Origin of the sequence: Aquirufa beregesia, from assembly GCF_011090385.1 — a bacterium.
Lineage (GTDB): Bacteria > Bacteroidota > Bacteroidia > Cytophagales > Spirosomataceae > Aquirufa > Aquirufa beregesia.
The window spans coordinates 1-57,671 of the sequence record NZ_SEWW01000007.1 but is presented as its reverse complement, the minus strand read 5'-3'; the positions used below and the strand labels follow the sequence as shown (position 1 = coordinate 57,671).

Annotated in this window: 43 protein-coding genes and 1 pseudogene (1 of these 44 running past the window's edge); 15 read left to right on the top strand and 29 right to left on the bottom strand. The window is 37.7% G+C overall.

Annotated features, from left to right (window positions below):
- The 3 genes from EWU23_RS10835 to EWU23_RS10825 form a co-directional block, all read right to left on the bottom strand.
- On the bottom strand, nucleotides 1-403 hold the 5' portion of the coding sequence (locus EWU23_RS10835; protein WP_166232050.1) for a PVC-type heme-binding CxxCH protein. It extends 2,756 nt beyond the left edge of the window; the window shows 403 of its 3,159 coding nt (coding positions 1-403); it begins with the start codon at nucleotides 401-403; its stop codon lies beyond the left edge, outside the window.
- A 476-nt stretch (nucleotides 404-879) separates the two neighbouring features.
- Nucleotides 880-1,032 (bottom strand): hypothetical protein, encoded by a 153-nt coding sequence (locus EWU23_RS10830; protein ID WP_166232048.1) that lies wholly within the window; start codon nucleotides 1,030-1,032, stop codon nucleotides 880-882.
- Nucleotides 1,033-1,580: 548 nt separating this feature from the next.
- Nucleotides 1,581-2,249, bottom strand: a complete 669-nt coding sequence (locus EWU23_RS10825) for a hypothetical protein (protein WP_166232046.1) — start codon at nucleotides 2,247-2,249, stop codon at nucleotides 1,581-1,583.
- Nucleotides 2,250-2,310: 61 nt separating this feature from the next.
- On the opposite strand from EWU23_RS10825, the gene EWU23_RS10820 reads away from it, so the two are divergent.
- Entirely contained in the window at nucleotides 2,311-3,213 is a 903-nt protein-coding gene (locus EWU23_RS10820; protein WP_166232044.1) for a CorA family divalent cation transporter, read from the top strand.
- Between the two features lie 205 nt (nucleotides 3,214-3,418).
- Here EWU23_RS10820 and EWU23_RS10815 read toward each other — a convergent pair whose 3' ends face one another.
- Complete coding sequence (locus tag EWU23_RS10815; protein ID WP_166232042.1) at nucleotides 3,419-4,105, bottom strand: alpha/beta family hydrolase; 687 nt, start codon at nucleotides 4,103-4,105, stop codon at nucleotides 3,419-3,421.
- Between the two features lie 973 nt (nucleotides 4,106-5,078).
- On the opposite strand from EWU23_RS10815, the gene EWU23_RS10810 reads away from it, so the two are divergent.
- A complete protein-coding gene (locus tag EWU23_RS10810) occupies nucleotides 5,079-7,703 on the top strand; it encodes an outer membrane beta-barrel family protein (protein ID WP_166232040.1) in 2,625 nt (874 codons plus the stop codon).
- 82 nt (nucleotides 7,704-7,785) lie between these two features.
- Here the strand turns inward: EWU23_RS10810 and EWU23_RS10805 are convergent, their stop codons facing one another.
- The gene (locus tag EWU23_RS10805) at nucleotides 7,786-8,637 is read right to left on the bottom strand and encodes a ThuA domain-containing protein (RefSeq protein ID WP_166232038.1); all 852 of its coding nucleotides are present in this window, start codon (nucleotides 8,635-8,637) and stop codon (nucleotides 7,786-7,788) included.
- Nucleotides 8,638-8,806: 169 nt separating this feature from the next.
- Between EWU23_RS10805 and EWU23_RS10800 the strand changes: the two genes are divergently transcribed.
- Together EWU23_RS10800 and EWU23_RS10795 are read left to right on the top strand one after the other, a co-directional pair.
- Complete coding sequence (locus tag EWU23_RS10800; RefSeq protein ID WP_166232036.1) at nucleotides 8,807-10,825, top strand: InlB B-repeat-containing protein; 2,019 nt, start codon at nucleotides 8,807-8,809, stop codon at nucleotides 10,823-10,825.
- A gap of 13 nt (nucleotides 10,826-10,838) precedes the next feature.
- Nucleotides 10,839-11,330, top strand: a complete 492-nt coding sequence (locus EWU23_RS10795; protein WP_166232034.1) for a PaaI family thioesterase — start codon at nucleotides 10,839-10,841, stop codon at nucleotides 11,328-11,330.
- A 6-nt stretch (nucleotides 11,331-11,336) separates the two neighbouring features.
- Here the strand turns inward: EWU23_RS10795 and EWU23_RS10790 are convergent, their stop codons facing one another.
- The 4 genes from EWU23_RS10790 to EWU23_RS10775 form a co-directional block, all read right to left on the bottom strand.
- Nucleotides 11,337-12,626: an acetylxylan esterase gene (locus tag EWU23_RS10790; RefSeq protein ID WP_166232032.1), complete on the bottom strand. Its 1,290-nt coding sequence runs from the start codon at nucleotides 12,624-12,626 to the stop codon at nucleotides 11,337-11,339.
- Nucleotides 12,627-12,652: 26 nt separating this feature from the next.
- On the bottom strand, nucleotides 12,653-13,042 hold the full coding sequence (locus EWU23_RS10785; protein WP_205753164.1) for a hypothetical protein: 390 nt from the start codon (nucleotides 13,040-13,042) through the stop codon (nucleotides 12,653-12,655).
- A gap of 25 nt (nucleotides 13,043-13,067) precedes the next feature.
- Nucleotides 13,068-14,624, bottom strand: coding sequence for a M20/M25/M40 family metallo-hydrolase (locus tag EWU23_RS10780; RefSeq protein WP_166232028.1), 1,557 nt, complete (start codon nucleotides 14,622-14,624; stop codon nucleotides 13,068-13,070).
- Between the two features lie 109 nt (nucleotides 14,625-14,733).
- A complete protein-coding gene (locus EWU23_RS10775) occupies nucleotides 14,734-15,243 on the bottom strand; it encodes a hypothetical protein (protein WP_166232026.1) in 510 nt (169 codons plus the stop codon).
- 229 nt (nucleotides 15,244-15,472) lie between these two features.
- Here EWU23_RS10775 and EWU23_RS10770 point away from each other — a divergent pair, with 229 nt between their 5' ends.
- Nucleotides 15,473-16,240 carry a glucose 1-dehydrogenase gene (locus tag EWU23_RS10770; protein WP_166232024.1) on the top strand — a complete coding sequence of 256 codons (768 nt, stop codon included), beginning with the start codon at nucleotides 15,473-15,475 and terminating at the stop codon, nucleotides 16,238-16,240.
- Between the two features lie 62 nt (nucleotides 16,241-16,302).
- Here the strand turns inward: EWU23_RS10770 and EWU23_RS10765 are convergent, their stop codons facing one another.
- Complete coding sequence (locus EWU23_RS10765) at nucleotides 16,303-18,564, bottom strand: glycyl radical enzyme family protein (RefSeq protein ID WP_166232022.1); 2,262 nt, start codon at nucleotides 18,562-18,564, stop codon at nucleotides 16,303-16,305.
- 1 nt (nucleotide 18,565) lies between these two features.
- Nucleotides 18,566-19,525 (bottom strand): iron-sulfur cluster repair di-iron protein, encoded by a 960-nt coding sequence (ric, locus tag EWU23_RS10760; protein ID WP_166232020.1) that lies wholly within the window; start codon nucleotides 19,523-19,525, stop codon nucleotides 18,566-18,568.
- Nucleotides 19,526-19,684: 159 nt separating this feature from the next.
- On the opposite strand from ric, the gene EWU23_RS10755 reads away from it, so the two are divergent.
- The 3 genes from EWU23_RS10755 (at nucleotide 19,685) to EWU23_RS10745 (ending at nucleotide 22,000) form a co-directional block, all read left to right on the top strand.
- Complete coding sequence (locus EWU23_RS10755) at nucleotides 19,685-20,122, top strand: RrF2 family transcriptional regulator (RefSeq protein ID WP_166232018.1); 438 nt, start codon at nucleotides 19,685-19,687, stop codon at nucleotides 20,120-20,122.
- A gap of 110 nt (nucleotides 20,123-20,232) precedes the next feature.
- Nucleotides 20,233-20,565, top strand: coding sequence for a hypothetical protein (locus EWU23_RS10750; RefSeq protein ID WP_205753163.1), 333 nt, complete (start codon nucleotides 20,233-20,235; stop codon nucleotides 20,563-20,565).
- A gap of 88 nt (nucleotides 20,566-20,653) precedes the next feature.
- Nucleotides 20,654-22,000 (top strand): hypothetical protein, encoded by a 1,347-nt coding sequence (locus EWU23_RS10745; protein WP_166232014.1) that lies wholly within the window; start codon nucleotides 20,654-20,656, stop codon nucleotides 21,998-22,000.
- Between the two features lie 56 nt (nucleotides 22,001-22,056).
- Here EWU23_RS10745 and EWU23_RS10740 read toward each other — a convergent pair whose 3' ends face one another.
- The 9 genes from EWU23_RS10740 to EWU23_RS10700 all read right to left on the bottom strand — a co-directional run bounded on the left by EWU23_RS10740 (nucleotide 22,057) and on the right by EWU23_RS10700 (nucleotide 33,575).
- Nucleotides 22,057-24,390: a hypothetical protein gene (locus EWU23_RS10740; RefSeq protein WP_166232012.1), complete on the bottom strand. Its 2,334-nt coding sequence runs from the start codon at nucleotides 24,388-24,390 to the stop codon at nucleotides 22,057-22,059.
- 45 nt (nucleotides 24,391-24,435) lie between these two features.
- Nucleotides 24,436-25,269 (bottom strand): HpcH/HpaI aldolase family protein, encoded by an 834-nt coding sequence (locus EWU23_RS10735; protein ID WP_166232010.1) that lies wholly within the window; start codon nucleotides 25,267-25,269, stop codon nucleotides 24,436-24,438.
- Between the two features lie 78 nt (nucleotides 25,270-25,347).
- Nucleotides 25,348-25,947, bottom strand: a complete 600-nt coding sequence (locus tag EWU23_RS10730; RefSeq protein WP_205753162.1) for an SCO family protein — start codon at nucleotides 25,945-25,947, stop codon at nucleotides 25,348-25,350.
- A 16-nt stretch (nucleotides 25,948-25,963) separates the two neighbouring features.
- A complete protein-coding gene (locus EWU23_RS10725) occupies nucleotides 25,964-26,545 on the bottom strand; it encodes a toxin-antitoxin system YwqK family antitoxin (protein WP_166232008.1) in 582 nt (193 codons plus the stop codon).
- Entirely contained in the window at nucleotides 26,502-27,248 is a 747-nt protein-coding gene (locus EWU23_RS10720; RefSeq protein ID WP_166232006.1) for a YHYH protein, read from the bottom strand. Before EWU23_RS10720 ends, EWU23_RS10725 begins: the two co-directional genes overlap by 44 nt.
- A gap of 231 nt (nucleotides 27,249-27,479) precedes the next feature.
- Nucleotides 27,480-29,861 carry a TonB-dependent receptor domain-containing protein gene (locus EWU23_RS10715; RefSeq protein ID WP_235942205.1) on the bottom strand — a complete coding sequence of 794 codons (2,382 nt, stop codon included), beginning with the start codon at nucleotides 29,859-29,861 and terminating at the stop codon, nucleotides 27,480-27,482.
- A gap of 19 nt (nucleotides 29,862-29,880) precedes the next feature.
- The gene (locus EWU23_RS10710; RefSeq protein WP_166232002.1) at nucleotides 29,881-31,227 is read right to left on the bottom strand and encodes an HTTM domain-containing protein; all 1,347 of its coding nucleotides are present in this window, start codon (nucleotides 31,225-31,227) and stop codon (nucleotides 29,881-29,883) included.
- A complete protein-coding gene (locus tag EWU23_RS10705; RefSeq protein ID WP_166232000.1) occupies nucleotides 31,214-32,341 on the bottom strand; it encodes an imelysin family protein in 1,128 nt (375 codons plus the stop codon). Before EWU23_RS10705 ends, EWU23_RS10710 begins: the two co-directional genes overlap by 14 nt.
- Nucleotides 32,342-32,402: 61 nt before the next feature.
- A complete protein-coding gene (locus EWU23_RS10700) occupies nucleotides 32,403-33,575 on the bottom strand; it encodes a DUF4856 domain-containing protein (RefSeq protein ID WP_166231998.1) in 1,173 nt (390 codons plus the stop codon).
- A 700-nt stretch (nucleotides 33,576-34,275) separates the two neighbouring features.
- Here EWU23_RS10700 and EWU23_RS10695 point away from each other — a divergent pair.
- From EWU23_RS10695 to EWU23_RS10665, 7 genes and pseudogenes are all read left to right on the top strand, one after another.
- Entirely contained in the window at nucleotides 34,276-37,410 is a 3,135-nt protein-coding gene (locus tag EWU23_RS10695) for a SusC/RagA family TonB-linked outer membrane protein (RefSeq protein ID WP_394367311.1), read from the top strand.
- Between the two features lie 22 nt (nucleotides 37,411-37,432).
- Entirely contained in the window at nucleotides 37,433-39,283 is a 1,851-nt protein-coding gene (locus EWU23_RS10690) for a RagB/SusD family nutrient uptake outer membrane protein (protein WP_166231996.1), read from the top strand.
- A gap of 76 nt (nucleotides 39,284-39,359) precedes the next feature.
- On the top strand, nucleotides 39,360-42,701 hold the full coding sequence (locus EWU23_RS10685; RefSeq protein WP_317164323.1) for a VCBS repeat-containing protein: 3,342 nt from the start codon (nucleotides 39,360-39,362) through the stop codon (nucleotides 42,699-42,701).
- Nucleotides 42,698-43,996, top strand: a complete 1,299-nt coding sequence (locus EWU23_RS10680) for a vanadium-dependent haloperoxidase (protein WP_205753161.1) — start codon at nucleotides 42,698-42,700, stop codon at nucleotides 43,994-43,996. Before EWU23_RS10685 ends, EWU23_RS10680 begins: the two co-directional genes overlap by 4 nt.
- Nucleotides 43,986-44,858 carry a 3-keto-disaccharide hydrolase gene (locus EWU23_RS10675; protein WP_166231992.1) on the top strand — a complete coding sequence of 291 codons (873 nt, stop codon included), beginning with the start codon at nucleotides 43,986-43,988 and terminating at the stop codon, nucleotides 44,856-44,858. Before EWU23_RS10680 ends, EWU23_RS10675 begins: the two co-directional genes overlap by 11 nt.
- 260 nt (nucleotides 44,859-45,118) lie before the next feature.
- On the top strand, nucleotides 45,119-46,954 hold the full coding sequence (gene glmS, locus EWU23_RS10670) for a glutamine--fructose-6-phosphate transaminase (isomerizing) (protein ID WP_166231990.1): 1,836 nt from the start codon (nucleotides 45,119-45,121) through the stop codon (nucleotides 46,952-46,954).
- 345 nt (nucleotides 46,955-47,299) lie between these two features.
- Nucleotides 47,300-48,268: pseudogene (locus EWU23_RS10665) on the top strand (IS256 family transposase); the annotation flags it as partial.
- Nucleotides 48,269-48,460: 192 nt separating this feature from the next.
- Here the strand turns inward: EWU23_RS10665 and EWU23_RS10660 are convergent.
- From EWU23_RS10660 to EWU23_RS10620, 9 genes are all read right to left on the bottom strand, one after another.
- On the bottom strand, nucleotides 48,461-50,368 hold the full coding sequence (locus EWU23_RS10660) for an AAA family ATPase (protein WP_166231988.1): 1,908 nt from the start codon (nucleotides 50,366-50,368) through the stop codon (nucleotides 48,461-48,463).
- Nucleotides 50,355-50,861, bottom strand: coding sequence for an ABC-three component system middle component 5 (locus tag EWU23_RS10655; protein WP_317164322.1), 507 nt, complete (start codon nucleotides 50,859-50,861; stop codon nucleotides 50,355-50,357). The genes EWU23_RS10660 and EWU23_RS10655 overlap by 14 nt, the downstream gene beginning before the upstream one ends.
- A gap of 1 nt (nucleotide 50,862) precedes the next feature.
- The gene (locus tag EWU23_RS10650) at nucleotides 50,863-51,438 is read right to left on the bottom strand and encodes an ABC-three component system protein (protein WP_166231984.1); all 576 of its coding nucleotides are present in this window, start codon (nucleotides 51,436-51,438) and stop codon (nucleotides 50,863-50,865) included.
- Nucleotides 51,439-51,443: 5 nt separating this feature from the next.
- Nucleotides 51,444-51,623: a hypothetical protein gene (locus EWU23_RS10645; protein WP_166231982.1), complete on the bottom strand. Its 180-nt coding sequence runs from the start codon at nucleotides 51,621-51,623 to the stop codon at nucleotides 51,444-51,446.
- 270 nt (nucleotides 51,624-51,893) lie between these two features.
- Nucleotides 51,894-52,871 carry a DUF4062 domain-containing protein gene (locus EWU23_RS10640; RefSeq protein WP_166231980.1) on the bottom strand — a complete coding sequence of 326 codons (978 nt, stop codon included), beginning with the start codon at nucleotides 52,869-52,871 and terminating at the stop codon, nucleotides 51,894-51,896.
- Between the two features lie 257 nt (nucleotides 52,872-53,128).
- Nucleotides 53,129-54,235 (bottom strand): Fic family protein, encoded by a 1,107-nt coding sequence (locus tag EWU23_RS10635; protein ID WP_166231978.1) that lies wholly within the window; start codon nucleotides 54,233-54,235, stop codon nucleotides 53,129-53,131.
- 606 nt (nucleotides 54,236-54,841) lie between these two features.
- Nucleotides 54,842-55,126: a MepB family protein gene (locus EWU23_RS14075; protein WP_235942203.1), complete on the bottom strand. Its 285-nt coding sequence runs from the start codon at nucleotides 55,124-55,126 to the stop codon at nucleotides 54,842-54,844.
- Between the two features lie 343 nt (nucleotides 55,127-55,469).
- The gene (locus EWU23_RS10625) at nucleotides 55,470-56,330 is read right to left on the bottom strand and encodes an alpha/beta fold hydrolase (protein WP_166231976.1); all 861 of its coding nucleotides are present in this window, start codon (nucleotides 56,328-56,330) and stop codon (nucleotides 55,470-55,472) included.
- 181 nt (nucleotides 56,331-56,511) lie between these two features.
- Entirely contained in the window at nucleotides 56,512-57,387 is an 876-nt protein-coding gene (locus tag EWU23_RS10620; RefSeq protein WP_205753160.1) for a hypothetical protein, read from the bottom strand.
- Nucleotides 57,388-57,671 lie beyond the last annotated feature (284 nt).

Sequence of the window (57,671 nt, the reverse complement as noted above, 5' to 3'; positions counted from 1 at the left end):
AACCAAAAAAACCAATGACAGCATCTGTTTTTAAACGAGTTAACCATTGATCATGAGTTTCTAAGTGACCTTCACTTCCCGATGCATTGGCAAACTCATCTTGAAATTTTCCTGCACCAGGAAAAGCCCATGGCTGATTGCGCGCAGAATGGGGGCGAAAACCAGGTGTATCTCCTCCATCACATAAATTTCGAACACGTATATTATTGTCCGGATATCGTAAATGTAATTCTGTTTCAAAATGATCATAATTAATCATTCTAGAACCTAGATTACCACCAACTAGAGATATATGAGCATTTAAACTAATGGGTATAAATCGTGGAGATTGAGACTGAAAAAAGCTCAGCGAAAAAACAGAGACTAGGACTATCAATAAGCCCAACTGTATCTTTTTAGACATTTTGAATATATTTTAATTTTGACATACGAAAATCATTTAATAATAAACATAGGTTCGTTCAAAGTTTAAAATCCCTAACTTTTTTGTATTATTTGAGTAAATAAATGTACTAAAAGCAAAATTTCATACTTCAAACCTGGTTTAATCAAAGCAGGAGTATGAATTTGAGGAGTGAAAATATTGTTGGTATCAGAAAATTTTAGACCATCCTGTGGACTAGATAACCGGTCAATTGAAGAATTAGTGACACAGGTGGGTATCTAAATGTCCCTAAATCGCAGATAGTATTAAATTAAACATGATAGTGGTATTTTTAAAAGTATAGAAAGGCATGCCCAGAAGGATGTTCAGGGGCGACAAATTACAAGATTTTGTGATCCCAAGGAATATATTATTCAGGCAGTTTATTCTTGAGAATGCATTCTATAATTAAAAATATTTTAATTAGGTGTCTTTGTGAAGACACTTAAATTATACTAAGAGCCAAATGTTTGATCCTTATTAAGTAAAAAATGTAGAGGATTCAAAGCTAGCAATTCTTCCGTATTCCAAGATTCTAATTGGGGACTTTCCCACTTTTTACGATTTGGTTGTTGTGAGTTATCTTTCAATGATTCAGTATCTTCCATTTGATTAAAATTTAAGGCTAAAGAAAAGCTTAAAAATAAAATCAGAATATCAATATTTTCAAGAAGGGGAATTCTTGACCAAATCCTCCTTGTCATATTTATTTTGCACTCAACCGAGCAATCTAATTTTCAGGCTTTGCCAATTATATTCAATTTTTATTAATCGATCGAAATCTAGTGCGTATTAACCATTCAAGGGAGCTAGGTTTAAGAGTTTATTGGAGAAAGTTCAACTAAAAACTTAAGGGGATTTAATGCTATGGATTCTTCCACCTCCCATTGAGTCAAGCTTGGGCCGCACCATGTCTTAAGAGTTTGAAAATCTTTAGCTTTTGCTTCCGAATGATCTTTCATTCTTAGTTTAAATTTCAATAAACTAAATTTAAACTAAGAATTGGTAAATTAAAGTAGATTAAATGCTGAATTTTTCAAAGAATAGGGCACAACTTATTCTACTTTAAAGTTTCAAAATGAAACTTTATTCTTTAGATAATTAAATAGGTACAAAGGCCATTCTTAATCCAATTTGAGTTAAAAAAATAAACTTCTTAATTCAAATTCAAACCAATCGCAATTCCCCAATAAGGCTTTTGTTGATAGATCCATTTCGAGGCATTTTCATCCATCAACTGATCAAATCCATAGGCTATTCCTAAGGTAAAATTATTGATGGCAATAATGCCTGCTAAGCCTTTGGAAAAAACAATTCCTTGGTAATCGTATGAAATCTGTGATTGACTTACTCCATGATGAATCGCCGTACTTCCAAAACCCACAAAGGCCCCATAAGAAAGCCCGAAATGATCAATTTCCCTTTTGAATAAACTCCTAGGGGTTTTATTGTATCGAATGTAGAATCGATCACTACGTTTGCCAAAATAAACAGATGCATTTATTTCTGTATTCATCTGGGTGGGAATACCATTCACCGATCCATGTATTTTGACGGGTATAGCCAATAAATCTAAATCAAACGTTCCCTTTCGTAAAATCAAATTACCCGTACTTTGAGACAAAACCGGTGGAAGCGTTTTTTCTACATTTGTTGCATTCTTACTCTCCGAAATCAGATGCAAAGTATCTTCGGTAACCTCAACTAAAACGTTAGTATGATTCAGTTGATAAACACCATCAACCAAATCATATTTAGGGGTATTTTTAATGATGCTACAACTTCCCAAAAGTATAATGAGGCTGAAATAAACGAGAATCCGCATATTTGATTAGTTTTGATATGTAAGTTATCAAATAGATATAAATACAAAATTAAATATATTTATGCCAACGCAATACTTTGAAAATAAAAGCAATCAAATGCTTTGGATAGATGTAACTAACCCAAGCAAATTAGAGCTAGAAGAGCTTAGTAATCGTTTTTCATTGAACAAATATGCTCTTTCTGATTGCCTTCAACCTGACCATTTACCCAAACATGAAGATATGTATGGGACACATTTTATCATTACTCGGGTACAAACCAGCCTTTTATCAAACCAACCTGCTTCTATTCAGTCCATGTCCACCAAAATAGCATTTTTCTATCGGCCTGGATTATTAATCAGTGTTCACCGTTTACCCCATTCTTTTATTGATATCATTCGAGAAAAATATTTTGATAAAGGAACTTTTGAACAAGTTGAATCCATCGTGGCTAAAATGCTTTGGCATATATTACACTCCTACGAAGCCCTGGCAGTAAGTCTTTCGAATGAAATGGATGATTTTGAAAGTAAAGTATTTTCTCAAAATCTTAGCCCTAAAATGCTATCCGAACTATACCAAATAAAACGTAAAGCGCTCATTAGCAAAAAACTATTATTATTTAGTCAAGAAGCAATTAGCTCCGTAAAATTACCTGAAAACCAAGGCGATATAATACAAGATGCCCGCGATTTACATCAGAAACTACTTCATATTTATGACCAAATACACGAAGATGTTTCCAACCTTGTTAGTTTCTATCTATCTATTTCAGCCCAAAAAACCAATGAAGTCATTAAAGTCTTGACCATATTTTCCGTCTTTTTTATGCCTTTAACTTTTTTGGTAGGAATCTACGGAATGAATTTTGACTATATGCCCGAATTACGAATATCTTGGGCCTATCCAAGCTTGTTGCTCATCATGTGCCTGATTAGTGCACTAATTTTTGTCTGGTTTCGAAGAAAAAAGTGGCTCTAATTAATACCTTATTATCTTATCCCTGTGTACATTCGGATTACAAAGTAGAAATGATATCCTGAAAATATATTTACACGCTTATCAAATATACCATTGAGCATGTGATGTGTATCATATTCATTTTACTAACATGGCAAAATACCGAACCGATGCAATATTTGAACGCTACTGAATATATGAATTAGCCACTTAATCATTACTTTGACTATTCCCATTTCATTAAGACACGTTCTATCTCGGTTTTAACTCGCAACAAATCCTGCTCATTCAAGTTAAAATCGTGATCCACATCCACAAAGGATAATTGAATCTGTGGAGAAAAATTATACTGATTGACCATATCCTTTCCTCCATAGGGGTCTCTCTCTCCCTGAAAAATCATCATTGGTTTATCTAGCCTCGCCAAATGAGCTGTACGAAATGCTGCTTCGCCCTCCTCAGGATGTTTAAATGGATATCCCAAACAAATAATATAGTCAACTGCCACCTGATTGGCGATGCTGCTAATGACAATGGACCCCGCAGACCTGGCCAAAACAACTAGATGTGAGGTTTGATCGGACAAACGCTGAATGTATGTAGATACCACCCTTGTACGAAATTCTAAACTCGAAATTCGCTTCATGATAAATAATAGGAAGTCGACCAGCTGTCTCTGAACCAACACGACATAAACTGCCCGTAACAAAGGTAGAAGTAAATGCTTTCCTAAAAACTTGCCTGGTCCGACTTTACGCATAAAGGCAAATCGGATGCGGTCCATAGGATCAAACACAATTTCAAATCCACTTAATTGCAAATTGCCTAAGACTTCTTGATACAAATTACTATCTCGGTCCAGCGCTTCCCTACCCAAAACCAATAAATATTTTTTCTTGCCCTTTGTACTCATTCCAATGTGAATCCTGTCACTTAAATTTCGTAAATAAAATTCAGTATTAATGTCATCCCTTGAAATTCATCCTCTACTTTAAGTAAAATTTCAAAGGTATTTAGGGGATAAAGTAAGGGTGATTATATTTCCACAATAAGCGAACAATGGAGCCCAATTAATAGCATCATCTTAGGTCTACATCTTGTATTTTCAAACATGATTTCTCTAAAAGAAGGTAGTTCTCCAAGTAAACTTATTAGCACATTAAATTTATAACTTTTTGAAGTTGACCTATTTTTTGATTTAACAAAAAAAATTTGTTAAGACTTGTTAATCTTTCGTTAAAATGCGACGAAAGTTTACTTTTAAGCTACGAATATCTAATTGATCCCCCATAGATAATATCCTATTATTTATTCATAAAACGATGAAACATCTCCTGCTAGCTTAGCCGTATGTTTTATTTAATGCTGGGCAATCATTGAGGCAAGAATATCCAAATAATTCAAATTAGGGCATTTTTAAAAATTCCAAATAAGAAATTCAAATCCCTACAATCCATTTCAACCACTGGACACAATTTTAGGCCATAAGTAAATTGTTCAATTTTTCATCCCTACCTTTGTTATCCCAAAGGCGCATAAACATGAAGTTGCGTTCATTTCATGACCAAAGGAGAAAGATTAAAACGATAAAAAGAAAGACTAAATCTTGCATTGAATTTAACAAATCAAATTAGTACAAATCCAATTTACCGCTCTCTTATGTATTTTCTTTTCTCAACAATTTCATCTTTCATCTATACATTTCCCAGCTGCGAAGAATAAAATTTCAAACATGGAAGCCCGATGTACCTTTGCGATACATTTATAAAGAAAAGAACCACCGATTAAACCCTAAAATAAAAAATTAGAAAAATTAATTTCGCTCTACCCAGATTATTGACAAGAAATATTCCCTCTAAGTAGACAAAACATTTAACAATCAACCAATGAAAAATTCCATTTTAACATCCATCATTGCCCTGATCTCTTTTTTCAGTTTCGCACAAGGACCCGCTGGTGCAGGAGGAAACAATGCAGCCAATTTTAATCGTGGTCACATATTCGGTAAGGTAGTCGATGAGCAAGGCAAACCCGTAGAATTTGCTTCTGTTGTATTACTTAAGACGGTTGTAGATCCTGCCACAAAACAAAGCAAAGACATTTTAGTCAAGGCTCAACAAGCTGAACTAAATGGAGATTTCAACTTCAAAGAAATCCCTGTGAACGTTCGTCTTAAATTGAAAATCAGCTTTGTCGGTTATAAAAATTACGAAGCGCCCGTTCAATTTGAAATGCCTAAAATGGATCCAAGTTCTGCTCCCAAGCCTGGACAAGCCCCAGATCCAGCTGTGATGGCTAAGATGATGGCCGCTTTTGAGAAAGACTTAGGAAATATCAAGTTATTATCTGATTCCAAAGAATTAGAAGCGGTAGTTGTTACTTCTACAAAAGCTTTATTGGAAATGGACATTGATAAAAAATCCTTCAATGTGGGTCAAAACTTAGTCACATCTGGCGGAACTGCCGTAGATGTGATGAGAAATATTCCATCCGTTCAAGTGGATATCGATGGTAATGTGAAAGTAAGAAATGCAAATCCTACCTTGTTTATTGATGGCAGACCTACTAGCTTAAGCATGGATCAAATCCCTGCAGATATCATTGAAAAAGTGGAAGTTATCACTAACCCTTCGGCTAAATATGATGCTTCAGGAAGTATGGCTGGTATCATTAATATCATCTTAAAGAAAAACAAAAAGAATGGTTACAACGGTATGTTGAACTTAAGTGCTGACCGTTTTGGTGGATCTAGTATCATGGGTAACTTCAGTTATCAACAAAACAAATGGAGCTTAACCTTAATGGGCATGAAAATGAACATGAGAAACAATACCGAAGGAAACAGTCAAAGAAGCAGTAATATTGGTGGGGTGGAATCAAGCGTATACCAAGATATCAATAGTAAAAACAAAGGATCGATGTTTTTCCCACGATTCAGTGTTGATTATGCCGTAACAAATAGAACAACCTTGTCATTAGCCGGATTCTTTGGTGGTGGGGGTAAGTTCTCTCCTACAGAAGATATTAAAATCACCAGTACAGTAAATAATTTCACCACATTCAGCAATCGTTTATCTGAATCATCAAGAGAATTTAACCCAAGTGGTTTACAATTAGGATTCAAACACACTTACCCGAAAGCAGGAGAAGAGTTAAGCATGGACTTCAACTATTTTGGAGGTACTAACAAAAACGATGCAACATATACGACTAACTATCTGAATAACGGTAACATTACTGGTACACAAATTCAGAAAAACATTGGTTCAGGACGTAATAATTTCATGACTTTCCAAACGGATTATGTGAAGCCTTTGAAAAACGAGGGCAATATTGAAATGGGTGTGAGAGCTCAGCTTTTTGAATTGGTCAATGAAAATAACAATACCTTGAAAGCGGTAGGTTCTGATGTGTACAAGTCCATCCCATCTGCTTCTACCAATTACGAGAACAAAAACAATGTGTATGCTGCCTATGTATCCGTATCAGGAAAAACAGCTAACAAAATTTCTTATAAAATTGGATTGAGAGCAGAGAGCTCAAGTTACGATGGTAAATTGTTGAACACGAACCAGACTTTCAGCAACAGCTATCCATTAAGCTTATTCCCATCCATCTTCTTAAAGAAAGATTTAACACCAACGGATCAATTGCAATTAAGCATCACCCGCCGTGTGAGTCGCCCGAATTTCTTCCAGATTATTCCATTTGTAGACTACAGCGACAGTTTGAATATCAGTAGAGGTAATGCCAACTTAGTACCCGAATTTACTACCTCAGGTGAGCTTTCTTATAGTAAAACAAAAGGATCAGCCACCTTCTTATTGTCAGGATATTATAAGTATACGGATAACTTGATTACTCGTTATTTAAGTCAAGAAATCAACCCTATCAGTGGCAAATTAGATTTGATTAACACATTTGTGAACGCCAATTCAAGTATCAATTATGGTATTGAAGGAACCTATACCAATAAACTTCAAAACTGGTGGGATTTAACAGCCAATGTGAACATGTATAATTCTAAAATCAATACAGCCAACATTGATAAAGCACAGATAACAGATGGTCTTTGGACTGTATTTGGTAAAATTAACAATACCTTCCTATTGCCTAAAAAATGGTCCATCCAACTTTCAATGGATTACCAAGGGAAAACCAATATGCCAATTACACAAAACCAAGGACAAGGTGGCGGTGGTGGACCCATGGGACAAGCACAAAGTTCATCTCAAGGGTACATCGAGCCATTCTACGGAGTGGATTTAGCCATCAAGAAAACATTCTTGAAAAACGATTTAGCATCCTTGACTTTAGCAACTAATGACATTTTCAGAACAAGAGGAAATACAAGATACTCATACGGAGAAGGATTCTCTCAGAAATACTATCGATTGTCTAACCCTCAAATGATTCGTCTTACATTGTCTATTCGTTTTGGACAATTTAACATGAACAGCATGAAGAAAAACAACAATCAGAACCAAGATGGTATGCAAATGGGTCAATAAGATTTTTGTAGGTTAATGATATTATACATAAACGGGTCAATCTTTGATTGACCCGTTTTGCTTAATAGAACGTTTGGTAAATTTAATCACCAATTGACCACACTATAGCTTGCTCTATCAGATTCACATAAGCTGGATTAGCCCAAACATCTTTAGAATGCCCCATAGAGGTATAAAACGTTTTCCCCTTACCAGCCATTTTATGCCAAGCCACGGGATGATATTTTCCCATTCCAAAATTCTTATCCTTCATCCAAAGCATATTTCCACTAGGTAAAATCTTTTCTCCATCTATGTAGTATACCACTTGAGCGTCCTTGGGTTGATCAAAAAAGACATACCATTCATCATTTCCGACCCAGGTAGCAAGAAGCTTGGCTTTGAAACTAGAATCAACACTTGATTCTAACTGAACTTGAGCTTTTTGAAATTGAGGATTTAAAGGATGATGGGAAAAAGTAGTACCTAGCAAGTTGGCTACGTACCAATCCCAATGATGCGAGTTATCCCCAGCCCCATGAATCCCCATCAATGAGCCTCCATTTTCCACATACTTTTCTAGGGCCACTTGTTGTTCATCATTCAATACTCTTCCCGTAGAATTATTAAATATCACCAGCTTAAAATGAGCTAATTGCTCTTCATTAAAAACCCCACCTTCTTCTGTCTCATACACAGCCCAGCCATTTTTCTTGGCCATAGCCTGAATAATGGGCTTAGATGCATCTATGGATTCACCATGCCGAAAGCCCGTAGTCTTAGAAAACAACAGAATAGCTGGTTGATTTTCTGCTAATGACAAATTAGGTTTTTCTGTCTCATAAGATACGGGGAAACCATTTTGTACTTTGTACATAAACAATGCCCCTAAGGCAAAAAGGCTAATTACCAAGCCAAAAACAGTCCAAGCAATGATTTTTAAAACTCGTTTCATGTGATATTATGTTAATATAAAAAATTAAATACCGTATTGGCCTCACCTTGAGATGAATCCAGCTAGACAGGTAATTTAATGATAATTGTCAGAATCTAGTAAACTTTCAATAAATGAATGGATATTTATAAGACCTTTCATTAACAAAGCTATTACAGCATTTTCATCCATGTTCAAAAAACATGCCATTTTCTTCATTTTCAGTTTACTTCTTTGTTCCTGCTCGAAAGAAACCATAGAGCATCGATTATCCGTAGTGGCTGTTCCCAGTATGGGTGGAAGCGTTACACCATCCACAGGATCATTTGAACAAGGTTCTCTTATTTCTCTTTTAGCTAGCCCTGCCCCTGAATACCTCTTCAAAGATTGGAGCGGAAGTATTTCAGGCTCCTCGAATCCATATAGCCTGAATATGAATTCAGACAAAACCATTCGTGCTAATTTTGAAAAGAGGACTTACCCTTTAAGCGTGGAAATAGAAGGGCAAGGAACTGTACAAGAAACCATCATCAGCACGCAATCTTCCACGCCCTATTCCTCGGGCACTGTGGTACAATTGAAAGCTAGTCCAGTAGAAGGATGGGTGTTTAAAGGTTGGACAGGCGATTTAACTAGTGAATCGAATCCCAGTTCCATTCGAGTAGATAAAGCGGTTCAAGTCAAAGCCACTTTTGTCGCGGACTATCCTGTTACATTGAAATTAGTCAATCAACCCGCCCATTTATTTGTGTCTCAAAACTACAGTATCAAGCTTGAAGTAAGCTATAAATCAGGTACTAAGAAAGTGCTAGAGCAAGGATTCTCAAGCTCCATCCTGAGCAATAGTCCTTTGGCAAAGCTGACGAATCAAAACCTACTAGCTATAAAAAGCGGGCAAATTCAGTTAAAAATAGAACTAGAGAACCTAAGCCAGACCTATCCCATCACCATTAGTCCTGTAGAAGATGTAACAGATTACGATGTATTTTTAAAGACTCCTGTGAGTTCTAGTAGCATTGTTGTACCCGTTGTGGTCATTAGTTTTTTACCTACGTTGGATGGCATTAATCTAGATATGAATTTGGCGCCAGATGATTACTGGGAATTAAAAAATTCGACTTTACAAGAGGCCAAAAATAGGTTTACAGGGGAATTGAAGATTACCAAATTTGGCATAGAAGAAGGCTCTCGCTTTAGACAATTTAATTCTACTCAGGAGGCAAAACCCTATGCTGGGTTTCAGGTCATCAAGTTTTTCAATGTCTATGAAGTAGAATTTACCCAATATATCACGGGTCTAAAAACATTTGATTATCATAAACTATTTCAAAAACTAGGGATGGACACCTTGGTCAACCAATACCAAGTAAAAGAGATTTGGTTCAATGCTTTTGTTAAAGATAAATTTCCTTCAGTCGTCAATTCTCCATATAATGACCCCAATACCTATTACAATTTTCCGGAGTCTAACATGTCGAGCCCTAGCACAGGTGATGTATCCAATTCCTATTATTTCCCGAATGATTTACCCATTTACAACAATACGTATGTGGTCTATGGCAACTCTGGCCACCGTGGGGCTGATACCAATTTGCATAATCGGGGACATCAGATAGAGGCTCAAATGAATTATATTGAGAATTTAGTGCATAAGCCCTCTCTAGGAAATGCCTTATTTAAGAACTTCTTTGTGGGAATCAAGCCCTCCAGCGGTTTACCCTTAAATCGGGTAGGGATGACACATTTCCCTCCCAATACTTCGGTTGATTATGATTATGATAATACTAATTTAGTCAGCAGTGATATTTTAGATTGGCAAGCATCTGGAGGAGCTACTACCAAGGTGAATCGTGATTTATGGAAAAACATCGTCTACCCATATTCCTTAGTAAATAAAAATTACGGCCGCAATCAAACGACGGATTACAGTCAAGATGCACAAGTTAAATGGTTGATTTTTTGGTGGCAGTCTATTCCAGGTTTGAATCATAGTTTGACCTATAACAATCAAAAACTAAGCAATTGGTGGGATCTATTTTACCATTGGGATGAGGCCATTAAGCAGCGCAAAGGCCTATATGAGATCCTGGTTGGGAAGTCCAAAGGCGCTCATCCCCCATTTCAAAATAGGATTCAATCTACCGCTTCTGAAGTTTGTACAGAAAATGAAATACCTTTGAAAAAAACTCTTTCAACCCGAATAAAATAAGATCTTAAGCTGTATGAATCCATCATTTCACAAGTTTCAACGCATCATTCGAAATCCCATTTTATTCAAGTTTTTTATCCTTCAACGCTTATCTGCTGCTTTTTGGGCTGGATTGAATATTCAGCATTTTGATGAAAAAACTTGCGTAGTACGAGTAAAGAAATCATGGTTTAACCAAAACCCTTTCAATTCCATGTATTTTGCCGTGGAGGCTATGGCTGCTGAAATGAGTTGTGGCATGTTGGCCTTTTCCCAGGTTTATGAAAGAATACCTGCCATCAGTATGTTGATAGAAAAAATGGAGGCTTCCTTTATTAAGAAAGCCTCTGGCATCATTTTATTTACTTGTGAAGATGGCGAAGCCATTCAACATACCATTCAAACAGCTATTCAACGTGGTGAAGGAACTAAATTGGTTTGCAAGTCTACTGCTAGAAACGAAGAAGGCATGATCGTGGCTGAATTTTTGTTGACTTGGTCATTTAAAGTGAAAAGCAAATCCTAGTGAGATTTATTTAATCAAATTATTGGTTAACCAATTCGTCATTTTTTCTACCTGTTCTGGATAGTTCCAATGCCCTGTATCCAAGGCCAAATACAATTCTTTGGGAGCTGAAATGACATTATATGCTGCATACATGGAAGTAGGCGGACATGTTTCATCATTAAAACCCCAAGAATAAAAGCCTGGAACTTTCAATCGACGGGCAAAATTGACCACATCATAATAGGCTATCGTTTCTAATTTGGCTTTGGTTTCGTTGACCGCCCGACTGTTCTTATCAAAATAATGTGGCCATCCACCTGCACGATTAAACAAGTAACCTGTTACATCCGAAAGAGCGGGGTAATATGCGCCTACATATTTTACCCGATTGTCTAAAGCGGCTGTGACTATGGATAAAGCTCCCCCCTGACTACCGCCAGTAACAGCTAAATTCTGACCGTCAAATTGGGGCAAAGAAGTTAAAAAGTCGTTGGCCCGAACACATCCCACATAGACACGCTTATAGAAAAAACGATCTTTATCATCCATGTTGTAGGTTGGGTATCCATTCAAAATACCCGCTCCTAAATCGGCATAGACGGATGGATCCAAATTGACAGGAATTCCATGAATACCAATTTGAAGGGTGATCATCCCTTTTTCAGCATTGGCTATGTCGCCTGCATAGGGTCTCACTCCCGCTCCAGGGACATGCAATAATGCAGGATATTTCCCCGTTTTTTTAGGAACACACAGAATACCATACAAGCGAGCCCCTAATCTGAAATTCTGGATATTCACATGATATACATTGGTCTTCTCGGTACATCTTTCTGGCATCAAAGTCATTTTGGCATCTAAAGGAATTTTAGCTAAATCTTGTTTGGCTTTATCCCAAAAAGCATCAAAATCACTAGGATTAGCTACTGTGGCTTGTACTAAGTTGGGAGAAAAACCAACAGTGGCTAAATTCCTATATTCTTTTCCATCCACTTCCGCAATAACAATACAACGAAGAAAACCAGCAGCAGATAAAGTACCTCCGTCTAATTGCATGGAACCATTGGCTAAAACCTGAATATCCTTTTTCCAAGGTTCCTGCTTTTCTGGTCCAATTTCGTAGCGAATTTTGACTTGAGGAATGGGGCTGCCATTTTTAGAAACCAACACGGAGAAATTCACTTTTTCTCCCGGTTTATACAGCCAATCAGGATGATCTGCTGATACTTGAACTTTGATTTGTTTTTCTGTGGGTTGGGCAAAAGCCAAGTGGACAGAAAAAAGTAAACAAATGAGAAACTGTATTTTTTTCATTTCAATAGATTTTGTTGGATCACTCTTTATTCTTTACAAAGTCCCACAATTTCGTGAAAAATATCATGCAAGGCAGTTAAGTCTGCTTTAATCTCCTCATCTTTAGCGCCTTGCTGGATTTTATTTCGAATGGATTGGGTCCCTTTCACTAATTTATCCAATTGTACTTGAATATCTTTTTGTTTTTTGAACGCAGTAGGAATAGGTGATTTTTGCCAAGCTAACGCTTTTGATAACATCTCTTCACTCCTTTCTCGGATGGGCTTCAAATTACCTTCTTCTGCAGGATGAAAAGTTTGACTCATTACTGTATGAAATTGGTCTTTTTCTTTCCAATCGGTTTTACTATTCGCCAAGGCTACACCATTCATCAATAGCATTAAACAGCCTAAAAACAGAAATTTCAGATGTTTCATCATTTTAAATTTAAGGATTAACACATTAATTTGTACCACCACTCCGTTTTGATTTCACCTGATTTGGCCACTTTGGGCCAGCAGGCAATTCAGCTTTCTCTGTTGAAATTTTATCTGGTTCTTCGCAAGCCATATAGACCATAATAGCCGTTAACATGACATTGCTTTTGACATCATCAAAAACAATTTTATCATACGTATCTCGGTTCGTATGCCAGGTATAAGCTCCATACGACCAGCTCAAAGAGCTTAAATTAAAACCTGGAGCACCTACAGCTACAAAAGAAGCGAAGTCGGAACCTCCCCCACCTGGAGTACCTGGAAAATTTGTTTTAATTTGATTTTTGATGGTATCCGGCACAGCCGCCAACCATTTACTTAGATAATCCTTAGCTTTAGCAAAACCAGACCCCCCTAGATTCACCACTCGACCAGTTCCATTATCTTGATTGAATAAGGCTTGTAAATTTACCACAACTTCTGGATGGTCTTCCACAAAGGCCCTAGATCCATTTAAGCCTTGTTCCTCACTTCCCCAATGGCCCACTAAAATGGTTCTTTTAGGATTGGGATAAACCTTTTTCAGAATTCGCATAGCCTCCAACATCACCAATGTTCCGGTACCATTATCGGTAGCCCCAGTAGCTCCATCCCATGAATCTAAGTGGGCAGAAAGCATGACATATTCGTTGGGCTTTTCTGTCCCCTTAATTTCGGCATGTGTATTGAATGTAGGAACGGTTCCCAATTCTTTGGATTGAGTATTCACCGTAATTTTGGGTTGATTGCCAGACTCGGTTAATCGGTATAAAAGGCCATAATCTTCTAAAGCGACATTGACAGTAGGTATTTTTCTAGTAAATGCAGCAAATATTTTATTCACGCCAAAACCATTTGACCAGGTACTGGAAACGATGCCCAAAGCCCCTGCTTCTTCCAAAGCTAAAGCTAATTTGGCATTGGTTAGACCTGTTTTTGAGATCCGCTTTCTCCAGGCATCTGTTTGAGCATCACGCTCTTTCTTCATGGCATCAAAAGACTCTTTTTGCGCAAATTCTTGCCAATTATAATCGGGTCTTCCGGTCATTTGAGGCATAGAAATCAAGACAAATTTGCCCTTCACTTGGGGTAACCAAGCTTTAAAAGTCAATGAATCTGCTACATCTGCCAAAATGATGGTTTCCCCTGTTTTCGGTTTTTTGGTAGCTGGACTAAAAGCCAATTGAGTTCCCTCTAAGGATTTGATCCAAGGAGAAACCATATCAATGGACGAGATCCCTCGGTCCCATCCACGCCACGTTCCATAGTTTTCTCTTCGCGCGTCAATTCCCCATTGCTTGTATTGTTCAATAGCCCAATCGCTAGCTTGAAGCATTTTGGTTGAGCCCACTAAGCGAGGACCAATACCATCGATGAGTTCATGCGCCATGCGCTTGAGTTGAGAATTCTCCTTTGCCTCTTTCACGATAGCATTTACGGTCGATGATTGATTTTGTTGGGCCAGCAAAGGAGAGGCCATAAGGCTTAAACCAAGTACTAGCTGGCTTAAACGAGAAGTTACGTTGTTGATAGAAGTTTTCATAGCCTAATAATACAAAAGAAATTCACTCAAGCCAAAATTAGATGTAAGGCATGCCTGTTAGACCTTTGAAACAAATCAGGATAATGGCCATTGAAATAGGCATCTGGAATTAGCTCTTTCCTAAAAGAGTAAGAACGTTGGCTATTTCTGTTGGCTTTTGCGTACCAATCAGGAGTTTACTTCCATCCTTGAATTCCAATTGTAAACCTTGATTACCCGAGACATTAAATGCTTTCCCTTTTCCAAACATTCCATATCGAAGTCCCCATCCTCCATATTCCCACAAAGGAGAATATTTTCTGACATAGGATTTTTCAAGCGTGTCAAAAGAATAAAATTTAAATTGAAAGTGAAAAGGAAAGAAGCGCACATAAATCCCTTTCGATTTAATGTGTGTTTCTAATTTCAAATTTATGAATAATAAAACGATGCCGGTAAATAAGACGCTAGTTATCATCAAACCTTGATTACTCATGGGATTATCACCAAAAGCTATTCCCTGAAATAGCTGCTTGTATGCACCTAACAAAAAATAGGCACAAAAACCTATTAAAACGACCCAAAGCCACCATTGGTTAAACTTTTGAGTCTCTGAAAATAAACTTTTTTCTGTGTCCATAATGAAGAGGTGTTGAGGTAGATTTGATAATACGAATGTATCAAATTATTCATTATCAAATTATTGGACAACATCTTTTAATCGCCGATCGTTGTAACGCTGTCAAGGTTTGAAACCTTGACAGCGTTGGGGAAAAACCTAATCAAAATCATCCTTTTTTACACCAATACCTGCCATATTTGGCCATATTTTCATCATTAATTACGTAATTTTCTAAAAATCAATTCACATGAAAAAGCTAGAAAATAAAGTTGCCATTATTACTGGAGCTGGCGCAGGGATGGGAAAAGCCATTGCCATTCTTTTTGCCCAGCAAGGAGCTAAAGTCATCGCTGGAGATATTAATCCAAATCGACTAGACGAATTGTCTAAAGAAGTAAAAGCTACGGGAGGAGAAATCACAACTGTGGTTGCGAATATGAGTATTGAATCTGATATTGACAATCTCATCAACTCAGCGGTAAGCAACTACGGAACCTTGGACATATTAGTTAATAATGCAGGCGTCATGGACCATTTCCAACCGGTAGGTGAAGTGGAAAATAGCATGTTGGAAAAGGTTATGAAAATTAATTTCGAAGGGCCTTTTAAAGCTATGAGAAGTGCCGTTAACCTATTCTTAGCCAAGGGAAAAGGGAACATCATCAACATTTGTTCCATTGGAGGCTTAAAAGGAGGAGTCGCTGGTGCGGTATATACTTCCAGTAAACATGCCTTGGTAGGACTAACCAAAAGTACCGGCTATTTGTATAGCAAATCTGGGATTCGTTGCAATGGTATTGCCCCCGGTGCCGTCAATACCAGCATCAGTGAGACCATTGATATGACCAAAATCACACCACTAGTCAATGATCGAATTATGACAGGCATGGCTCTAAATCCAAGAATGGGTGAAGCATCTGAGATTGCTCAAGCGGCTTTGTTTTTAGCTAGTGATGATTCTAGCTTTGTTAATGCCGAAATTCTAACAGTAGACGGAGGTTGGAGTGCTTATTAATTCCGCCTCAATTAAAAAAAGGGGGATTCTATTCTGAGTCCCCTTTTTTAATCTCCCATATTCTATAACTGTGTAATCTCACATGAACCTCCACTACAAGCCATAGCAGCCATTTCTCCAATATCTTTATAGTGAGGTTGATCTAAAATGTCTCCAAAATTCACCTCTTTAAATTCCCGAGTCACAGTCTCCCACTTATGAAATAAGTGAACATCTTTGATGCAATAAATCATTTGCTTCAAATCTCCATGAAAATAGTTTTTCGCAAATTTATTGGCCCGATTCAACCAATATTTTCGCAATAAAACTTGTTCTCGAGTACCTGTCAAGGCCATAGTGGGATCTAATAAAAGGTCACAAGCATGCCATAAATTATTTTCAAAATAGTGCAATCCGTCTACGATCAATCCAGAAGCAAAGATGGCACCTTTACCATATTGCTGAACTAATTCCTCTAATTCCATCACTGAAGTAAAAGGTGCTTGATTAAAATCCTTATCTCCATAATCTGAAATAAAACTAACTGCCGTAAATGCATCTCGATGCTGCCAGATATAAGCAATAATTTCCTCCTTATTGTCCATGATCACGGTACAGCTCGTATTGTGATTAATATGTGGATAGGCACATAATTCCCTATTAGTTCCTGCATTTACCCAGTTTTCCTGAACCAACTGGATCATTTCCAAATGCTTAACCCCCTTCATGTCTTTCTTAAAAAGCCCCCCAATAGGATTCAAAATAGGCACAAAAACCACAAAATCACTTTTGGTATTCGACCAAACACTTTCTTCAAGAAGAAATGGCATATTTTCCACTAGCCAATTGGCGGTAGTACTTTCCTTATTCAACTGCATGATTCTAAAGTACTTTTCAGCATGCTCTGGATGAATTCCGCTCGCTGTACCCAAAACCACTGATGCATTTCCTGAAGGTTTCACACAGGTAGTTCTGGCTGCAGGATTTATTCCTATGATATCAGCGACCACCCGATTGGTATCTTTCACTACCTGAGCCCCTCGCTGTAACATAGACGCATTGAACAAAAAGGTATTATTCATCCAACCTGTAATACTCACTCCCAATAAAGCCTCTCGTTGAAAAATTTGTTCTGAAATTGGTCCCAAGTAAGGAAAAGAAGTATACCCCGCTTGCAAAGTTCCTAGGATAGCGGCATCCATACATGCCCGATAAAATGCCTCCTCCGTATCGCATTTTTCCGCATTGATTTCACATAAATTACATCCCTGAATCCCCAGTTTATCTTGATGTTGAGACATAAAACGACCTACATCTTCATAAGCAATTTGAGAAAAATCTGTCTGCAAAAGAATGGGGATTTTTACTATTTCAAAACAAGGATTAAACATGTCAAACCAGCTATTGGCAAATACAAATCCAATGTCATTAGCTCCATCATTGAGAGATACTAAATAATCAAATTGCTCTCGTTGAACCTGATTTCTCAACAAAATAACGGAATTATTACTCCTTCCTCTTTGTGGATTTTCTTGTCGCCAATTTCCCGTTTTAGCATGAATCATTTCTTGGTCATTGGGATCTACGATCATGTTTAATGCAGACCGACGGACACCGCCTGAAAGTACTGCATCTGAAGCATGACAGATGATATCAAAAGCTAAAATAGGGCGAATTTTTTCTCCTTCTGCACCGATCCATTTTTCTAATAAGTCCTCAATTTTTTCCAATGATTGCTTCAACCCATCCGACCCAGGGGCTTTAAAACCTCCCTTGATATAAGCACCTTTCGCTCGAATTTGAGAATAATCAAATTTCAATTCAAAACCAGCCAACTCAGGAAAAGGCTGTTTATCAACAAAATAAGATGACATCAAAGCTCCTAAAGCATCTGCCCAGCCTTCAATATTGTCCTCTATCACAAAGGTTTTTGTGCCTTTGATGCGCTTTTGAATCCGACTCAAATTATCCACAAAAGGAATTAACAAGCCTCCGCCAAATCCACAACCTGATAATCCTAAATAGAAGATCTCTTGAAATATACGATTTCTGGCAATGTACCCAGAAGTACAATTGTACATACGGGTATTGTGTTGCTGAATTTGTTCGTATCGAAACTGTAAATTTCGCTGGGAAGCTAAAACCGTTTGATTTTGCATGCTTTCCAAAGCTGACTCCAAATAGGGTTCTAACTCATCTAAATATGCACCATATTTCAGTCGGTGACCATCCATGATACTTTCACAGGCCTCTTCCCAGCGCTCATAGCGCCCTTGAGGCTCTAACCATTTGTAGTAATCTGAATACAATTTCAAATCACTCAGAAACTTCTTGCCTTGTTGCATATCATTCACTTAAACGTTTTTCTAATTCCAATGATTGAGGGAAAAGGACATTATTTTCCAAATGAATATGCATGTGCAAATCCTCTTCAAAAGCTTGAAGCATTTGAAATAGAACAGTATAGGTTCCACAGGCATCTTCCGGTAATCGATAATTTTGAGTTAGTTGACGAATGCTTTCAAAATTTTGACCCACTTGCTCATGTTCCATTTCCATCATATGAATAGGATTTCGGACAGTTCCAAAATGAATAGGAGCTAACTTTTCCTGTGTCTTCTGGGCTAATGCCAACGCTTTAATAAATGGGAAAAGCACTTGCTCTTCTTTCATCATATGCGGATTCAATTCATCCGCAATCTCTTCTACTAGCTGATGTACTTGAATTAATTCAGGATGATTATCCCCATGTACTCGCATCACCTTTGCTGCAAAAAGCTGAATATCAGGCAAGTAATTTCTTACGTAACTATGATGGGTATTGACAATATAATCTACTAAAAAATCCAATGACCAATCTTGGTAAGGGACTTTTGAAGGTTGCGTACTTCCTTTAAATGCTTCTAATTGAAAAAGTACATCCAAATAGTCCAATGGCTTTTCAGCACAGGCTTGTTTCAACGTCTTTTTGCCACCACAGCAAAAATCTAACCCTAGCTTGGAAAAAAAAGAGGCTAGTCGGAAGTCTTGATTGACTAATTCACCCAAAGTAAGCTTATACGTAGATTGAGCATTTTTCTGGATTCGAATCAACCAGTTATGGGGACCATTCTCGATATAATCAAAGCTAAATTGGTTTCCTCTTTCCGCTAATAATTGATAATACAAAGGTTTGGGATCATGATCATTTTGAATCAAAAATGACTCTCCCTCACCCATTTGGTCAAAGTGCGCAAAAATGGTGGAATGCTTTACCCTAGGCTCTAAGTCTGGAACCACTAGGGTATATTCTTTTATTGTAGGCATATGCTGATTTGTTTACTGGTGAATTGTGAGAGCAAATATATAATAAAGGACAATATTATCCTTTATTATTGTTTATTTATTTTGTTTCCGGTAAATGCTGCTTACAAGACCCATTTTGCTGGATAATATTTACTAAATTGGGCCTTCAAAGAGGGAAAAATGTTTTCAAAAGCGACGGAGTATGCTTTACGAGCAGTAATTTTCATTGCTCAAAAAAGTTCGGAACAACAGAAGCTAGGCTTAGCTGAAATTGCCGATGCGATACATTCGCCACAGTTTTTTACGGCTAAAATCTTACAAAAATTAACCTTACATAATCAAGTCATCAGTTCTGTCAGGGGACCCAATGGTGGATTTTATATCACGGATGCAGCTAAGCAAAAATCGGTCAAATCGATCGTGGAAGTGATGGGAGAAGGGGAATTATTTGATAAATGTGTACTAGGCTTAAATCGCTGTTCGGAAAAAAATCCTTGCCCGATGCATGATCAATACAAACCCATTCGAGAGGACTTTGTTTCATTATTTGACCATCAAACCATTGAAGAGATGGCACAGGAAATGAATTCAGGAAGTTTTTTCATTCGAAATGAATAATCCTCTCTAAAAAATCATATTGATTCAAGTTCTTAATAAATCAAAAAAAAGACCGATTAGTTGATTTATTCAAATTCCAAATGCAATTTTGGGCCATGTCAAATAAGAAAATGAAAATTTTTCTGATTATTTTTTCCTCGATAGTCTTAACTTTCGTGGGTAAAAGTGCTTGGGCACACGCACACACAAACCCTATAAAATGCAAATTTAGTCAAAGCTTAAGCAACAAAACACAATACCTCAATGCCATTGAGGAAGAAGAAATATCAGAAGACTTGCACGAAAAGCAAGACCAAGTTTCTTCAGTCTTACCTATACGAGCTGTTTCTGCTACCTATTATGCTTCGGAAACTCCTATTCGAATTTCCCTTTCAGACAAATTTGCGAGTATCAAATCTCACTTCCTTGCTTTATTCAAGCAGCATGGTAATTACCGAATATAGACTCGTCTCTATCATTCAAAAAACACCTTGATTATCATTTTATTCTCTATTTGAACGGAATAACTCCGTTCTAAACCAGTATTCCGCCATGAAAAAAAATATCATTTTATGGGTGAGCTTGCTTGCCTGCTTTACCACCTTTGCACAAAAAAACCCTGATACAGAAGCGCTTAAGCTCAAGCTAAATGAATCAGGATCACGATATTTTCAAGTTACTTTTTTAAATCAAGCTTGGTTTAGATTCACTGATAATAACCCAGGTACTATAGTCAATGCAAGTCTTCAAAACCAATCCTTTGACATTGGATTGAGAAGAACAAGAATGCAATTGTACGGACAAATTACGGACCGCACTTTCATGTATTTTCAATTTGGTCAGAATAATTTCAATGCCCAATACAATGCCACGGGCAATCGTAAAATTGCGCCGTTTTTCCATGATGCTTTAGGTGAATACCGTGTTTCCAACGGAAATCAATTGAAAATTGGTGGCGGCTTGAGCATCATCTCAGGAATTTCTCGTTTCTCTCAACCTAGTATTGGGACTATCATGACCATGGACGTGCCTGTATTTGCACAAACTACTGTGGATCAAATCGATCAGTTTTCTAGAAAGCTAAGTATTTATGCACGCGGACAACTAGGTCATTGGGATTATCGATATATTTTAAGTGATCCCTTTCCCATCACATCCAATGGACAAACTCCGCCTGCCATCAGTTCCAGCTATGCTAATTTTTCTCAAAAAGGGCATTCACTACAGCAGCAAGGCTATGTAATCTATCAATTTTTTGATCATGAAAATCATACCACGCCCTATATGACGGGTACCTATTTAGGCGCTAAGAAAATTGTGAATGTCGCCATTGGAGGGGCCTATCAACCGAATGCTATGTGGCAAAAAACAGTCCAAGGCGATACCTTGTATCAAGACATGAAACATGTAGCTATAGAAAGCTTTGTCGATATCCCCTTGCAAAATCATGCTGCACTATCTGCGTATTTAGGATACTTCAACACCAATTACGGCACGAATTATTTACGCTATAATGGCTCCATGAACCCGGCTACGGGAAGCACCCTGAACTCGTCTAATTCCATCTCAGGACAAGGGCCAGTTTATGGAAATAGTTATCCCATGTTTGGCACTGGCTCTGTGGTATATACTCAAATTGGTTATTTATTACCCTCCCATCGGGCAGATTTGGCAAATCGATTTATGCCTTATATTTCTGCGACATTTGCCCAATATGACCGTTTAGGAAATAATTCAACCACCACATTCAATGCTGGTTTAAATTATTTCATCCAAGGACATAAATCGAAATTAAGCTTAGATTTTCAAAACAGACCGACCTACCAAGTTAAGCAAGGTGACATAAGTTCGGGGAATCGACTGAATAGCATCACCTTACAGTTTCAAGTATTTATTTAGTTGTGTACTCCATATTACAAGAAAAAGACCCTCTTTTAGAGGGTCTTTTTATGAACTTATTTTTTCAATAACCAAATATCAAAGGTCTTGGAATGTTGTCGCCAATTTAAATGTGACTCTTCTGGCTCATCAAAGGAAATGGAAATTTTACCATCGCTAATGAATGTAGGATTCAATTGAAATTCTTTAAACTCCTCCACTCCTTTATTGTACAAAACAGGTCTAACACGCTCTCCATCTACCCGTAAAAGCGCTTCTCCTTGACCAGAAATCCGAATGGTATAGGAGCCTTTGGGATCTAAATCAGTGTACTCCAACTGGGGGAAATTTTGGAATAATTGGGTAGATAAGCGCCTTCTACTTAGTCCATTATCCCACCAAGCCACATCAGTAGCATCTTCTGTTTTCGTCTTCACTCGAGGACCTTTTAACTGATCCGATATGTTATCATAATAACTACCTTTCCCAGGATTTTCCCAGGTGGCAATGATCTGTAAACGTTCCAATTTCGCCTTTTCATCCGTCATTTTACGCATTTTTTCAAATTCATCTTGCAGCCACCACCGGTTATTTAAAGGATAATCGATAAAATCTAAAATAGCCCCTCTTTCAGCTCCGCTAGCCTTGTATTTAGCAACGCTCGTTTGTAAACCTATCGATTGAAATAAGGCCTCACAATAGTCCACCACCTTTTGTCTTAATTCTGGTGAAGCAGGCTTTATATCAGCTTGATTAACTTTTTCCAAAGCTAAGGTCATCGCCTTTTCAGACCCTAAAATATTCGCTTGACTTAAGATAGCATTGGCTTCTTTCTCCAACCCTTGTTCATAAGATTTCCTTCTTTTAATGAAGGTATCATAATAGGCCCGCATCACTAATTGCTGCCACCGCCAATTCCCTTTCAATTCAGGATGTGACTTTTCTAGATTTTGCCAGAAAGCAAAAGTGGTTTCAATGCCACCATTTTCTTCAATGGGTCCTACCCAATTTCTTTCCAAAGCCAAAATGCCATCTGCAGCAGCTTCAGCAACAGAATTTCCAAAGAAATACCGAGCATATTCCACCATCACTTGACGAACATCTTTTTCTGTATTCCAAGCCATTTGACTCCAAATAACTTTGTTGACATCATCGTGTACACCATCAGAATACGATAAAAACCCATCCGTAAAAGGTGCATACCGATTATGTATTTTGGCATAATAAGCTGGTTGAGGATTGGTCACTTCCCTACCCTCTGTCAAGGCAAATGCCTGATCCCAATTCTCCGTGGGGTATTGACAACGTACCGTATGCGTTAAATCAGGATAATGGCGATGTTGGTATTTTTTATCTAATCTAAAACGTGTAGCTGCCAAATCTGGGCTACTCGGCCCTGTGACAATACCCGTAAACCAATCTGGTTTATTTTGATCCAAATATTCATAAAAGTAATTTACTTCTTCATCATTAAAACCTTGTAAAGACAACCATACTCCAGCCTTGGGATGGTACTTTTTCAATTCTGCTGCTACTGCTTTTAGAAATGGTAATACATATTTCGGGTGGTTCTCACCTGGATCACCCCCTGGAAAAAAGACGCCATCCAATCGAGGGCAATTTTTATAAAAATCAACATGTGCTTTTAGTTCCTCCTGAAATTTTTTCGGATCGGCTAAGTCGACATCCGCTGGAGTCCAAACCCAATAATCCAAATCGTAAGCTTGACACATCTGGCTCATTTTGATATGCATTTCTTCCCGATTGATTTTCATATGTGGGCTAGCTGCCCCATCTTGAAAAGGAATATTTTCAATGGCATTGGTCCCAAAGAATGCCAATTCCCTGAAATAGCGTTCAAACTGCTTAAAATCCCATGCATCCCATGAATTTGCCGTATTTCGATAGCCTATTTGATGGCCACGAATGGCATACATAGGAGCACTTGATTTTTCATACTTTTTATCAAATAGAATCTTTTGCTTACTCAAATCTGCCGTTCGCAAAAACTCCCCAATGGCAAATAATAGTCCTCGTTGATCTGCACCAATAAACCAAAGCAAATCTTTCCCCGCAATTTGCTGGTGAACTAAGCGGAAACCTTCTTTTTGGATAGATGCCTGATCATCTTTGGTCAATGTTGGCAATGGATAAGCATTTACTTCTTGGCTATTTTGCATAGCCAAGAACAATAAAGTCGATTTTTCCTGTGGACTAGTACTTACTTTGAGGTTTGTTTTAAGCGCAATTTCCTCTTGCAAAACAGCTATCATTTTTTCTCTAAATGGCACAGCTATACTGGAAGAGGCTACGATACTTGCTTTTGACAGATCTATAATTTGGGAAAATACTCCATGATGAAGGAGTAAAATAAGGGCAAAGAGAAGATTTCGAAAATGAATAATTTTCATGGTTTTTATGGTAAAGGTTTAGATATAATACTGAAATTGGGTCAATTAAATACTTTCTGGTTTAAATTGAGTTATCTGCTCAGCACCTTGAATCAATCGAAGCTCATTCAAATCGGCATGTAATTTATCGGCAAACAATAGCATATCCGAGCAGTGTAAAATAATATTAGCTCCTGCCTTGACCCAATCTTTTTGTAAATCCAAGCTACCTCGGTAACCTGTGTGTCCACCCACAGCCACTCCCAAATCTTTCGCCTGTTTGATCAGGGAAGTTGTCAAATTAATAAATTCAGGAGAACGGTATTTTTCTGGCATGTCATAGGATGTGGATAAATCATGAGGGCCTACGACAAAACCATCTACACCTGGGCCATTCAAAGAAGGTATTTGTGCGAAATTGGCTAGATTTTGCACGGCAGATTCACTCTCAATATTGAGTAATAAGGAATTATTTCGATTGTGTTGTTGCAGATATAGCGCTAACTCAGCAGAGGGCTTTTCCTCACCATGTAAAATTCTGGCTAATTTTTTCCCTTTCAGTGGACGGTATTTTACAGCTCCAACAAGTGCGAGAACTTCCTCCACATCTTCTACATAAGGCACTAGAATAGCTCCTGCTCCAGCATCTAAAGCTTGGGTAGCCAAATAAGGGCTAGGTTCTAAAATACGAACTACGGGATTAATGCCCGCAGCTTTGAAAGCGCGACACATCCAACTCAAGGTTTCTGGATTATAGGCCACATGCTCTGCACACAAAAAGACAAAGTCTAGGTGCAGGCTCAATACAACATCGAAACTTTTGGGTGAGGTAGAAGTCAGGAGTGTTCCATAGAGAGGATTACCCATTCGCAAGGCATTCCTAAATTCTTGGCCGATCATTTAAATAGGTTTATTAGTCCAAAGGAAATAAAATTTGGCAAATAAACGGCCCCTTTCCTCCTCTTAATCAACAGAATTTCAATTTTCGGTTAATAACTTTTCCATATCCTTGACGCATTGCTCGGCTTCCAAAGGTAAAGTGCCATTATAGATTCCTCGAATTCTTCCATCTCGATCTACTAAAATCATATGTTCCGTATGAAGAAACTCCGTACTGTCTTTGGTATATCCCAATTCTTCTTCCGCAAAATAGGACTTCCTGGCTAGATTATAAATAACTGATTTGGAACCTGTTAACAAATGCCAGTTCGGTGCTTCTATTTTCTTTTCTTCAGCAAATTTCTTTAAAGTTGGAACATCATCTATCCAAGGAGTAACAGAATAGGATAACATTTCCACTTCAGGGTTGGTACTAAATTTTTTCGCGACAATCTTCATTTGAGAAATCATTTCAGGACAAATATTTCCACAGCGAGTAAAAATAAATTGTGCTAAATGGATTTTCCCTTTGACATTGTCTTGTGAAAAAATTTTACCATGTTGATCTTTTAAATAAAAATGATCAATATGATGCTTGATTCTACCTTTTGCCTCTATTTTATCTAAAAAGTGGGGACTAAAATCCGGGCTATTATAATAAGGAATGCTCGAAACTTGATCTCCATTTTGACAGGCCATTACAGTAGCCAAAAAGCTAATTACTAAAGACTTTCTCAGAAATATTCCGACAGTTTTTGGTGCCCAAAAGCCCATAACGTCTGCCTTCCAAAACCAAGTAATTGGATCTAATTTTTCCATTATCGTAAAACATTTTTTGAGCTCCTTGCTCATGCCCTTTTTCATAATGCATTTCTTTGATTAATTGTCCATCCTCATTCCATTCTCTACAAATCCCTTGGTATTCATCATTTTCAAATTCAAACACCCTCATTCTCTTACCATTATCCCACCAAGCCTCATAAGTACCTGTTTTCTTCCCACGATCGTATGCTCTAATTTCATACAACTGACTGGAGGGATAATACTTTCTCCAAATTCCATCTTCCAACCCATTTACATAATATTCTATACTAGCGGTATCTGTGGTATTAGGGTATATTTGAAATAATACTCCCGAAAAAACTTCATGAGCCACAGTCATCCTACCAGCTACCCAAGTGGCTTTCACCTGAGTGGCATTGACTTGGATTTCTTCTTTAGGTTGACAGCTTAAAAGAAAAGCGGCTAAGATACTACTGAGAAACAGTACCCGCACTTCCGTAAAATCCACTTCCATTGATATAGGGGTCTGTACTGGTTATATGATAGTGATAAATACCATTAGGATATTCCGTGGTGCTATGGGTATGACCATGATAGGCGTCTAAAAAAGTATTTTGAACCACTTGCCCGCCTTCCTCAGGTCCATATACGGGAAATCCATCCAGTAAAAAACCTAACAAAGAAGATTTACTTACCTTAACCAGAGTTAAATACAAAGGTTCAACATGGTAATGATAAGAGCCTGTTTGCTGGGGATGTCCCCAATATTGATCAAAACCATTTACCTCATTGGTTAAAGGCTGACTAGGGCCTGCATATTGATTAAATAATGGAACCCCATTTAAAGCCACACCGATTGGACCAAGTGGTGTAGCTTTATGTGCTGCGTCTACTTGGGGATTTACAGGTATTTTAAAAGTAAATGATTGGGCTGAAATGGAATTGGGGTTTTTAGCAAAATTATTCCCCCCAAATGTTTTCCCTGTAAAGGCCTCATATTGAGCACTTGTACTGGCAAAATAGGCACTCTTGTGATCGGGAACACCCGTTGTTTTTATGGTAATATATGTCCCATCATTGGTTATAGAGGTGGCTCCATAAATTTTGGAATATACCTCTGGGACGGCTGTGCTAGATGCTGGTGAAATATTTTCAGATGCATTTTTACAGGAAATCCCCAAGCATACTGCGGTAACACAAATTAAGAAAAGTCTCATAGCAGGTTTTATTTTTTGTAAAAATATCAAGTTCAAAATGAATTAAACCTAGCTATTATCTCCCCTTCTTGCTTGATGGTCGATTTTATCCGTTTATTGATAAAATTAATCGGAATAAAATGGATTGTATCCTTGAAGAATCAAGAAATTGATAAATGAAATGACCGATAAAATAAAATCGAATTGAGAAACGTTTTCCCAACGCTGTCAAGGTTTGGAACCTTGCCAGCGTTAGAATTTCGCTTGAACAGTCAGATAAAAACTTCTCCCATCAGATGGTAAAATTCCTGGACCAGGATAGCCTGTAGCTCGACGAGTGAAGTACATGGTATTTGCCAAATTATTGATATTTGCTTCTAATTTATAGCGACTAAATTGATAAGAAACTCCTGCATCCATGATGTTATAAGCAGGTATTAAACCCACGACTGCTGAGACTCCTCCCTCCCTTGCATTAGTCGCCTCCGTAAACTGATCTGATAAATACGTGTATTGAAAAGAGGCTTTCCACTTTTTATTCCCTATTCTCAAACCTGTCTTCATATTGACATTAGGTACAAATTCCACCTGCTTCCCTACGATTCCTGCTATCTGACTAGCCTTATATTCTGATTGAATGAAGGCTAAATTGGCAAAAATAACAGCACTTGATTCTTGTTCTTCAGGCAATGCCCAGCGTAAAACATCTACTTCTCCATAAGATTCAATCCCCATAATGACCGCCTGACCTATATTACTTCTTCTTCTCATTACGCGGTTACTAGCATCATAAAACTGTACTTCTCCAATCCTATTGTTATAGTTCAAATAAAAAGCACTGATGTCAAAATTATAGATGGTGGTTTCATAAGTCCTTAATCCCAAATCCACCGAGTAGCCTTTTTCATCTTTCATATCTGGATCAATAACTGATGAAGGATTGGCTATACGCATGTCACTAAAGGTAATTGATCGATAGTTTTGTGAAACATTACTATACCATTCCAAATGAGAACTGGGTTTATAACTAAATCCAATTCCACCCAACACAAAGGACCGCTCATTAGTCCTAGATTCATTCGTTCTAGTGGCCGAAATGATATTGCCAGCTAAATCAAATTGAATATTGCCATAAAACCCATCGGCACGAGTATGGATATACTCCCAGCGTAAACCAGGTGTGATGGAGAATTTATCACTTAAGTAAAAGATGTTTTCAAAAAACAAAGACGTATTATTATTGGGAAAGCGATAATCATTGGCAATTCCTTCTTGCGTATTGATAAAATCAAAATCAGCTGATTTAGCCCGACTGCCTAATCCCTGAATGCTGTGATTATACCCATGATAAAAGCGTGAACCAGCTAAAAAGACAACTAATTTTTCCCCAACAAAATAGCGTTTTAAATACCTAGCTTCAGCCCCCCAATTGGAAAAATCGCCTGTAATTAAATCTCTTTCTGAATTATCGTCTACACTCGCAACTCGATTGGGTCTAAAGCCAATGGATTTACGGTATGCCGAAAGACCAAACAAACGAAGATTCACTTCATTTTGTACATTGAATTTATGATCCAAATGCAAAGCCCATAAATTCCAATTTACGTTAAACCAATTTCTCTCCCGGTTCGTTTGACGAGAATTTTCTGCAAACATGGCATCGCTTAATCCTCCTGGCTGATGAGCTAAATAATTCATGTGTGTAATATCTATTCCCACACTCGTTTTATCAGAAATTCGATAATCTACATCCGCATAAAAATTGTAGCTGTAAAAATCCGAATTATCCCTCCATCCATCAGCCCTTTTGTACTGGAAAAAAGTATAATAAGATAATTTATTTTGTGTACCACTAACACTCGTGAAAGCGTTGTAAAAACCAAATGATCCTACACTTTGCCTAGCTACTAACTCCAATTTTTTATCCAATACAGGTTTCTTCATGACAAAATTAATCAGCCCTCCAAACTGTGTCCCATATTGCAAAGAGGCTGCACCTCGTACAATTTGTATTCTTCCTACTGCTTCAATGGGTGGAGTATAATAACTTTCAGGATAACCCAAAGCATCAGCACTAATATCGTAACCATTTTGTCTCACATTAAAATTGGAGGAACGATTGGGATCTAAGCCCCTTCCTCCAATGCTCAATTGTAAACCTGCCCCATCATTCTCCCAAATATTTAATCCTGCCACTCGGGAAAAAACTTGACGGGCATTATTCGTGGCTAAATTAGCTACCAATTGTTCCGGTAAAATAACCTCCGTCTTTTTGCCTTCATAAATTCCCATACTTTCTACCGCCCGCATTCGGGTAAATCCAAAATCCGTTTGCTTTTGAGTAACAACTACTTCATTCAAAGTCACATTCAAGGAGTCCAAATATATATCCAGAGAAATGTCTTTATTCTGTATGGAAATCTCTTGTCGAATGGATTGAAAATTGGGAGATAAAGTATGTACTACATAGGAACCTTTGTCCAGATTTTTCAATAGAAACTCTCCTTTCTCATTACTTTGAGTCATGGGACTTCCTTGATTAAGGAAAACCTGACATCCAGCTACTGGAATAGCTGCTTTGCGTGCATGAATTTTCCCTGAAATGCTATATTGAGCTAAAAGCCCATATCCCATTAAACAACATACTAATGTGCTAAAAACCTTTGATCGTATCATTGAAGGGTAATATCCATGTTTTATGAGTAAAAGAATCTTGTTCTTTGGCCAAGTCGGTTTGTGGGTTAATCAGAGGTTTTCCTAATCGTCCGTTTAATGCTACGTAAGAATCCACATATACTTGCGGGGAGCTGAAACCTAGTTTGGCATAATAATCGCATAAATAATGGGCATATTGCAAGATCATATCAGGTTGAGTGCTCATCATTTTTTCTTGCAAAGTACTTAGGTGTACATTATTATTCACCACGGCTTGTTGACCTTGTCCACCTTTAACCGTAAACTGAGCATAACCCGCTTTTTCCATGAGCATGACTCGCCAGGAAAACCGATAGCCTTCTTCGGTCCAAAATAGTTCATCAGGGTAAATCAGGTAACGAAAAGGAAATATGATCTGAAATGCAAAAAATAAGACAAAGCCCCAATGAAGAAATCGAGGTGCTTGGTAAACTGAGCTAGGTTGTTGCTTTTCTATAGGTAAACGGAAGAAAGCCACCATTCGATTCATCACATTTTGATGAAATTCAGCTGAAAAAAAGATCAATGCAGCCACCATCATAATATGTGGAAACATCCCGATAGGGAAAAGTAAGGCAGTCAGCACATGAAATACAATCACGGCTACATATGCCCAAATTCTAGTCTTTTTATTCCAAAGTAAAAAAGGAATACTTAGGTCATAAAGACAGCCAAACCAGGAAAAAAGGTAGGGAATCCAAGTATAATTGAATAAAAATCCAATGATAGGCATATCATTTCTGGCAGGTAACCAAATACTCAAAGGCTGTGCATGCCATAACCAATCACTATTAACTTTGGCTAATCCTGCATAAAAATATAAAATAGCCATCATCAGTTTGATGGAATCAATATTCCACTGAGGAATGAATTGGGCTCGGATTTGTTTATGTCGGTAAGAATCTACAGAAAAATAAACCTGAGCAGGAAGAAAAACCAACAACAAACAAATTAAACTGATGAAATAATAATGATTTAGGTAGGTACTTTTATCCATGAGCTCAATGTAGGAAAAACTAAGAAATAAGCTACTGATGGCTACACGATAAAAAAGCCCAATGGCCACCATAAAAGCACTCAATGCACAAATAAAAAATAAGGCATAGGTGTATTCTCCCCAAGGTTTAACCCATTCAAAACCATAAAAAGTAAAAAAATACGTTGGCTTAATGTACAAGGATTCAATCCAGCCTTTGTTCCAAAAGCGGATTATACTACCGAACAACATCAGTCCAAAACAAATCCTGAACACTGCCAAAGGCGCAGCATTGGTTGTTTTTTTAACGTATTGATTAATCCCCATCATTATCCGTATACGTAATGGTAATACTCATGGCGGAGGTCATATCCACTTTCAACAAACGTACCGTCTTTTGCATCTCCGTATACACGCTTATCATGGCTTGATTATTGCTTTTAACTTCTTCGAACAAATTAGGTCGCAATAGGTCCAATTTTAACTTGGTCGCTTCTAGCTGAGCATTCATGATGTCGCTCAAATTTTTACCTGTGGCACTATCTTTAGCCTTCAAGGCATCCAAATAAGTTTTGATAGATGGACCTTCTAGGCCTGTTTTTATGGCTTTGCCATTAAAAAAATCAACGTAGGCTTGATGGGCCGTTTTAGCCAAAACTAAGGAGATATCTTTTTTGTAGTAAGCTTCCACTTTTTCTGGGGCTATGACACCATTGAGCATAGCTCCTGAAGGAATCCCAAATTTACCCGATCGGATAAATCGCTCATAATGAAGCACAAATCCATTGATCATTAAGGAAGTTGAAGAAGAGATATCCAGACCCGTTTTACTGATATAGGTATCCCGATAGCTCGTGTTCCATTCACCAATTACTTTATCCAATAATGTATTCATCCTACTCGTCAATCTTTTGATGTAGGCAATTCTCTTGGCTCCATCACTTGGGGCTGTATAATAAGCCACAATTTCCTCATCGGTTTTAGCCACACCATTGATTAAAAAATCTAACGCTGGAAAACCTTGTTGAGCATAAGAAGCAGGTACTTCCAAATTAGAAGTTGGATCGGCTATATTAGCCAAAATCCCGTTTTCATTGGCGGGATAAATATTAAAAAAATTACGAATGGTTTGCTTTTCTGCTGGACCAAAATCAAATAATTCCACTTTCTGCCATTCGATGTACGCCTCTATCCAAGCTGAGCGAAACGCGGCTAAGTTCGTCGCATTAGGTTGGTTGCTAAAAGCTTCTGATTTCACCAACATGGCATCCAATTTCACTTTGAAATTTGCATAAGCAGGTATAATGACTTGATCAGCTAGATGACTTAGAATGGCTTTTCGATCTTTTCCCTCTTCCTGTGGGGTAGGATCTTCTGTTCCTGTCCCATTACTTCCACAGGCCCAAATCAATCCTGTCAATACAATTAATAAATACTTTTTCATGAAGCAAACCATGTTAATAAAGGCCATAGACAGCTCTGTTTCTATGGCCTTTTGATGTTTATTATAATTTAAACTGGGTACTTATCGCCTGAGAGGCGGCATTAATTTTATCATTGGTTAAATCCCAAAAACCATTAGGCGAATTGATTAAGGCATTCAAAATATCATCTGAAAATTTGGCATCCACATTATAAGAAGAACAGTAGCGCAAAGAATATATAAATCCCAAACCTTCTCCAATGGCATGAGCTCTGGCAGCATCAGTCGTCCCAGATTTCCATTTGGCTAAATACCCTACAGCAGCTGAAGCGATGGCCTTTTCTGATTCATTTCGAATGAAAGCCGCTTGCTTTTTTAACTCAATCAAATCATTGTTGACTATTGCCGCACGGCCTTTCAGAAAAGCAGTATGAAAATTAGCATAACTAGCCTTATTGTATTCCCAGATATAAGAACCTAAAAATGACTCAGAAGTACCTCGAACGGCATCAGTAGACCCTGCTAAATAGATCGGATTCAATGTTAATAAGCCATAGGCTTCATCCCAATTATGCTCCAAAGCCGTGTATTTTTTACCAGATACCAAAGAATAATTATCAGCAGTTAAACCAGTAGTAAGCAATACATTTCCAATATAATCCAATTGGAAAGCTCCAATCAAGGACTTTTGTATGATTTGTGCGGTTTCAATGCCTTTGGCATCTACCAAGTAAGTCCCTAGTTTACCCGCTACTCCTTTGGAAGCAGTATTGGCTACAAAATTACTAATGCTGGCCATTTCCCCAAATAATGCATCCATTCGAGTACGGGCTAATTCGACTTCCGTACTGGATTTTGAGGAGGCAGTAGTAGTTCTTAAAGCAAATCCAGAAGTGTTTAAATCTGTTCCAACAATTTTTAAACTTGAAATGTCAGTAAAGGAATTGGCGGTATTGGCATACATCGCTTTCATCAAATTGGCATCTAAAGCCTTATTATCTCGTACGGCGGCTCCCAAATAATAGTTCAATGCTTGGAACATTTTATAACGGGTATTTCCTGATTTGAAATCGACGGTTGTATCACCTTTGGCATCGATGAAGTATTGCTTGTAGGGAGTCGAAGTTGTTAATAGACCATAGTCTAATTTTGAACGAAGATTAGGGACTATCTCTGAACTATTTTCACAGGAAGAAAACCCTAGTAATATGGCTAAAAGCCATGTAAAATGCAGTTTCAAGTTATTTTTAGGCATGTCAAATGTATTAATTTTATGTAGACTAATTATAAATAATAAACAAAGCTATTCCTTATTTAGAGTAATTCCAAATAAGAATAATTATTATTTAGAATTATTTTAAATAATAAATTCTATCTACCTCAAAATCAAGCAGATGGGATTGCCTATCCATCTAGGCGACTAAAGAAAATGGAATCAATCTTGAAATGACAGGTTAGTTGAAATAACAAAAAGACTCCTATTTCTCAACAAGAATAGAGTATTCGGAAATGTGAGTTCAAAAATTCCATTCCAAGGTGATGAACTTGTCCGATTAAGGTTTGTAAAATTTAATTTAGACTTTTCGTAACATGATGTGAAAAAACTTTACAAACACTTTCTTAAAAAAAATTAAAAAATAGAATTGACCTATTTCTTGAAAAATTTTAAGGGCAAAATAAATCACACATATATACACATACGTTCAAAACTCTCTAAGTAGCTGAAAAAAGGCAAGTTAGAGGCGCATATTTGTACACAGCATACATCATTAAAATAGTTAAATATTGTACTATTCCGATAAATAACCGCCAAATAAACCTTTCCATTAGATAAATAAGTGATTTACCTCACTTAAAAACAGGTAAAATTTTCAATAAGTTGACTTATATTTAAAATCAATTTCTGTCGAAACAGTAAACTTATTGTGTCGATTAACCATTTAATCATTCCTTGTATGAAAACAAAATTTATTAGCAGTAATGCGGTTTTGCTTTTGGCATTTTTGCTGTCGATGTCATGGATTTCCATGGGTCAAGGCAAAGTGTCTACAGTAACTGGTAAGGTTACTGATGAAAAAGGCGAGCCGCTCATCGGTGTCAACATCATCCTCAAAGAAACAAGTAAAGGAACTACGACCAATGTTGATGGTAAGTATTCCATTAACGTTACCAATGCTCAAAGTAAATTACTCTTTTCTTTTGTGAGTTACGAACCTAAAGAAGTAACTGTAGGAAATCAGAGTGTCATTAATGTCAGCTTAAACCCAGATGCCAAAAGTCTATCCGAAGTGGTAGTGGTAGGTTACGGTGTTCAGAAAAAAGCAACTGTTTCTGGTTCTGTCGTTTCTGTCAAAGGAAATGAACTTCAGAAATCACCGAGTGTTAACCTAAGTAACTCGTTGGCTGGTAGAATGGCCGGTGTGGTTGCTGTAAACCGTAGTGGTGAGCCTGGTTATGATGGATCTTCCATCCGTATTCGTGGTGCTAACACCTTAAACAACAGTGATGCCTTGATCGTTATTGATGGTATCCCTAACAGAGCAGGTGGTTTAGACCGTATTAACCCAGCTGACATTGAGTCAGTTTCTGTATTGAAAGATGCCTCTGCCGCCATCTATGGTGCTCGTGCAGCGAACGGCGTTATTTTGATTACGACGAAAAAAGGTAAATCGGGTAAGCCTGAATTATCTTATTCATTCAACCAAGGTTTTGCTCAGCCAACAGTTGTTCCTGCTTTAGCCAATGCCGCACAATATGCTGGTATGTTAAATGACTTGGATATTTACCAATTGCCTGTAAGCCAATGGGCAGATGCTACGAGAGCTTACAAAGAAACAGGCGTTTACAATGGCCGTAAGGCCCCTTATTCTCCTACCGATATGAAGTTGTACAGCGACGGTTCTGATCCGTGGTTACATCCTAACACAGATTGGTATGGTGCTACTTTAAAGAATTGGTCTCCACAATCTCGTCACAATGTACAAATGAGTGGTGGTAGTGAGAACATCAAATATTTGGCTTCTTTGGGATACCAAAACCAAGATGCATTCTACAAAAATTCAGCTACCGGATATCAGCAATATGATATTCGCTTGAATTTAGATGCAAAAATCAATGAAAATGTCAACATATCGGTGGGTATTTTAGGACGTGAAGAAAACCGCCGTTTCCCAACTAAACCAGCTAGTGCCATTTTCCGTATGCAAATGCGTGGAAAACCAAACCAACCAGCCTTCTGGCCAGATGGTCGTCCGGGTCCAGATATTGAAAATGGTGAAAACCCCGTGGTTATTACTACCAACCAAACAGGTTATGACCGTGACAAGCAAAGTTATTTCCAAACCAATGGTCAATTGGATATCAAAATCCCATTCATCAAAGGTTTGAAATTTACAGGAACTGCGGCTATCGACAAGCGTTTCAGAGACACGAAGCGTTGGGAAACACCTTGGACTTTATATGAAAAAGGAACTGGCTTCGAAGCAGATGGTAAAACGCCAATCTTAGTTCCTAGTAAGCGTGGACCAGCAGAACCTCGTCTGACCTTAGGAAATGAAACTCAGTTAAACGTATTATTGGGAGGTATTTTCACGTATGAAAGAAAATTCGATGACCATGGATTAACCGTTTTAGCAGGTACTAACCGTGAAACTATCAATGGAGATAACTTCAATGCGTATCGTCGTTTCTTCATCTCTACTGCTTTGGATCAAATGTTCGCCGGTGGTGACTTAGAGAAAAACAATGGTGGTGGTGCTTATGAAAGAGCTCGTTTGAACTATTTCGGTCGTGTGGCCTACAACTACAAAGAGAAATATTTAGCTGAATTCCTATGGCGGTATGATGGTTCGGATATTTTTCCTCCAGAAACTCGTTATGGTTTCTTCCCTGGCGTTATGGCGGGTTGGGTGATGTCTGAAGAGAATTTCATCAAAAACGAATTGCCTGCGATCAACTTCTTGAAGTTAAGAGGTTCATGGGGACAAATGGGTAATGACCAAATCGCTACTTACCAATATTTGTCTACGTATGGATTTAGATCTTACATCATCGGTAATGTAGAAACTAAGACTTTGTTCGAAACGAAAATCCCGAATAATAACATTAAGTGGGAAGTGGCAACAAACTCGGACATCGGTTTAGAAGGAGCTTTATTCAACAATAAATTGACTTTTGAATTAGATTATTTCTACAACAAAAGAACAGATATCCTTTGGGTAAAAAATGCCTCGGTTCCACAGTCTACGGGTTTAACCCTTCCAGCGCAAAACATTGGAGAGGTATCCAACCAAGGATTTGACTTTACTTTAGGATATCGTGACCAAATTGGTGAATTGACATTCAATGTTGGTTTAAATGGGGGTTATGCTAAGAACAAAATTTTGTTCTGGGATGAAGCTCCAGGTGCACCAGAGTGGCAAAGAACAACAGGTAAGCCAATGTATACCTACCAAGCTTATTTGTACGATGGAGTATTTAAAGATCAAGCAGAAATTGATGCCAACACCATCAACTACAAAGCTATCGTAAATACCTTACGTCCGGGAGACATGAAGTACAAAGATTTCAACGGTGATGGAAAAATCACTCCAGATGATCAAGTGCGTAATGACTTCACACAATTGCCTTTATTCCAAGGTGGTTTTAACCTAGGCGCTCAATACAAGGGATTTGATTTAACGATATTGTTCCAAGGAGCAGCTGGTGCAAAACAATATGTAAGTGCTGGTGAATCAGGAAACATCGGTAACTTCTTATTGGATATTTACCAAAATCGTTGGACAGTAGAAAATCCAAGCAGCGAGCACCCACGTATCGCTAACCGTAGTGACCAATACTATTCAAATAACAATACATATTGGTTACGTAGTACTGACTACATTCGTTTGAAAAACTTAGAAATTGGATATAACATTCCAGCTTCTGCTTTGGCTAAAATAGGTTTGAAAAACTGCCGTGTTTACACGAATGGTTTGAACTTATTGACGTTTGACAAATTGAAAGTATACGATCCAGAATCATCCAATGCTACTGGACAGTATTACCCACAGTCAAGAATCATAAACGTAGGTTTAACAGCTACTTTTTAACTCATAAACTATCGTATTCATTATGAAAAAAAGAAACATAATCATTGCACTAGCATTTTTTAGTACCGTATTAACCAGCTGCAATGACGATTTTGTTAATACAAAGCCGCTGGACCAACTATCAGAATCGGTTGTTTGGACTGACCCTAACTTGGCCGAAGCATTCGTAACAGAATTGTACGGAGGTCTAGGAAACGGTGGATTTGACGAGCAAATGCTTGCTTCTCTTACGGATGAAGCATCCTTTACTCACCCGGGACGTGGTATTACCACCATCACGGAATCGCGCTCTAACCCGGCTGATATTGGTTGGGTGAATGGTACACTTAGCTGGCAAAATATGTACACACGTATTCGTGCATGTAATTTGGCCTTAGCGAACTTGAAAAAAGCAACTACTTTCCCAACGGCCCTAGTGGAGCGTTTGACGGGAGAAGCTAAATTCATGCGTGCCTATTTCTATCACCAATTAGTTCGCTATTATGGTGGTGTGCCGATTATAGATAAGGCTTATGCTCTAACGGATACTGACTTCCTAACTCAAAGAAATACGATGGAAGAATGTATCAACTTTATTGTGAAAGATTGCGATGAAGCAGCTGCTTTATTGAATGGTAAATCTTTAGCAGCAGGTAGAGGAAGTAGAGCCGCTTGTTTAGCCATAAAATCACGTATCCTTTTATATGGAGCTAGTGATTTATACGATGCAGCTACAGCGAAATCTAAATCTACTGCCATGGCTGCTTATGCTACTCCAGCAATCCTAGCTTATACTTCAGGCGACCGTGCTGCTCGTTGGACCAAAGCCAAAGATGCTGCTAAAGCAGTATTGGATTTACCTGGATTTGGTAATGCATTAAACCTATCTGCACCAGCAGAGAAAAATGATGCTGTTACGAACTATCAAAATAACTCCTTAGCAAAAAATGGCGGTGAAAAAGAATTAATCTTTGCTCGCTATTTCATCAATGCTAAACAAGAAAACGGTGGTCGTATCGGTTTATTTAACGGTCCTAATGGATACCATAACTGGGCTGGAAATGCCCCTATCCAAAACTTAGTAGATGATTACGAAATGATGGATGGGTCTAAATTCTCTTGGTCTAACCCTAACCATGCTGCAAGTCCGTATGACAATCGTGATCCACGTTTCTATGCGACTTTATTGTATGATGGTGCTAACTGGAAACCGAGAACAGCTGACGTTGCTTCAAAAGATCCGTTGAACCAAATTCAAACAGGTCAATATGAACTTTCTTCAGGCTCTGGTAAAGTTTCTTATTTCGGTTTAGATACTCGTAAGAGTACGGTGGAAGACTGGAATGGTAGTTACACGGGATATTATTTCCGTAAGTTCACCGATCCAAATCCATCGATTATTGATCAAAATACTTGGCAACAAATCCCATGGCCATTCTTCCGCTATACAGAAGCCATACTGAACTATGTAGAGGCATGTATAGAATTAGGACAAGATGCTGAAGCCCGTACGTGGTTGAACAAAATTCGCTTTCGTTCAGGTATGCCAGCAGTTACAGAAAGTGGTAACGAATTACGTGAGCGTTATCGTAACGAGCGTCGTGTGGAATTATCCTTTGAAGAACATCGCTACCATGATGCCCGTCGTTGGATGATTGCTACCAACACCTTAGGTGCTAAAGTGAAAATCATCAACGTGTTTGGTTCTTTGAAGCCAGGCAAAACCGTTACGCTATACAAGTATGATCCAAGCAGTTTTGATTATTCATACAAAGTAGTGGATATGGACCCAGGTAAAGAGAACAGAACATGGTTAGACAAGATGTATTTCTTGCCAATCCACCGTGATGAAATGAACCGCAATAATAAGTTGGTTCAAAATCCTGGATATTAATCTAGTATATTTGTAAGGAAATGGTAAAGTAGAAATGCTTTACCATTTCCTTTTTTCATTATTTAGCCATAGTCACGTGAAAAATTATTTTGCTCTCCTACTCATCATCATTAGCTTTTCTTGCCAAAAGGCAAAAACTGAATTAGAGAGCAATCCTGAACCTCAACTTTTCCAATTGCTGAGTCCCGAGCAAAGTCATGTCAATTTTGAAAATAAAATTGAGGAAGGCTTAAATACCAATGTCCTGATGTATGAATATTTCTACAATGGCGGTGGAGTTGCCACGGGAGATTTGAATGGAGATGGAAAGCAAGACATGTATTTTTCCAGTAATATGGAAAACAACCATTTTTACTTGAACCAAGGTGATTTAGTTTTTAAAGAAGTCGCCGAAATAGCGGGAGTAACAGGCAGACCGGGGCCATGGAAAACAGGTGTTTCCTTGGTGGACATCAATGGCGATCATAAATTAGATATTTACTTATGCTACTCTGGAAATTTACCTCCCGATAAAAAACGCAATCAATTATTCATCAATCAAGGAAATGACGCCTCCGGTGTCCCATTGTTTAAAGATGATGCAGCCGCATACGGACTAGATAGCCCTGCCAATAGCACGCAGGCCGTTTTCTTCGATTATGATAAAGACCAAGATCTAGATATGATTTTGGTAAATCACAATCCTAAATCACTACCCATATTAGATGAAGCGAGTACAGCAAATTTGCTTCAACAAGAAGACCCTAACAGCGGCTTACGCTTCTTTCAACAAAAACAAAAAGGTCATTTCGAAGATGTGACCACCTCCCTAGGGATTAGCAGTTCTTCCCTTTCCTACGGTTTAGCCGTTGGAATCTCCGATATGAATGCCGATGGTTGGTTGGATTTCTATGTATCCAACGACTATACCATTCCAGATTATTTATACATCAACCAACAAGGCAAAACGTTCAAAAACGTCATTCAGAAAAGCATGGGACATACTTCTCATTTTTCTATGGGAAATGACATTGCCGATATTAACAATGATGGCTTAGCCGACATATTCACCTTGGATATGTTGCCAGAAGATAATTTGCGACAAAAGAATTTGATGGCTCCAGATAACTACGAGAAATTCAATTTCAATTTGGCGGTGGGCTTTGGTCATCAATACATGAGAAATATGTTGCAAGTCAACCAAGGTATTGACCCAACAACTCAAGAACCTAGGTTTCATGAATTGGGACAATTAGCTGGAATTTCCAATACCGATTGGAGCTGGAGTGCGCTCTTTGCGGATTATGATAATGATGGCTGGAAAGACTTATACATCACCAATGGGTATTTAAGGGACTATACCAATTTGGATTTCCTTAAATACATGGGGGATTATGTTCAAAACAACCAAGCATCGATTCAAAGGCAAAACGTGTTGGAACTAGTGCAAAAAATGCCTGCCTCCAACATCAGTAATTACATGTTCAAGAACCAGCAAAATGGCACCTTTAATTCGGTGACTAAAGCCTGGGGAATGGAAAGCACCTCCAATAGTAATGGAGCGGCTTATGCTGATTTGGATGGAGATGGCGATTTGGAACTGATTGTAAATAACATCAATAAACCAGCCTACATTTTTGAGAATAAAAGCAACGAACTTAAAAAAGAAAATAAAAACCTTCAAATTGAACTCCAAGGTGAAGGACTGAATACCCTCGGTTTAGGGGCTAAAATCTGGGTATACCAAGGGGTAAAAAACCAATATTTCGAACAAAACCTGTACCGAGGATATCAGTCCAGTGTTTCTCCAGTATTACATGTAGGTTTAGGACATAAAGCGTCCATTGATTCCTTGGTCATTACATGGAATTCGGGGAAATCTCAAGTGGTAAAAAAGGTGACTACTTCCAAAATTACCTTAAAAGAATCAGAGGCGAAGCTTATTCCCTTCAAAGCCAAAAATTCAGAAAATCCGCTATTTGTTTCAGTGAAAACTTTGCAATCCTTTGAAAAATCACAGGAAGAATTCAATGATTTTAAACGCCAAACTCAAATCACGCTTCCTTTATCTGATGTGGGACCCTGCCTAAGTACAGGTGATGTCAATGGAGATAAATTGGTAGATTTATTTGTCGGAAATCAAGCTGGCAAAGGTGCCTCTTTATATTTGCAGCAAAGCTCTGGAGAATTGAAACGAATGCCTTCGGCGATGAGTCAAGACATAGGTTTTGAAGATAGCGATGCTCAATTTTTTGATGCAGATGGCGATGGAGATGTAGACTTATGGGTCGTAAGTGGAGGTTTAGGATTGATGGAAGCGAATGATGCTAAACTTGCTGATCGATTATACATCAATGATGGAAAGGGGAATTTCAAAAAATCAAGGGTTCCATTGCCAAGTCAAGGGGTCAGTAAATCTTGTATTCAAATCATTGATATCAATCAAGATCGTTTACCTGATGTATTCGTAGGTGGCCGGGTGATTCCAGGTAAATATCCCGAATGTCCTGCCTCCTTTGTCCTACTCAATCAGGGTGCGGGTAAATTCAAAGATATCAGTGCACAATTCCCAGCCATACAACGCGCAGGAATGGTTACGGATGCGGCCTGGGATGATTTAAATCAAGATGGGAAAAAAGAGTTAGTATTGGTAGGGGAGTTCATGCCTATCAAGATTTTTACACTGCATAATAAGACTTTTGAAGAAAGCACATCCACTTTCTTTGAAGATTCTCCTCAAGGTTTATGGAATACCATTCGCATCGAAGATTTGAATCGGGATGGGAAGAAAGAAATTTTGGTAGGTAATTTAGGCCTAAACAGTCAATGGAAAGCTTCCCTTGAGCAGCCCATGGAATTGCACTTCAAGGATTATGACCAAAATGGCTCCATAGACCCCATTCTGTGTACTTATGTCAAAGGAGAATCTGTGCCTTTTATGACGAGGGATGAATTATTGGACCAAATGAGTATTATGCGTACTCGATTTACGGATTACCAAAGTTTTGCAGAAGCTAAATTGTCGGATATTATCACGGAAGAAGAGCAAAAAGGTGAGCAAGTTTGGAAAGCTACTGAATTAAAAACTTCGCTTTTCCAATTGAATGCTAAAGGCCAATTTGAATCGGTTAAATTACCTTGGGAAGTACAATCCTCCCCTATTTCAGCCATTGCTATCCTGAATATAGATGGTCAAAAAGATGCCGATATTGTGTTAGCAGGTAATATGCACCATGCTAAATTACGGATAGGCAAAATGGATGCCAATGCAGGTTTACTTTTGCGTTCGAAAGGAAATTTAAGATACGAGGCCCTTTCCCCTCAAAAAACGGGGCTTTGGTTACAAGGAGATGTAAGGTCCATGCAAGTCATGGGAAACCAATTGTTCATAGGTATAAACCAACGAGGCTTAATCCACTATAAAGCGGCAAAACGATGAAAAAAATCATCCTCTTTCTTTCCTTCTTGGCCTGTTGGGCTTGCAATTCTGAGCCTAAGAAAATCCAATTTTCAGGAACAGAAATAGACAAAGTGGTACAAGAAATGACAGAAATGATGATTCATGATGTCAGTAATCCACCTTTGTCCATGCGTTTTTTCTCCTATGCCTGTTTAGCTGGCTATCAGGTTATGACGGAAGCAGACACTAGTTTACATGCTTTTCAAAAACGGTTCAATGGATACCCAACTTTCAAGAATGATTCATCCATTGAAGCACCCGAGTTTACTGCTATGTTGGCCATGATGGAAGTGGCTCAAAAAATGCAACCTTCTGGTGTTAGGATGAAGGAATTTGAAGTGCGTTACATTGACTCCTGTCGTCAACTAGGTTTATCGGAACAAGTGATTGAAACATCTACTCAAAAAGCGCAAGCCGTGGCGAAAGGGATTTTAGCCTATGCCAAAGCAGATGGCTATAATAAGCTCAGTAATTTCCCGAAGTATACTCCCAAGAAAACAGCGGGTTCATGGTACAGCACGCCTCCTGGATATTTTCCCGCGGTAGAACCTTATTTTTACCGTATTCGAAGTTTTAGTTTAGATACCAACAACATTGAGGAAATTCCGACTCCAGTTCCCTATTCCGAGTCAAACTCCTCTTCTTTTTATGCCTTATGCAAAGCGGTATACCAAGCGAATAAGTCAGAAGAAAATTTAAAAATTGCGGCATTTTGGGATTGTAATCCCTTTGCTCTCAATGACCAAGGCCATTTATTGATTGGCATGAAAAAAATATCCCCAGGGGCACATTGGTTGGGAATTGCGGGGATAGCTAGTGCTAAAAAACAATTAAAATTTGGGGAAAGTTTAGCCATTAGAACGGCTTTATCCACCAGTTTAATGGATGCATTTTGGTTATGTTGGCGAGAGAAATACCACAGTCACCGTATCCGTCCTGAAACAGCCATCCGGAAATTAATAGACCCCACTTGGAAACCCTTTTTACAAACACCCCCTTTTCCTGAATACCCGAGTGGACATTCCACCGTTTCAACGACTGCGGCCATCGTGTTAACGCATTTTTTGGGCCCTAATTTTTCCTACACAGATACGGTGGAAAAACGGTATGGCATAGATGATCGTTCTTTTACATCATTTGAGGCGGCTGCCGAAGAAGCGAGTATTTCTAGATTTTACGGCGGTATTCATTACATGGATGGCATACAAGCCGGACAAACACAAGGCCGAATTTTAGGCAAACATTTTTTAACCTTATTGAAACATGAAAATTAAATTACTTCTACTCCTAAGCATCTTCGCTTTTCAATTACAAGCCCAAAACGCTTCCAAGGAAGCTTGGGAATCCATGTTCAATGGTAAGGACCTAAACAATTGGACCCCAAAAATCCGTAATTCTCCGGCAGGAGTCAACTATGGAAATACCTTTCGCGTGGAGGATGGAAAATTAGTAGTACGCTATGATTCTGCGGCCTATCCCAATTTTGATGAGCGATTTGGTCACCTTTTTTACAAGAAAAAATTTGGCTATTACCGCATCCGCTTGAACTACCGCTTTGTAGGAGAGCAAGCGATTAAAGGACCCGGTTGGGCTATTCGAAATAGTGGAATCATGGTGCATGGACAAACGGCAGAAAGCATGGGCTTGAAGCAAGACTTTCCCGTATCCATCGAAGTACAATTATTGGGAGGAAACGGAAAGGATAAAAGAACCACCTGTAATTTATGTACACCGGGAACCAATGTAGAAATGAATGGGAAGCTATTTACGCCACATTGCATCAATTCCCAATCAGAAACCTTTCATGGCGACCAGTGGGTACAAGCGGAGGTACTTGTTTTAGGGGATTCTTTAATTCGTCATTATTCCAATGGAAAAGAAGTTTTAGCTTATCAGAGGCCGCAAGTAGGTGGTGGAAATGTAAGTGGACAAGACATCATTTTTGGAAAATCAGGTGAGCTCATCAAAGAAGGTAGTATTTCTTTACAAAGTGAAAGCCATCCCGTGGAATTCAAGAACATTGAAATTTTAAATTTAGAAGGTTGCATGAATCCGGAGGCCTTGAATTACAAAACCTATTTTGTTAAATCAAAGCCAGAAGATTGCCTTTTCAAGAAGAAAAAGAAAAAAGATTAGCCCATTTTGACCTTTAAATAAGAAAATAGCCTGGAATATGGTATCATTTTAAGGAAAAATGAAGATATTGAAAAACCATTAGCATTTGCTCTAAGCCATTTAGCGAACATATAAAAAAAGTACTATTATTGAAATCCCCAATCGGCAATTTAATACCTATAAACTTGGTAAAATAAATGAAATTTGGGTAATTTGGCTATTTGGAAAATTATCTCCCAATAGCCTAAAGCAAAATAATTCAATTATAAATTTTATATCGCATGTGTGGAATCGTAGCTTATATAGGTCATCAAGAAGCCTATCCTATCATATTAAAAGGTTTAAAAAGATTAGAATACAGGGGCTACGATAGTTCGGGAATTGCCTTATACGGCAAACAAATAGAATCCTACAAAAAGAAGGGACGAGTCAGTGAATTAGAGACTTGGGATGCGCCCATTTTACACGAAGCTCATGCCGGAATAGGTCATACCCGCTGGGCTACGCACGGTGAGCCAACCGATGCCAATGCCCATCCACACCAATCCAATAGTGGTAAAATTACCTTGGTGCATAATGGAATCATTGAAAACTATGCCTCATTAAAGGCTGAATTAATTCAAAAAGGCTATACGTTCCAAAGTGAAACAGACACCGAAGTATTGGTCAATTTCATTGAGGACATCCAAATCAACAATAATTCTAGCTTAGAAGAGGCCATGCGCATCGCCCTAAAAAGGGTCGTTGGAGCCTATGTGATCATTGTATTGGAAGATGGTTTTCCAGACAGATTAATTGCTGCCAGAAAAGGTAGTCCCTTGGTGATCGGTGTAGGAGAAGGAGAGCACTTTTTAGCTTCGGACGCCTCCCCTATCATTGAATATACCAAGCGCGTTATTTATGTCAATGATTATGAGTTGGCCATCATTTCCAAAGATGACATCATCTTAAAAAACCTAGGTAATGAGCCCGTAACACCGTATATCCAACAATTGGATATGGAGTTAGCTCAAATAGAAAAAGGTGGTTTTGATCATTTTATGTTGAAAGAAATCTTTGATCAGCCAGCCAGTTTAACGGATTGTTTACGTGGTCGACTGGATGTTGCTACTTTAAGTTTAACCTTGGCAGGGGTTGACCAACATTTGTCGGTTTTCACGCAAGCCAAACGCATCATCATTGTGGCCTGCGGAACCAGTTGGCATGCAGGACTCATTGCCGAATACATGATCGAAACGATTTGTCGGATTCCTGTGGAGGTAGAATATGCTTCTGAGTTCCGATACCGTAATCCCATCATTCATTCAGGGGATGTGATTATAGCGATATCTCAAAGTGGTGAAACGGCCGATACTTTGGTGGCGATAGAGCGTGCCAAAGAGCAGGGAGCCTTTATTTTTGGCGTGGTGAATGCGGTGGGATCATCTATAGCAAGACTATCCCATGCGGGAGCCTATACGCATGCAGGTCCCGAGATTGGGGTAGCCAGTACCAAAGCATTTACGGCCCAATTAACCGTATTGGCCATGATGGCTTTGAAAATTGGTAAAGCCAAGCAAACATTAACGGATGCGGATTACAAGCATTATTTAGTGGAATTATCTCAAATTCCAGAGAAAGTACAGGTGATTTTATCCTCCCATGAATTGATTAAGGAGGTAGCTCAAGTTTATGCCGGAGCGAACAACTTCTTGTTTTTAGGAAGAGGCTATAATTTCCCAGTGGCCTTGGAGGCCGCCTTGAAATTGAAAGAGGTGAGTTATATTCCCTGCTCAGGATATCCATCGGGAGAGGTAAAACATGGCCCTATCGCCTTGGTGGATGAGACATTACCGACTTTATTCATAGCTACCAAAGACAAATATTACGATAAGATTGTCAGCAACATTCAGGAAATCAAAGCCCGCAAAGGCAAAGTGATAGCCATCATCAATCCGGACGACACAGCCATACGAGGCGTATCGGATCATGTGATGGAAGTCCCTGAAACCGATGAATTATTAGCGCCTTTATTAACGGTCATTCCTACCCAGTTAATGTCGTACTACATTGGCGTATTACGTGGATTGGATGTTGATAAGCCAAGAAATTTGGCTAAGAGTGTGACGGTGGAGTAGATTGAATAACGCTGTTGTTGGCTTCGAGAACCTCAGGCAAATCGAGAGCCTCAGGCAACGCTGTCAAGGTTTAAAACCTTGCCAGCGTTAGGTGCAAACCTAACATTTTTCGACCAAAAAAAGGTTTAATCTTACAGATTATCAGTAGATCGATATTCCCCCCGCTTATGTAGATGCATGGAATCTATCCGTTGTTCGATTTCTATGATTAAAACAAGTAGTTGTTTTAATGGCACCATCTCGAAAAGTATGTAAGTAGAAAATAGTGTTGGTTTCGGCCTTCACTATTTTTTTTTACATTTAAACACTTATTAAGATGGAAATGGACACAAAAGATTCATTAACCGATGCTTTCTTAAAGCAATAGAGGGAGAACTTGATGCACATTTGGGTTATGACAAACACGAGTCAACAGGCGTTGAAAACCTCATTATTTCTCTTTATTCGAAAGGGATGAGCGTAAGTGATATCGAGCAAGAAATCAAAGAAATCTATCAATTCGAACTATCTAGCTCAGCTATCTCACGGGTAACCCAGCGTATTATGGAGGATTCGATTGCCTGGCAGAATCGACCCCTTGATGTGGTCTATTTGGTGGTCTGGATGGATGGGATTGTCTTTAAAGTCAGGGAGAATTCCAAGGTCGTCAACAAAACAATCTACTTATCCATCGGATTAAATCGAGAGGGTAGAAAAGAGGTCTTAGGAATGTGGTTAGGTAAAAGCGAGAGCTCAAGCTTCTGGATGGGTGTATTAACTGATTTGAAGGCACGGGGTGTAGAGGACATTCTGATTACAGCCACGGACAATTTAAATGGCTTTACGCAAACCATTCGTGCCGTATTCCCTGAATCACAAACTCAAATCTGTGTGGTTCATCAAATCAGGAATGCTTGTCGATATGTGGTATGGAAAGATAAGAAAGAGTTCACAAGGGACATGAAGCAGATATATGATGCTCCTACCAAACAAGCAGCAGAAGCGGCATTGAAAGATTACGGCGCTAAATGGGGCAAGAAATATCCTTATGCCATTCGATCATGGGAGGATAACTGGGATGAGTTGACCGTTTTTTTTGATTTTCCGCTCGAGATTCGCAAGATTATTTACACGACGAATCTGATTGAAAACCTGAATGGAAAGATTCGCAAATACACGAAAAACAAGCTCTCATTCCCAACGGATGATGCCCTGATGAAATCAGTATATTTGGCCATTAACGAAGCAACCAAAAAATGGAGCCTGCCGATTCAGAACTGGGGAATTATATTGAATCAGTTTTTGGCTATATTTGAAAAAAGGGTCCGAATTTAAAAGTAAATCCGAACCCACTATTTTTTACTTACACACTTAATGGGATAGTGTCGTTTTAATCATAGAAATAGACCAGCAGAGTAGCACTTCTGTCTGTCCAAAGATGTGTCGTGTCAAGTTTACTCATTCTTTGACGGAGACGATTTATTTTTAATACAATGTAGACCCAGATAACTGTATCCAGTGCGTTGGCTAAACATGCAGCGTTTTATGTTCTCGGTCATAGCTTTGTCCTACACAATAATCTGTATCATTTAACTCGTCAGCAATCATTGATGTTGTAAAAATTATTTGATGGTCTTTTTCAAATCTCTCAGACATTGTTGTAATAAGGTTCTGCAAATTCTGAGTTCTTATTTTCTCCATTCCTTTATCTTCCATATTGTCACAAAGGATAAATCTTGGGTAACGGAAAAAATCCAATTCTAAACTGGCAAAGAAAATTGAAAATAATACTGCATTCTTAAAGTAAGTTTTGGAACTTGCGGAAAAGTTGTTCCCATCGTCAAGGGAGTAAGAGTCCTTATGAAAATTTACATCAATAATGTGTCCTTTACGGAATTCATCTTGCCTATCTAAATCGTTTCGCAAAATAAATAATGTATATTCTTTGATTTTTTGAAGTGCTTCTTGAAATTTATGCTTTTGCTGTTCTTCCTTTTGTAGTATTTCTATTCTCAATCTTTCAGTTAATGCGGCAAGTTCAGCTAACTCCTTTTTCAGAAGCTCAAGCATTTCTACTGCTGCGATTTGTTGAGTAAGAAACTCAATCTTCTTTTCAGCTCCACCTTTAGAAATGAGTAAACCATCTATTCTTTCGTCTCGTGTTGTTTGGCTTGCTTCAATTGAAGTATCAAGTTGTTTTTGTAATGCTCTTGCTTTTTCAATAAATACAGGTAGTTGACCATAAAGTTCAACAAGTATTCTGTCTTTTTCTTCAAGCATACTTTTTGATTCTTTGATTTGCAATTCCATTTCCTGTTTCAACCTTTTTGCGTTTGCTTTTTCCGCTTCTTCTGTCAAAGGTTGCTTACATAAAAAGCAATGTCCTTCTTGAACATCATTTTCAAGTTGACTTAAACATTGTGGGCAATGGGTCAACGGAAGTTCTCCTAAAATTCTTCGTGTAAGTAATGAATAATTTAATTCTTCAACTCGCTTTTCAAGAGTTGAAACAAATTGTTTTGAATCTGAAATCTCAAATTCGTATTGATTTATTTTAGCTATCGTGTCACTGATTTGATTTTTGACTGGAATTAAGTCGGCTTGAATTTTTTCTGAATTTAAAGCTGTTCTAGTTGTTGTTCTTACTATACTTTTTTCTCTTAACTCTAAAATTGCTATATCAATGCTTTCTAATTCTTTTTGCGATAATTCAATTTCCTTTTGAACACTTCTAAGATTTGTTGCAGTTCCTGATTGTCCGTAAACTCTATTAATTCCTTCAAACTGCCTTTTCTTTTCGTCATTTTCTTTAACTGCATTTCGGTAAGCTAACCTTTGAGTATACAAACTGTCATCATAAACACCAAGTAACACTTCAGAGATTGCCTGTCTTGTCAAAGGCAAATCAAAACGCTCAAACCTGAAAAGGTTTTGAGTTGGAGTGTCTTGATCAATATAAAGTAGTCGAAGTATTTGGTGTATTGTAATGTTGCTATCCAAATCACTTTTTACTTCGGGAAATGAAAGTGCATTGAAAATTACATTCGTAAAACTTGCGGTATTACTTACTGTTCCTTGTTTATATGGATATGTTTGCCAATTGATGCTGTCTTTTTTTGATTCCTCGTATGTATCCCAAAAGATGCTCATAGGTTGTAAACCGCCTTGGGTAATGTGTCGTTTAAGTGTGATTGTCGCACCATTTATTTCTACCTCTGCAATTACATCTCTACATTTCAACGCTTCTGTTGTCCAGTTGCTAAAGTCGCCTCCTAACGCATAGAAAATAAAATTAGCAATCGTGGATTTACCAGAACTGTTTTGACCTCTAATAACATTTACACCTCTATGAAATTTTTCATCAAAGGCAACGGTTCCGCTGTGAGTAACAACGATTAAACGATTTAGAAATAGATATGGTCTATCGTTGGTCATATTTGAATTCAATTAAACCTGTTCTGTCTTTCAGACCAAATTTTCCGTAAAGAGGTAACTCCCTGAAGCCAATTATCAATTTAATGATGTTTGCTTTTTCAACAGAGAGTTCCTTAAACTTCTCTGCAAGTTCTTTGGGAATTTCTTTGTCTGTTCTGCGAATAATTTTTTTCGCTAATAATTTTGAATCAATTAGCCCGTAAGATGCAAGACATTTAAGTGCAGAAAGCTGAAATGATTTCATCCGTTCAATTATTCTCTTTGGGTCAATTAAATCTTCATAAGGATTTGGTGCCTTCTTCTTAAATATACCTTTCAATTCAGAAAGTGCTGTTGGATAAGTAATATTTCTTGCTTCGTTAGGGAAGGTTAAATAAAAGTCCCAAATACGAAGTCGGTCTAACTCAACTTCCTCTTGCTTCATTTCCGTAAGCAATTGAAGTATACGAAATACACAATTGTAAATATCAAATGCAGGATGGTAGATTAACATTTTATGCAGTCCATTTTATGTGGCAATTCCCTGTTAGAAAAAATATCATCCCCATAATATCATCTTCGTCATACTTGAACAGATTTAAACCCAATTCCGCCTTAACTGGATTTATTATTCTTTCAGCAATCGCAGCTTGTATTTTAGACTCGTCTTCATTGTTGCAAATCAGAGTGTAAATTTCCATCATAAATCCTCTATGAATTTTTGAAAGGATGTAAACATTTATGTCTTGTGCAACTACAGAATATTGTGAAGTAAGCATTAGCTTTTTGTGAAATTTTTCTTTAGTGTATTTGGCATATCTAATAATCATTGGTGGCTTTGCTCCAGCAATTAATTTGTTTTCAAGTCCAATCATTTCTTCATTTTCAACTTGTGAGTTTAAATAATCTAAATCTTCACAAATCACTTTTAGTTCTTTGTCTGCCTCCATTTCTTTCTGAAATTTTTCATACAAGTCATGTAAGTAAAATGAACGTTCATAGGTGTTAGATATGTTGAATGAGTTATCATCTCTACCTGTGAACCGTCCTCCAACACTTGAGTCATTGACTTCTATATTATTGTTTGACATACTTGTTATTTTGTAGTTTTGTCTCTGCCCGTAAAGTCGCCGCCTACTGTAGTACTGCCTGTAACACTTACTTTGTTTGAGTTGATTCTTTTGTTAATTCTAATTACTCCACCGATTGCTAATAAGCTTATGATGAAACCTAATATTCCGCAAATATCTGCAATGTTTGATAAAGTGAATTCCATTTTATTTATAGTTTAATTGGTTACAAATGTGATAGTGCGTAAGGCAAAATCAAAACTGTTTTGACGAAGTTGCCATGTTGTTTATTTTATCGCTACCTATTAATGTTTTCACTGATGTTGTAGAGTTACCGTTAACGGCTTGAAGTTTGGCGCAGTGGTAAATTCAGAGCACAAAACTTTTAATTAGAACAGAACTTGATACGAAACACAAAGCTTCATTTAACCATAGAACCTTTACTTTTGGGTAGATTAGTCAAGCGTAATTATTTATTAATTCATTTCTTTAATATATTTTTCGATGGTCAAATTATTTTCATTTAAAATTCTATTAAAATCTTCTTTTATTATTTCATAATTCTTTACACATTGTTTGTAATAATAAGAGTCTATTTCACCTGATGAACTAACTGTAAAGTCAGAGTCAACAATTTTAAGGTTTACACCAAGATTTTTTGCAAGCTCATCAAATGAATTGGATTTCAAGAAGTCAATTGGATTCGTTTTTACATAAGCACTTTTCTTTTCATCTCTGAAATGTGTCATGGCTCGATAGCTTTCGTTTCCAATCATACTTTCATATAATAGAACTGTTACGAATTGTAAATCCTTTCCAACTGACTTCAATATTTGAGTGGTTAGTACTTCTATTTTTTGATTCACTTTACTTATTTCTTCGAGGGTATTTGCAACTCGATTTTCTTGTATTTTATCATTTAAAAAACTAAACATCATACCCGCCCATTGTTTTTTCAAATAGGTCTCAATATCAGTAAAATCTCGAAATGGCACAATAGCGTTGTTTACAGTATGTTTTCTAACTTCATCAATAAATTCAAATATTTTCACATTGTCAACCGATGGGTAACAAATTTCCTCAGCCTTGACTTTTTTGTTGTTCTTTACATTGTCACTGTAAACTTTATGTTCGCCTAAAATTGCGATTTCTACTAATGCGAATACTGGGACTTTCTCCTTAATGGCAATTTCATACTCCATATTCGTAATAGATTTTTTCCCATTTATGTATTGCCCCCCAAACCGTCCACCAATTATAAGTATAAAAATTTGACAAGCAGGAACTTCTGTCAAACATGAATCGTGCGTGTGATTCTTAGGATTATAAAAAACATCTCCATCTTCACTTAATACTGGTTCATAACCAATAGTTTTAATGAAATATTTTAAATTCTCTCTTATATATTTCAAGTCATAATAAGTTGAACTTACAAATACTCTTGGTTTTGCCATATATATCTATTACTAATTGACCATAACTCACTTACCCCAATAATAACCTTCCATTTCACCCTCCAATCATTGAGCGAATGATTAAAGCTTTGTTTCGAATGATTACTCCCGAAAAATATGCAATTTAATTTATAAATAATCCCAAAGACCGATTATTTACTGAATGGTCATTTTAGCCAACAGTATGAATTTCCCCATCAGTGCTGCCAAGTTTTAAAACCTTGAAATGACTTAGGTGCCCTCTTTTTGCCGTTTTTTTAGTTGCGTGTAAAATCAACAAGTACATAATTGGCATTTCGTCCACCTTCGTTTGTTACTTGCAAGATTCCTTTTTCTATCAAGTCTTTTATGTCACGTAATGCCGTGTCAGTTGAAACCCTCGTAATCTTCGCCCATTTTGATGATTGCAGTTTTCCGTCAAAGCCGTCAAAGAGCATATTCAACATAGTTCTTTGACGTTCGTTGATGGCTGTGTTTTCGTACAGTTTCCAAAATTCGGCTTTTCGCAAAATGCGTTGCGTAGTATTTTCGGTGTTTAACATGGCGTTTTTCAAACAATGTAAAAACCATTCAAGCCATTCTGTAATGTCGCCTGTGCTGTGTTGCTCTTTTTGTAACACTTCATAGTAGCGTTTCCTTTCTACTAAAATCTGGCTCGACATACTATAAAAACGTTCGCCACTGCTTTCAGCACGTGCCAATAACATATCCGATATGGCTCGCCCAATTCGTCCATTTCCATCATCAAAGGGATGAATAATGATAAACCAAAAGTGAGCAATAGCGGCTTTTATAACAGGGTCAAGCTGATTGTTGTTGTTGAACCAATCTAAAAACTTGTCCATTTCAGATTTCACCAATTTGGGTTCTACGGCTTCATAGTGTATTTTCTCTTTGCCCATGGCACCTGAGACAACCTGCATTTCACCTGTTCGGTATTTACCAACTTCTATTTGATAGGGTCCACTGTATCCTGTTGGGAAAAGTGCTGCGTGCCATCCAAACAAGCGCTTTTCCGTTAATGGCAATGTGTAGCATTGGGTTGCATCAAGCATCATTTCTACAATTCCCTCAATATGGCGACTGCTTGGTATAATTCCTGCGGTGTTGATGCCTAATCGTCTTGCGATAGAGGAACGAACTTGGTCATAATTCAATAATTCGCCTTCTATTTCGCTCGATTTTACCACATCTAATGTTAAGGCAGTAAGTGTAGCTTCTTCTTTAGCTGAAAATCCCAAAGCGTTCATTTGTCCGATGATTTTCCCTTGCATCAGTTTCACTTCGCCAAACACCGTATTGATAGCTTTGTCTTGCCAAGAAAAGTTGGTCCAATTTATATTTTCGTAGATATACTTTACCATGGCTCAAAAATAGTATGCGACAAATATATCTATTATTCACCGCAAATTTGCGGTGAATAACTTATTTTTTCACCGCATACAATAAACATTGGCTTCGAGAGCCTCAGCCAACGCTGTCAAGGTTTAAAACCTTGACAGCGTTAGGCGCAAACCTAACATTTTTCGACCAAAAACAAGGGCAAATCTTACAGATTATCAGTAGATCGATATTCCCCCCGCTTATGTAGATGCATGGAATCTAGCTGCTGTTTGATATGTTCCAAAGGGTAATGTCGAACGATAGATAATAGGGATTTGAAATCCCGTGTTAAAATTTAATTTGGCTTCGAGAACCTCAGCCAACTTCAGCCGCTGTTCGATATGTTCCAAAGGGTAATGTCGAACGATAGATAATAGGGATTTGAAATCCCGTGTTAAAATTTAATTTGGCTTCGAAAGCCTCAGCCAACTTCAGCCGCTGTTCGATATGTTCCGAAGGGTCATGTCGAATGACATATAATAGGGATTTGCAATCCCATGTTAAAAATTAAATTTGACTTCAAGAACCTAAGTTAACTTCAGCCGACACTTTTGCCAAAATACTATTAGCGTTCGTTATTATTTTCGCTATCCGTTTTCGTATATTTTGTCAAATATTTTTTGGGTCAAGTCGAGTTCTGCAGAATTGTCACTCCCAATTGTTACAAAATATTTTCTCTGCCAATTTTGAGTTTTTTCTGCTTGTTTATTTCTTACGATATCCCAATTGGGATAAACCCGAATTCCACGCTTTTCGTCTTTTCCATTTTGTGAAATAATTCCTTTGTTTGCCAAAACAGATGTTGGGAAAATAAATTGTCCTGTATTGTTGCCATTTTTTGATGTAATAACGATAAAATCTACGTCGTCCAAAATGTCAAAAGGTTCAGTTATTCCATTTTCATTTCGTTTCCAAATAGTTACAAAGTTCTATTTTATGTCCGTTAAGCTCAAATGAGCAAGCTCCATATTCTAAACTTTCTGAATTTAATTTTAGGTTTGTCAACACGAAACCACATTTGTCATAAACCAATTCTTTTACAAGTTTTAGGTCAGCAAATAGAGTGTTTTCTGTTTTCATAATTTACGAATGTTCATTTCAATTCGGTGTCACTTTACAATGACTGCTAACGGCTTGGCGAAGGTGGTGGATTTAGAAACACAAAACTCTTAGCCCGCCATTAAGCCAAACCGCTGTAAGCAGCAGCTTTATTTTTCATTGTCTCAATTCTTCCCCTTTGTAAGTTTCCTCTAAGTATTTCTGAACTGTTGTATTAAACAATTCGGGATTATTTTTTGAAACGTAATGATTTTCTCCAGTTAAGATACACAGATTTGCTTTTTTAATATTCCTGTAAATAGAAACAGTATGTTCTTCCCGGATTACATCTCTATCTGTTGACATAACTAATACAGGACATTTGATTTTTTGTAAATCGCTGGCTGATATATGTGGTTGAAACTCCATCATACGATTTCGTTGTTGTATCACCTTCCAGTTTTGAGAATTATCATTTTTCACAAGCATTTGGTCCGCTAATTTTCTATCACGTACTACTTCATTATAGAAAGAAGAATAAAGGGCTAAGGTGTCAGGCGTAAGATTAGCAGCAAATGAAACTAGCTTTTTTACTTTTTCAGGATGATAAATTGCCATTAACAAAGCAATAATTCCACCGTCACTTCTTCCCACAACATAAGTTGAGTCAAGTTGCAAATAGTCTAAAATACCAACAATATCTTTTGTAATTTGATTATACGTAAGACTGTCTTTTCCGAGTTCACTTTTCCCTCTTCCTCTGCAGTCCATAACAATTACCTTGTATTTTTTAGCGAAGAATTCGATTTGAGGTTTCATATAAGCGATGTTTCCTCCATTACCGTGGATTAATACAAGAGGAGTTCCTTGCCCATATATTTCAAAGTATTGTTTAACTCCATGTATACTGATAAAGTTTCCAGCTTCTTTATTATTTCCATAGTCAATAACTTTGAGGTCTGACTGAGAAAAAACCGAATTCGGTAAAATGAAACTGAAAATCAATATGGCAAACTTAGTTCTGATGGAATGACTCATTTTTATTTTCTTAGTTGAATGTTAATTAAAAGTAACTACTGACGATTGGCAGCGACAAGAAGTTGTCGATTTCGAGGCACAAAACTGTCTGTCAGCACTGAACTTGATACGAAGAACCGAACTCAAATATATGCAAAAGCTTCAAACGGAGTACGAAACCCCGCCTAACGCAAAACCCGTGTTAGGCGGGGTTTTTAATGTCGAATTCCATTTTGCTCAAATATTCATCAAGGGTCAGCCTTCCTTTTGCCCTATTTACCGCTACTTCGATAGATATTGTCGCAGATGCAAGTGTATTTCTGTTGTTGTCAACGATACATATTTTAGCTTTTTTAAAATTGTCTTTGATAAACTTGTCATCGTAAATAGCACATGAAAGTTGGTCTAAACACTGCGAAGCATGAATTAAAGAAGATTTCACGTCATGATCGCTTTTTCCTTTAACATTTAGACAAAATATCTCATTCTGTTCTTCATTTGATACAAATTCAAATCCTACAATTTGCATGTTATGTATAATATGCAGAAGCGAGGACTCGAATCTGATGTTCATATTTTCTGTGCCACCCAATTCGGAAACTATTTCTTCTATGTGGTTTAGGTCTGTTAATACTTGCCCAAATCGGATTACTCGATATATGTCTTGAGTCCAATGAACGATTTTATAGAAATCCTCATATGATAATGAAAGCGATTGTATGGTGTTTCTTCCATATTCAACTACAATGTCATTTTTGTTAATGGTAAAGGATTTGTGGGCTGCTATATTTCTCCACTGGTTTGTCGAGATTGAAAAAAAAGGGTCTTCTAGAAAGAGAATAGTATCGCTTTTTACTTGAGTTGGAAAATCTCTTATTACTTTCCCAAAGTCAGCTCCTGAATTGTCAGGAATATTACCGTGTAATTTAAAGTTAACAAGCTTGTCAAGTAATTTGAGGCGAGGTTTAAAAGCTCCTTCCAAAGTTTCGTCAATTACCTTGAAGTAGTAACTTATTTTGTCCCTTTCTGAAAATTCTTTTTCGTCTGGCTGTGTCAATACATTTGTCATCCACTTCATGTCGGTACTTGAAATGTCGTCAAATGAATCTGCTAGGACTTTAATGATCTGTTGCTTGTCTGAACTAATACAATTTTTATAAAGATCAAACGTCCACTCAAACAACTTGAAGTACTCAGGTTTAGTGGAGAATCTTATATAATTAATGATTTCTGTTCAATAGCGTCCTAAACGATTAAAAAAGGAAGAGAAGTTTTTTAACTCAATTAACTTTGAGGTGCACAAAAAAACTAACCCTCTTCCCATGGCAAACATAAGTTTATTTTCTCAAATTATCTCCAAAC

Bases quoted from the DNA above. Each gene is read 5' to 3' on its own strand.
- EWU23_RS10825 (WP_166232046.1), bottom strand. From the start codon at position 2,249: ATGCGGATTCTCGTTTATTTCAGCCTCATTATACTTTTGGGAAGTTGT.
- EWU23_RS10735 (WP_166232010.1), bottom strand. From the start codon at position 25,269: ATGATCGGCCAAGAATTTAGGAATGCCTTGCGAATGGGTAATCCTCTC.
- EWU23_RS10750 (WP_205753163.1), top strand. From the start codon at position 20,233: ATGAAAATTTTTCTGATTATTTTTTCCTCGATAGTCTTAACTTTCGTG.
- EWU23_RS10725 (WP_166232008.1), bottom strand. From the start codon at position 26,545: ATGGAAGTGGATTTTACGGAAGTGCGGGTACTGTTTCTCAGTAGTATC.
- EWU23_RS10805 (WP_166232038.1), bottom strand. From the start codon at position 8,637: ATGAAACGAGTTTTAAAAATCATTGCTTGGACTGTTTTTGGCTTGGTA.
- EWU23_RS10635 (WP_166231978.1), bottom strand. From the start codon at position 54,235: ATGGTAAAGTATATCTACGAAAATATAAATTGGACCAACTTTTCTTGG.
- EWU23_RS10765 (WP_166232022.1), bottom strand. From the start codon at position 18,564: ATGCAACAAGGCAAGAAGTTTCTGAGTGATTTGAAATTGTATTCAGAT.
- EWU23_RS10770 (WP_166232024.1), top strand. From the start codon at position 15,473: ATGAAAAAGCTAGAAAATAAAGTTGCCATTATTACTGGAGCTGGCGCA.
- EWU23_RS10660 (WP_166231988.1), bottom strand. From the start codon at position 50,368: ATGACCAACGATAGACCATATCTATTTCTAAATCGTTTAATCGTTGTT.
- EWU23_RS10755 (WP_166232018.1), top strand. From the start codon at position 19,685: ATGTTTTCAAAAGCGACGGAGTATGCTTTACGAGCAGTAATTTTCATT.
- EWU23_RS10730 (WP_205753162.1), bottom strand. From the start codon at position 25,947: ATGGCCTGTCAAAATGGAGATCAAGTTTCGAGCATTCCTTATTATAAT.
- EWU23_RS10640 (WP_166231980.1), bottom strand. From the start codon at position 52,871: ATGGCAAAACCAAGAGTATTTGTAAGTTCAACTTATTATGACTTGAAA.
- EWU23_RS10815 (WP_166232042.1), bottom strand. From the start codon at position 4,105: ATGAGTACAAAGGGCAAGAAAAAATATTTATTGGTTTTGGGTAGGGAA.
- EWU23_RS10745 (WP_166232014.1), top strand. From the start codon at position 20,654: ATGAAAAAAAATATCATTTTATGGGTGAGCTTGCTTGCCTGCTTTACC.
- EWU23_RS10700 (WP_166231998.1), bottom strand. From the start codon at position 33,575: ATGCCTAAAAATAACTTGAAACTGCATTTTACATGGCTTTTAGCCATA.
- EWU23_RS10675 (WP_166231992.1), top strand. From the start codon at position 43,986: ATGAAAATTAAATTACTTCTACTCCTAAGCATCTTCGCTTTTCAATTA.
- EWU23_RS10780 (WP_166232028.1), bottom strand. From the start codon at position 14,624: ATGAAAACTTCTATCAACAACGTAACTTCTCGTTTAAGCCAGCTAGTA.
- EWU23_RS10740 (WP_166232012.1), bottom strand. From the start codon at position 24,390: ATGAAAATTATTCATTTTCGAAATCTTCTCTTTGCCCTTATTTTACTC.
- EWU23_RS10620 (WP_205753160.1), bottom strand. From the start codon at position 57,387: ATGAAGTGGATGACAAATGTATTGACACAGCCAGACGAAAAAGAATTT.
- EWU23_RS10710 (WP_166232002.1), bottom strand. From the start codon at position 31,227: ATGATGGGGATTAATCAATACGTTAAAAAAACAACCAATGCTGCGCCT.
- EWU23_RS10800 (WP_166232036.1), top strand. From the start codon at position 8,807: ATGTTCAAAAAACATGCCATTTTCTTCATTTTCAGTTTACTTCTTTGT.
- EWU23_RS10720 (WP_166232006.1), bottom strand. From the start codon at position 27,248: ATGAGACTTTTCTTAATTTGTGTTACCGCAGTATGCTTGGGGATTTCC.
- EWU23_RS10810 (WP_166232040.1), top strand. From the start codon at position 5,079: ATGAAAAATTCCATTTTAACATCCATCATTGCCCTGATCTCTTTTTTC.
- EWU23_RS10655 (WP_317164322.1), bottom strand. From the start codon at position 50,861: ATGTTAATCTACCATCCTGCATTTGATATTTACAATTGTGTATTTCGT.
- EWU23_RS10680 (WP_205753161.1), top strand. From the start codon at position 42,698: ATGAAAAAAATCATCCTCTTTCTTTCCTTCTTGGCCTGTTGGGCTTGC.
- EWU23_RS10705 (WP_166232000.1), bottom strand. From the start codon at position 32,341: ATGAAAAAGTATTTATTAATTGTATTGACAGGATTGATTTGGGCCTGT.
- EWU23_RS10790 (WP_166232032.1), bottom strand. From the start codon at position 12,626: ATGAAAAAAATACAGTTTCTCATTTGTTTACTTTTTTCTGTCCACTTG.
- EWU23_RS10795 (WP_166232034.1), top strand. From the start codon at position 10,839: ATGAATCCATCATTTCACAAGTTTCAACGCATCATTCGAAATCCCATT.
- EWU23_RS10690 (WP_166231996.1), top strand. From the start codon at position 37,433: ATGAAAAAAAGAAACATAATCATTGCACTAGCATTTTTTAGTACCGTA.
- ric (WP_166232020.1), bottom strand. From the start codon at position 19,525: ATGCCTACAATAAAAGAATATACCCTAGTGGTTCCAGACTTAGAGCCT.
- EWU23_RS10645 (WP_166231982.1), bottom strand. From the start codon at position 51,623: ATGGAATTCACTTTATCAAACATTGCAGATATTTGCGGAATATTAGGT.
- EWU23_RS10775 (WP_166232026.1), bottom strand. From the start codon at position 15,243: ATGGACACAGAAAAAAGTTTATTTTCAGAGACTCAAAAGTTTAACCAA.
- EWU23_RS10695 (WP_394367311.1), top strand. From the start codon at position 34,276: ATGAAAACAAAATTTATTAGCAGTAATGCGGTTTTGCTTTTGGCATTT.
- EWU23_RS10830 (WP_166232048.1), bottom strand. From the start codon at position 1,032: ATGGAAGATACTGAATCATTGAAAGATAACTCACAACAACCAAATCGT.
- EWU23_RS10820 (WP_166232044.1), top strand. From the start codon at position 2,311: ATGCCAACGCAATACTTTGAAAATAAAAGCAATCAAATGCTTTGGATA.
- EWU23_RS10715 (WP_235942205.1), bottom strand. From the start codon at position 29,861: ATGGGATATGGGCTTTTAGCTCAATATAGCATTTCAGGGAAAATTCAT.
- EWU23_RS10650 (WP_166231984.1), bottom strand. From the start codon at position 51,438: ATGTCAAACAATAATATAGAAGTCAATGACTCAAGTGTTGGAGGACGG.
- EWU23_RS10785 (WP_205753164.1), bottom strand. From the start codon at position 13,042: ATGAAACATCTGAAATTTCTGTTTTTAGGCTGTTTAATGCTATTGATG.
- EWU23_RS10625 (WP_166231976.1), bottom strand. From the start codon at position 56,330: ATGAGTCATTCCATCAGAACTAAGTTTGCCATATTGATTTTCAGTTTC.
- glmS (WP_166231990.1), top strand. From the start codon at position 45,119: ATGTGTGGAATCGTAGCTTATATAGGTCATCAAGAAGCCTATCCTATC.